Source organism: Pseudomonas sp. EU05-FHT14B02, from assembly GCF_058791055.1.
On record NZ_JBYTDD010000020.1, the window covers coordinates 55,829 to 110,555 of the forward strand.

At 60.5% G+C, this 54,727-nt stretch carries 57 protein-coding genes (1 of these 57 only partly in view); 22 read left to right on the plus strand and 35 right to left on the minus strand.

What is annotated here, in order from left to right; translation table 11 throughout:
• The first annotated feature begins 15 nt into the window (after window positions 1-15).
• On the plus strand, window positions 16-528 hold the full coding sequence (locus tag AC3WTM_RS18740; protein ID WP_102670600.1) for a dihydrofolate reductase: 513 nt from the start codon (window positions 16-18) through the stop codon (window positions 526-528).
• 113 nt (window positions 529-641) lie between these two features.
• Here the strand turns inward: AC3WTM_RS18740 and AC3WTM_RS18745 are convergent, their stop codons facing one another.
• Window positions 642-2,033: an L-cystine transporter gene (locus AC3WTM_RS18745; RefSeq protein ID WP_102670601.1), complete on the minus strand. Its 1,392-nt coding sequence runs from the start codon at window positions 2,031-2,033 to the stop codon at window positions 642-644.
• A 242-nt stretch (window positions 2,034-2,275) separates the two neighbouring features.
• Between AC3WTM_RS18745 and AC3WTM_RS18750 the strand changes: the two genes are divergently transcribed.
• Together AC3WTM_RS18750 and AC3WTM_RS18755 are read left to right on the plus strand one after the other, a co-directional pair.
• Window positions 2,276-3,331 (plus strand): HAD family hydrolase, encoded by a 1,056-nt coding sequence (locus AC3WTM_RS18750; protein ID WP_102670602.1) that lies wholly within the window; start codon window positions 2,276-2,278, stop codon window positions 3,329-3,331.
• 540 nt (window positions 3,332-3,871) lie between these two features.
• The gene (locus AC3WTM_RS18755; protein WP_102670603.1) at window positions 3,872-4,120 is read left to right on the plus strand and encodes a DUF6124 family protein; all 249 of its coding nucleotides are present in this window, start codon (window positions 3,872-3,874) and stop codon (window positions 4,118-4,120) included.
• 180 nt (window positions 4,121-4,300) lie between these two features.
• Here AC3WTM_RS18755 and ilvD read toward each other — a convergent pair whose 3' ends face one another.
• From ilvD to AC3WTM_RS18770, 3 genes are all read right to left on the minus strand, one after another.
• A complete protein-coding gene (ilvD, locus tag AC3WTM_RS18760; protein ID WP_102670604.1) occupies window positions 4,301-6,142 on the minus strand; it encodes a dihydroxy-acid dehydratase in 1,842 nt (613 codons plus the stop codon).
• A 342-nt stretch (window positions 6,143-6,484) separates the two neighbouring features.
• Window positions 6,485-6,943 carry an REP-associated tyrosine transposase gene (locus AC3WTM_RS18765; RefSeq protein ID WP_102670606.1) on the minus strand — a complete coding sequence of 153 codons (459 nt, stop codon included), beginning with the start codon at window positions 6,941-6,943 and terminating at the stop codon, window positions 6,485-6,487.
• Window positions 6,944-7,148: 205 nt separating this feature from the next.
• Window positions 7,149-8,345, minus strand: coding sequence for a class I SAM-dependent rRNA methyltransferase (locus AC3WTM_RS18770; protein WP_102670607.1), 1,197 nt, complete (start codon window positions 8,343-8,345; stop codon window positions 7,149-7,151).
• A 153-nt stretch (window positions 8,346-8,498) separates the two neighbouring features.
• On the opposite strand from AC3WTM_RS18770, the gene AC3WTM_RS18775 reads away from it, so the two are divergent.
• Window positions 8,499-9,368, plus strand: a complete 870-nt coding sequence (locus AC3WTM_RS18775; protein WP_102670608.1) for an HDOD domain-containing protein — start codon at window positions 8,499-8,501, stop codon at window positions 9,366-9,368.
• Window positions 9,369-9,410: 42 nt separating this feature from the next.
• Complete coding sequence (gene mutM / locus AC3WTM_RS18780; protein ID WP_102670609.1) at window positions 9,411-10,223, plus strand: bifunctional DNA-formamidopyrimidine glycosylase/DNA-(apurinic or apyrimidinic site) lyase; 813 nt, start codon at window positions 9,411-9,413, stop codon at window positions 10,221-10,223.
• Window positions 10,224-10,347: 124 nt separating this feature from the next.
• On the opposite strand, the gene AC3WTM_RS18785 is transcribed toward mutM, so the two are convergent.
• From AC3WTM_RS18785 to AC3WTM_RS18805, 5 genes are all read right to left on the minus strand, one after another.
• Complete coding sequence (locus AC3WTM_RS18785; protein ID WP_003195146.1) at window positions 10,348-10,599, minus strand: YfhL family 4Fe-4S dicluster ferredoxin; 252 nt, start codon at window positions 10,597-10,599, stop codon at window positions 10,348-10,350.
• A gap of 180 nt (window positions 10,600-10,779) precedes the next feature.
• Entirely contained in the window at window positions 10,780-11,259 is a 480-nt protein-coding gene (gene coaD / locus AC3WTM_RS18790; RefSeq protein ID WP_007939322.1) for a pantetheine-phosphate adenylyltransferase, read from the minus strand.
• Window positions 11,260-11,374: 115 nt separating this feature from the next.
• Entirely contained in the window at window positions 11,375-12,970 is a 1,596-nt protein-coding gene (locus AC3WTM_RS18795; protein WP_102670610.1) for a GMC family oxidoreductase, read from the minus strand.
• 92 nt (window positions 12,971-13,062) lie between these two features.
• Window positions 13,063-13,608, minus strand: a complete 546-nt coding sequence (locus AC3WTM_RS18800; RefSeq protein WP_102670611.1) for a twin-arginine translocation pathway signal protein — start codon at window positions 13,606-13,608, stop codon at window positions 13,063-13,065.
• 28 nt (window positions 13,609-13,636) lie between these two features.
• On the minus strand, window positions 13,637-15,067 hold the full coding sequence (locus AC3WTM_RS18805; RefSeq protein ID WP_102670612.1) for a coniferyl aldehyde dehydrogenase: 1,431 nt from the start codon (window positions 15,065-15,067) through the stop codon (window positions 13,637-13,639).
• Between the two features lie 145 nt (window positions 15,068-15,212).
• Between AC3WTM_RS18805 and AC3WTM_RS18810 the strand changes: the two genes are divergently transcribed.
• Together AC3WTM_RS18810 and AC3WTM_RS18815 are read left to right on the plus strand one after the other, a co-directional pair.
• Complete coding sequence (locus AC3WTM_RS18810) at window positions 15,213-15,884, plus strand: TetR/AcrR family transcriptional regulator (protein ID WP_008048320.1); 672 nt, start codon at window positions 15,213-15,215, stop codon at window positions 15,882-15,884.
• Between the two features lie 32 nt (window positions 15,885-15,916).
• A complete protein-coding gene (locus AC3WTM_RS18815; RefSeq protein ID WP_102670613.1) occupies window positions 15,917-16,771 on the plus strand; it encodes a sulfurtransferase in 855 nt (284 codons plus the stop codon).
• Window positions 16,772-16,902: 131 nt separating this feature from the next.
• On the opposite strand, the gene AC3WTM_RS18820 is transcribed toward AC3WTM_RS18815, so the two are convergent.
• From AC3WTM_RS18820 to AC3WTM_RS18850, 7 genes are all read right to left on the minus strand, one after another.
• Window positions 16,903-17,742 carry an AraC family transcriptional regulator gene (locus AC3WTM_RS18820; RefSeq protein ID WP_102670614.1) on the minus strand — a complete coding sequence of 280 codons (840 nt, stop codon included), beginning with the start codon at window positions 17,740-17,742 and terminating at the stop codon, window positions 16,903-16,905.
• 3 nt (window positions 17,743-17,745) lie between these two features.
• A complete protein-coding gene (locus AC3WTM_RS18825; protein WP_404940417.1) occupies window positions 17,746-18,759 on the minus strand; it encodes a hydrolase in 1,014 nt (337 codons plus the stop codon).
• Between the two features lie 79 nt (window positions 18,760-18,838).
• Window positions 18,839-20,284 carry a M16 family metallopeptidase gene (locus AC3WTM_RS18830; RefSeq protein WP_102670616.1) on the minus strand — a complete coding sequence of 482 codons (1,446 nt, stop codon included), beginning with the start codon at window positions 20,282-20,284 and terminating at the stop codon, window positions 18,839-18,841.
• Window positions 20,277-21,623 carry a M16 family metallopeptidase gene (locus tag AC3WTM_RS18835; protein WP_102670617.1) on the minus strand — a complete coding sequence of 449 codons (1,347 nt, stop codon included), beginning with the start codon at window positions 21,621-21,623 and terminating at the stop codon, window positions 20,277-20,279. Before AC3WTM_RS18835 ends, AC3WTM_RS18830 begins: the two co-directional genes overlap by 8 nt.
• Window positions 21,624-21,748: 125 nt before the next feature.
• Entirely contained in the window at window positions 21,749-22,348 is a 600-nt protein-coding gene (rsmD, locus tag AC3WTM_RS18840) for a 16S rRNA (guanine(966)-N(2))-methyltransferase RsmD (protein WP_102670618.1), read from the minus strand.
• Window positions 22,348-23,838, minus strand: a complete 1,491-nt coding sequence (locus AC3WTM_RS18845) for a M16 family metallopeptidase (RefSeq protein ID WP_102670619.1) — start codon at window positions 23,836-23,838, stop codon at window positions 22,348-22,350. The genes rsmD and AC3WTM_RS18845 overlap by 1 nt, the downstream gene beginning before the upstream one ends.
• The gene (locus AC3WTM_RS18850) at window positions 23,831-25,186 is read right to left on the minus strand and encodes a M16 family metallopeptidase (protein WP_102670620.1); all 1,356 of its coding nucleotides are present in this window, start codon (window positions 25,184-25,186) and stop codon (window positions 23,831-23,833) included. The genes AC3WTM_RS18845 and AC3WTM_RS18850 overlap by 8 nt, the downstream gene beginning before the upstream one ends.
• A gap of 342 nt (window positions 25,187-25,528) precedes the next feature.
• Between AC3WTM_RS18850 and ftsY the strand changes: the two genes are divergently transcribed.
• The 4 genes from ftsY (at window position 25,529) to rpoH (ending at window position 29,717) form a co-directional block, all read left to right on the plus strand.
• Window positions 25,529-27,055, plus strand: coding sequence for a signal recognition particle-docking protein FtsY (ftsY, locus tag AC3WTM_RS18855; protein ID WP_102670621.1), 1,527 nt, complete (start codon window positions 25,529-25,531; stop codon window positions 27,053-27,055).
• Window positions 27,052-27,723: a cell division ATP-binding protein FtsE gene (gene ftsE / locus AC3WTM_RS18860; protein WP_007975383.1), complete on the plus strand. Its 672-nt coding sequence runs from the start codon at window positions 27,052-27,054 to the stop codon at window positions 27,721-27,723. The genes ftsY and ftsE overlap by 4 nt, the downstream gene beginning before the upstream one ends.
• Window positions 27,720-28,742, plus strand: a complete 1,023-nt coding sequence (gene ftsX / locus AC3WTM_RS18865; protein WP_057712907.1) for a permease-like cell division protein FtsX — start codon at window positions 27,720-27,722, stop codon at window positions 28,740-28,742. The genes ftsE and ftsX overlap by 4 nt, the downstream gene beginning before the upstream one ends.
• A 120-nt stretch (window positions 28,743-28,862) precedes the next feature.
• Window positions 28,863-29,717 (plus strand): RNA polymerase sigma factor RpoH, encoded by an 855-nt coding sequence (rpoH, locus tag AC3WTM_RS18870; protein WP_007975386.1) that lies wholly within the window; start codon window positions 28,863-28,865, stop codon window positions 29,715-29,717.
• A 162-nt stretch (window positions 29,718-29,879) separates the two neighbouring features.
• On the opposite strand, the gene mtgA is transcribed toward rpoH, so the two are convergent.
• Complete coding sequence (gene mtgA, locus AC3WTM_RS18875; protein WP_057712908.1) at window positions 29,880-30,602, minus strand: monofunctional biosynthetic peptidoglycan transglycosylase; 723 nt, start codon at window positions 30,600-30,602, stop codon at window positions 29,880-29,882.
• Window positions 30,603-30,676: 74 nt separating this feature from the next.
• Between mtgA and AC3WTM_RS18880 the strand changes: the two genes are divergently transcribed.
• The 4 genes from AC3WTM_RS18880 to trmB all read left to right on the plus strand — a co-directional run bounded on the left by AC3WTM_RS18880 (window position 30,677) and on the right by trmB (window position 32,919).
• Window positions 30,677-31,057, plus strand: a complete 381-nt coding sequence (locus AC3WTM_RS18880) for a DUF423 domain-containing protein (RefSeq protein ID WP_057712909.1) — start codon at window positions 30,677-30,679, stop codon at window positions 31,055-31,057.
• Window positions 31,058-31,128: 71 nt separating this feature from the next.
• A complete protein-coding gene (gene thiS / locus AC3WTM_RS18885) occupies window positions 31,129-31,329 on the plus strand; it encodes a sulfur carrier protein ThiS (protein WP_007953386.1) in 201 nt (66 codons plus the stop codon).
• Between the two features lie 60 nt (window positions 31,330-31,389).
• A complete protein-coding gene (locus AC3WTM_RS18890; protein ID WP_007975390.1) occupies window positions 31,390-32,184 on the plus strand; it encodes a thiazole synthase in 795 nt (264 codons plus the stop codon).
• Between the two features lie 9 nt (window positions 32,185-32,193).
• Window positions 32,194-32,919, plus strand: a complete 726-nt coding sequence (trmB, locus tag AC3WTM_RS18895) for a tRNA (guanosine(46)-N7)-methyltransferase TrmB (RefSeq protein ID WP_057712910.1) — start codon at window positions 32,194-32,196, stop codon at window positions 32,917-32,919.
• Between the two features lie 116 nt (window positions 32,920-33,035).
• Here the strand turns inward: trmB and AC3WTM_RS18900 are convergent, their stop codons facing one another.
• From AC3WTM_RS18900 to AC3WTM_RS18945, 10 genes are all read right to left on the minus strand, one after another.
• The gene (locus AC3WTM_RS18900) at window positions 33,036-33,359 is read right to left on the minus strand and encodes a DUF3392 domain-containing protein (protein ID WP_102670623.1); all 324 of its coding nucleotides are present in this window, start codon (window positions 33,357-33,359) and stop codon (window positions 33,036-33,038) included.
• Window positions 33,360-33,368: 9 nt separating this feature from the next.
• Complete coding sequence (gene hemW / locus AC3WTM_RS18905; protein WP_102670624.1) at window positions 33,369-34,574, minus strand: radical SAM family heme chaperone HemW; 1,206 nt, start codon at window positions 34,572-34,574, stop codon at window positions 33,369-33,371.
• Window positions 34,571-35,167: an RdgB/HAM1 family non-canonical purine NTP pyrophosphatase gene (gene rdgB / locus AC3WTM_RS18910; RefSeq protein ID WP_102670625.1), complete on the minus strand. Its 597-nt coding sequence runs from the start codon at window positions 35,165-35,167 to the stop codon at window positions 34,571-34,573. The genes hemW and rdgB overlap by 4 nt, the downstream gene beginning before the upstream one ends.
• Window positions 35,164-35,598: a DUF4426 domain-containing protein gene (locus AC3WTM_RS18915; RefSeq protein ID WP_102670626.1), complete on the minus strand. Its 435-nt coding sequence runs from the start codon at window positions 35,596-35,598 to the stop codon at window positions 35,164-35,166. Before AC3WTM_RS18915 ends, rdgB begins: the two co-directional genes overlap by 4 nt.
• Before the next feature lie 26 nt (window positions 35,599-35,624).
• A complete protein-coding gene (metW, locus tag AC3WTM_RS18920) occupies window positions 35,625-36,245 on the minus strand; it encodes a methionine biosynthesis protein MetW (RefSeq protein WP_056726485.1) in 621 nt (206 codons plus the stop codon).
• Window positions 36,246-36,252: 7 nt separating this feature from the next.
• Window positions 36,253-37,392, minus strand: coding sequence for a homoserine O-succinyltransferase MetX (metX, locus tag AC3WTM_RS18925; RefSeq protein WP_102670627.1), 1,140 nt, complete (start codon window positions 37,390-37,392; stop codon window positions 36,253-36,255).
• 181 nt (window positions 37,393-37,573) lie between these two features.
• Window positions 37,574-37,870 (minus strand): DUF167 domain-containing protein, encoded by a 297-nt coding sequence (locus AC3WTM_RS18930; RefSeq protein WP_008046477.1) that lies wholly within the window; start codon window positions 37,868-37,870, stop codon window positions 37,574-37,576.
• 4 nt (window positions 37,871-37,874) lie between these two features.
• Window positions 37,875-38,465, minus strand: coding sequence for a YggT family protein (locus AC3WTM_RS18935; protein WP_102670628.1), 591 nt, complete (start codon window positions 38,463-38,465; stop codon window positions 37,875-37,877).
• 10 nt (window positions 38,466-38,475) lie between these two features.
• Complete coding sequence (gene proC, locus AC3WTM_RS18940; protein ID WP_102670629.1) at window positions 38,476-39,294, minus strand: pyrroline-5-carboxylate reductase; 819 nt, start codon at window positions 39,292-39,294, stop codon at window positions 38,476-38,478.
• 35 nt (window positions 39,295-39,329) lie between these two features.
• Entirely contained in the window at window positions 39,330-40,016 is a 687-nt protein-coding gene (locus AC3WTM_RS18945) for a YggS family pyridoxal phosphate-dependent enzyme (protein ID WP_057712916.1), read from the minus strand.
• 56 nt (window positions 40,017-40,072) lie between these two features.
• On the opposite strand from AC3WTM_RS18945, the gene AC3WTM_RS18950 reads away from it, so the two are divergent.
• The gene (locus tag AC3WTM_RS18950) at window positions 40,073-41,107 is read left to right on the plus strand and encodes a type IV pilus twitching motility protein PilT (protein WP_102670630.1); all 1,035 of its coding nucleotides are present in this window, start codon (window positions 40,073-40,075) and stop codon (window positions 41,105-41,107) included.
• A gap of 86 nt (window positions 41,108-41,193) precedes the next feature.
• On the opposite strand, the gene AC3WTM_RS18955 is transcribed toward AC3WTM_RS18950, so the two are convergent.
• Complete coding sequence (locus tag AC3WTM_RS18955; RefSeq protein ID WP_102670631.1) at window positions 41,194-41,814, minus strand: C40 family peptidase; 621 nt, start codon at window positions 41,812-41,814, stop codon at window positions 41,194-41,196.
• 251 nt (window positions 41,815-42,065) lie between these two features.
• Between AC3WTM_RS18955 and AC3WTM_RS18960 the strand changes: the two genes are divergently transcribed.
• Window positions 42,066-42,494, plus strand: coding sequence for an NINE protein (locus tag AC3WTM_RS18960; RefSeq protein WP_102670632.1), 429 nt, complete (start codon window positions 42,066-42,068; stop codon window positions 42,492-42,494).
• 115 nt (window positions 42,495-42,609) lie between these two features.
• Here AC3WTM_RS18960 and AC3WTM_RS18965 read toward each other — a convergent pair whose 3' ends face one another.
• The 7 genes from AC3WTM_RS18965 to gshB all read right to left on the minus strand — a co-directional run bounded on the left by AC3WTM_RS18965 (window position 42,610) and on the right by gshB (window position 48,602).
• Complete coding sequence (locus AC3WTM_RS18965) at window positions 42,610-43,881, minus strand: dihydroorotase (protein WP_102670633.1); 1,272 nt, start codon at window positions 43,879-43,881, stop codon at window positions 42,610-42,612.
• Complete coding sequence (locus AC3WTM_RS18970) at window positions 43,878-44,882, minus strand: aspartate carbamoyltransferase catalytic subunit (RefSeq protein ID WP_085716380.1); 1,005 nt, start codon at window positions 44,880-44,882, stop codon at window positions 43,878-43,880. Before AC3WTM_RS18970 ends, AC3WTM_RS18965 begins: the two co-directional genes overlap by 4 nt.
• A gap of 27 nt (window positions 44,883-44,909) precedes the next feature.
• Entirely contained in the window at window positions 44,910-45,413 is a 504-nt protein-coding gene (gene pyrR / locus AC3WTM_RS18975; RefSeq protein WP_102670634.1) for a bifunctional pyr operon transcriptional regulator/uracil phosphoribosyltransferase PyrR, read from the minus strand.
• A 79-nt stretch (window positions 45,414-45,492) separates the two neighbouring features.
• A complete protein-coding gene (ruvX, locus tag AC3WTM_RS18980; protein ID WP_056726497.1) occupies window positions 45,493-45,930 on the minus strand; it encodes a Holliday junction resolvase RuvX in 438 nt (145 codons plus the stop codon).
• Window positions 45,930-46,502 (minus strand): YqgE/AlgH family protein, encoded by a 573-nt coding sequence (locus AC3WTM_RS18985; protein ID WP_102670635.1) that lies wholly within the window; start codon window positions 46,500-46,502, stop codon window positions 45,930-45,932. The genes ruvX and AC3WTM_RS18985 overlap by 1 nt, the downstream gene beginning before the upstream one ends.
• A gap of 182 nt (window positions 46,503-46,684) precedes the next feature.
• Window positions 46,685-47,584, minus strand: coding sequence for an energy transducer TonB (locus tag AC3WTM_RS18990; protein ID WP_057712923.1), 900 nt, complete (start codon window positions 47,582-47,584; stop codon window positions 46,685-46,687).
• 64 nt (window positions 47,585-47,648) lie between these two features.
• Complete coding sequence (gene gshB / locus AC3WTM_RS18995) at window positions 47,649-48,602, minus strand: glutathione synthase (RefSeq protein WP_102670637.1); 954 nt, start codon at window positions 48,600-48,602, stop codon at window positions 47,649-47,651.
• Window positions 48,603-48,950: 348 nt separating this feature from the next.
• Here gshB and pilG point away from each other — a divergent pair, with 348 nt between their 5' ends.
• The 5 genes from pilG to AC3WTM_RS19020 form a co-directional block, all read left to right on the plus strand.
• On the plus strand, window positions 48,951-49,355 hold the full coding sequence (pilG, locus tag AC3WTM_RS19000) for a twitching motility response regulator PilG (protein ID WP_090451937.1): 405 nt from the start codon (window positions 48,951-48,953) through the stop codon (window positions 49,353-49,355).
• Between the two features lie 57 nt (window positions 49,356-49,412).
• Complete coding sequence (gene pilH, locus AC3WTM_RS19005; RefSeq protein ID WP_007897961.1) at window positions 49,413-49,778, plus strand: twitching motility response regulator PilH; 366 nt, start codon at window positions 49,413-49,415, stop codon at window positions 49,776-49,778.
• A gap of 10 nt (window positions 49,779-49,788) precedes the next feature.
• On the plus strand, window positions 49,789-50,328 hold the full coding sequence (locus AC3WTM_RS19010; protein WP_102670638.1) for a chemotaxis protein CheW: 540 nt from the start codon (window positions 49,789-49,791) through the stop codon (window positions 50,326-50,328).
• Window positions 50,329-50,470: 142 nt separating this feature from the next.
• Window positions 50,471-52,531 carry a methyl-accepting chemotaxis protein gene (locus tag AC3WTM_RS19015; RefSeq protein ID WP_102670639.1) on the plus strand — a complete coding sequence of 687 codons (2,061 nt, stop codon included), beginning with the start codon at window positions 50,471-50,473 and terminating at the stop codon, window positions 52,529-52,531.
• Window positions 52,532-52,568: 37 nt separating this feature from the next.
• Window positions 52,569-54,727: the start of an Hpt domain-containing protein gene (locus AC3WTM_RS19020; protein ID WP_102670640.1), read on the plus strand. Its footprint extends 3,856 nt past the window's final position; only the first 2,159 of its 6,015 coding nucleotides appear in the window; the start codon lies at window positions 52,569-52,571; the stop codon falls past the right edge of the window.

Consider the following 54,727-nt stretch of genomic DNA (forward strand, 5'->3'; position numbering starts at 1 on the left):
GGTATCCTCGCCGGCATGACTAAATCACTCCCCCTCAGCCTGATCGCAGCCCTCGGTGAAAACCGTGTGATCGGCGTCGACAACAGCATGCCCTGGCACTTGCCGGGGGACTTCAAATATTTCAAGGCCACCACCCTGGGCAAGCCGATCATCATGGGGCGCAAGACCTGGGACTCACTCGGTCGTCCGTTGCCGGGCCGCCTGAACATCGTGGTCAGCCGTCAAACGGATCTGCAGCTCGAAGGCGCGGAGGTTTATCCGTCGCTGGAAGCCGCCGTTGTCCGCGCCGAAGCATGGGCGAAGGAACAGGGCGTCGAAGAGCTGATGCTGATTGGTGGCGCGCAGTTGTATGCGCAAGGGCTGGCGCAGGCTGATCGGTTATACCTGACCCGCGTGGCGCTGAGCCCGGAAGGGGATGCGTGGTTTCCGGAATTTGATTTGGGCCAGTGGAAGCTGGTTTCCAACACCGAAAATCCGGCGGTGGATGACAAGCCGGCCTACAACTTCGAAGTCTGGGAAAAGGTTTAAAAGCTTCGCGAGCAGGCTCGCACAGTGGGTTTGAGGTGAATCACAAATTGTGTGAACACCCAAAATCCCTGTGGGAGCGAGCTTGCTCGCGATAGCGGTCTTTCAGACGCTACTCAAGCCTGAGCCAACGCCGAATGCTCATCCGCATCCAGCAATTCTTTATCAGTCTGCTGCATCACCTGGCTGGTAATCGCCCCAGCCGTCATCGAACCACTGACGTTCAATGCCGTACGCCCCATATCAATCAGTGGCTCGACCGAAATCAGCAACGCCACCAGTGACACCGGCAAGCCCATCGCCGGCAGCACGATCAGCGCCGCAAACGTCGCGCCGCCACCCACTCCGGCCACACCGGCCGAGCTCAGGGTCACAATCGCCACCAGTGTCGCGATCCACAGCGGGTCCAGCGGGTTGATGCCCACAGTCGGCGCCACCATCACCGCCAACATCGCCGGGTACAGGCCGGCACAACCGTTCTGGCCGATGGTCGCGCCGAACGAAGCGGCGAAACTGGCGATGGACTGCGGGATGCCCAGGCGGCGGGTCTGCGCCTCGATGCTCAACGGAATCGTCGCAGCGCTGGAGCGGCTGGTGAAGGCAAACGTCAGCACCGGCCAGATCTTGCGGAAGAAGCGCAGCGGATTGATCCCGGCGGCCGACACCAGCACGCCATGCACCACAAACATCAGGCCAAGGCCGATGTAAGACACCACGACAAAACTGCCGAGCTTGATGATGTCTTGCAGGTTGGAGCCAGCGACCACTTTGGTCATCAGCGCCAGCACACCGTACGGGGTCAGCTTCATCACCAGACGCACCAGGCGCATCACCCAGGCTTGCAGGGTGTCGATGGCGTTGATCACTTTCTGACCTTTCTCGGCATCATCCTTGAGCAGTTGTAGCGCCGCGACACCCAGGAACGCAGCGAAAATCACCACACTGATGATCGACGTCGGCTTGGCTCGCGCCAGGTCGGCGAACGGGTTTTGCGGAATGAACGACAGCAACAGCTGCGGCACATTCAGGTCGGCGACCTTGCCGGCGTAATCGGTCTGGATGGTTTGCAGGCGCGCCATTTCCTGGGTGCCGGCCACCAGGCCTTCGGCGGTCATGCCGAACAGGTTGGTCAGGCCGATACCGATCAACGCCGCGATGGCCGTGGTGAACAGCAGCGTGCCGATGGTCAGGAAGCTGATCTTGCCTAGCGATGAGGCGTTGTGCAGGCGGGCCACGGCGCTGAGGATCGAGGCGAACACCAAGGGGATCACGATCATTTGCAGCAATTGCACATAACCGTTGCCCACCAGATCGAACCAGCCGATCGAGGCTTTCAGCACCGGGTTGCCGGCACCGTAGACCGTGTGCAAGGCCACACCGAACGCCACGCCCAGCACCAGTGCGAGCAGGACTTTTTTCGCCAGGCTCCAAGTGGTGTGGCGGGTTTGCGCCAGGCCCAGGAGCAGGGCGAGGAACACCAGCAGATTGAGAATCAGCGGCAGATTCATTGGAACTCCCATTAGACTTTTGCCAGCTGCCTTCCGGGGCAGCTGCGAACCGGCAAGCCTAACAGCTTGAAAACTAATGAATTAATATCAAAAACGTAGGGTGTCCGTCGTTTTTGGAATAAGCGGATGTCGCTGTCAGAAATGCAACTGACGCGAAAGGGACGCGGACGGTCGCTGACAGACGAGGACTGTCACACTTATTTGTTAGCGTCGATACCTTTCACATTCAGGGAGAAACGCCGATGAAGTTCGCACCGAAATTACTGGCTGCAGCACTTTGCCTGGGCCTTGCCGGCCAGGTTTTCGCAACGGATCTGAAACACTGGCCAGCCGATCAGGCCAAGGCACTGGACGCGATGATCGCGGCCAACGCCAACAAAGGTAACTACGCAGTTTTCGACATGGACAACACCAGTTACCGCTATGACCTGGAAGAGTCATTGCTGCCGTTCATGGAAAACAAGGGCCTGATCACCCGCGACAAACTCGATCCCTCCCTGAAGCTGATGCCGTTCAAGGACACCGCCGACCACAAGGAAAGCCTGTTCAGCTACTACTACCGCCTCTGTGAAGTCGACGACATGGTTTGCTATCCATGGGTCGCCCAGGTGTTCTCCGGCTTTACGCTCAAGGAACTCAAGGGCTACGTCGACGAGATGATGGCGTCGGGCAAACCGGTACCGGCCACTTATTACGAAGGCGACGTGGTCAAGAAACTCGACGTCAACCCGCCGAAGATCTTCACGGGCCAGCAAGAGCTGTACAACAAACTGATGGAGAACGGCATCGAGGTCTATGTGATGACCGCCGCCTCCGAAGAACTGGTGCGCATGGTCGCGGCCGATCCGAAGTACGGCTACAACGTAAAACCGCAGAACGTGATCGGCGTGTCGCTGCTGCTCAAGGACCCGAAGACTGGCGAGCTGACCACTGCGCGCAAGCAGATCACCGCCGGCAAGTATGACGAGAAGGCCAACCTCGGCCTTGAAGTGACCCCATACCTGTGGACCCCGGCGACCTGGATGGCCGGCAAGCACGCGGCAATTCTGACCTACATCGATGAGTGGAAAAAACCGGTGCTGGTCGGCGGCGATACCCCGACCAGTGACGGTTACATGTTGTTCCACAGTGTTGACGTGGCCAAGGGCGGCATCCACCTGTGGGTCAACCGCAAAGACAAATACATGACCCAGATCCAAGGCATGATGGCCAAGCACGCTGCGGCCCAGGCCAAGGAAGGGCTCACCGTGACTGCCGACAAGAACTGGGTGGTCGTCAAGCCTGAAGAAATCCAGTAATTGTAGGAGCGAGCTTGCTCGCGATGGTCGTTAACGATGACGCGTGCTGTCTGATTTGACGCGGTGTCCTTGCGTTCATCGCGAGCAAGCTCGCTCCTACAGTTTGATCGGTGTTGTTCCCCAATCCAGTGTTCAACGCAGATCCATTGTGGGAGCGAGTTTGCTCGCGATGAGGCCAGTCGGTGCAATGAAAGCCTCTGTTTGATCGACATCCTCTGACAGTCGCAACCTACGCTTTCTTGCATAAGGGACTACGACTACGCCAGAATCCGCCGGCTTGTGCGCCTTGCTCCTGGACTCTACCGTCTACCTGTCGCTGAACATCAGTGATCGGGTTTGGTAGCCCGGCTGTGTAGGGTGCAAAACATCATGATTTGCAGACGTTCTTGCGTCTCTGCTTTTTATGGTGGTCATGCACAGGGCGCTTTCGGGGGCGCCGGTTTCCTTACACCCCGGTCTACCAACCTGCGCATGGCCGCCACCCTTCGTTTGGTAGCGAGGGTGATGGCTCCTTGTCTTATGGTGTAAGGAGTTTTATCTATGCTCAAAATTACCCCCGATCCTCCGCGCAAACCCAGCCGAACATTCCTGATCGCACCCGGCCTCGACACCGAAACCCTGTTGGCCCACGCCTGCGAATCCCTCGCCTCGGCCAATGTCATGGCCAGCGATTTCGCCGGCCTGCTGGAAGGCTCCCAACGCAGCACGATGCTGGGGATTGCGCAGGTCATCATGCTGGGCGAGCTGGCGGTGAACCAGGCCCTCGATAATCTCGATCCACAGGAATAGTTCTGCCCTTGTAGGAGCGAGCCTGCTCGCGATGGTCGTCAACGATAACGCTGGAAGCCTGACACCCAGCGGCGTTCTCCAGTCCATCGCGAGCATGCTCGCTCCTACAGGTGAAAGGTGACTGGCAGAAACAAAAATGCCCCGCACTGGGCGGGGCATTTTTTGTCCGACGGTTATGCCTTACAGCCCGTCGAGCATCGCCTTGTTACGCACAGCACCCTTGTCGGCGCTGGTCGCCAGCAGGGCGTAGGCTTTCAACGCGGTGGTCACTTTACGTGGACGCACTTCCACCGGTTTCCAGCCTTTCTTATCCTGCTCGACCCGGCGTGCCGCCAGTTCTTCGTCGCTGACCAAGAGGTTGATCGAGCGGTTCGGAATGTCGATCAGCACTTTGTCGCCGTCCTGCACCAGGCCGATTGCGCCGCCGGCAGCCGCTTCAGGCGAAGCGTGGCCGATGGATAGGCCCGAGGTACCGCCGGAGAAACGGCCGTCGGTCAACAGGGCGCAGGCTTTGCCCAGGCCTTTGGATTTCAGGTACGACGTCGGGTACAGCATTTCCTGCATGCCCGGGCCGCCTTTCGGGCCTTCGTAGCGAATGATGACGATGTCGCCTTCCTTCACTTCGTCCGCGAGGATGCCGCGTACGGCGCTGTCCTGGCTTTCGAAGATCTTGGCGTTGCCTTCGAACACGTGGATCGACTCGTCGACGCCGGCGGTTTTCACCACGCAGCCGTCCAGGGCGATGTTGCCGTAGAGCACGGCCAGGCCGCCTTCTTGCGAGTAAGCATGCTCGACACTGCGGATACAGCCGTTTTCACGGTCGTCGTCCAGGGTTTCCCAACGAGTCGACTGGCTGAACGCGGTTTGCGTCGGGATGCCTGCAGGACCGGCCTTGAAGAAGTGGTGCACGGCTTCGTCGGTGGTCTGGGTGATGTCCCACTTGGCAATGGCTTCTTCCATGCTGCGGCTGTGCACGGTCGGCAACTGGGTGTGCAGCAGGCCGCCACGGGCCAGCGAGCCGAGGATGCTGAAGATGCCGCCAGCGCGGTGCACGTCTTCCATGTGGTACTTCTGGATGTTCGGCGCGACCTTGCACAGTTGCGGTACGTTGCGCGAAAGACGGTCGATGTCGCGCAGGTCGAAATCGATCTCGGCTTCCTGGGCAGCAGCCAGCAAGTGCAGGATGGTGTTGGTGGAACCGCCCATGGCGATGTCCAGGGTCATGGCGTTTTCGAACGCCTGGAAGTTGGCGATGTTGCGCGGCAACACCGACTGATCGTTCTCGCCGTAGTAACGCTTGCACAGCTCGACGATGGTGCGGCCGGCCTGCAGGAACAGCTGCTCGCGGTCGCTGTGGGTGGCCAGGGTCGAACCGTTGCCCGGCAAGGCCAGGCCCAGGGCTTCGACCAGGCAGTTCATCGAGTTGGCGGTGAACATGCCGGAGCACGAACCGCAAGTCGGGCAAGCGCTGCGCTCGTACTCGGCGACTTTCTCGTCAGAAGCGCTGGAGTCGGCGGCGATCACCATGGCGTCGACCAGGTCGAGACCGTGGCTGGCCAGTTTGGTCTTGCCGGCTTCCATCGGGCCGCCGGACACGAAGATCACCGGGATATTCAGGCGCAGGGACGCCATCAGCATGCCAGGGGTGATCTTGTCGCAGTTGGAGATGCAGACGATGGCGTCGGCGCAGTGGGCGTTGACCATGTACTCGACGGAGTCGGCGATGATCTCGCGGCTCGGCAGCGAATACAGCATGCCGTCGTGGCCCATGGCGATGCCGTCATCGACAGCGATGGTGTTGAATTCTTTTGCCACACCGCCAGCGCGTTCGATCTCGCGGGCGACCAGTTGGCCCAGATCTTTCAGGTGCACGTGCCCCGGTACGAACTGGGTGAAGGAGTTGGCAATGGCGATGATCGGCTTCTTGAAGTCGTCATCTTTCATCCCTGTGGCGCGCCACAGTGCGCGGGCGCCGGCCATGTTGCGGCCGTGGGTGGATGTTTTCGAGCGGTAATCAGGCATGAAGCACTCCGGGCGGCTAATCAGGTATCAAAAGGGAAGTGAGCTTCTATTGACGTCTGGAACACTCAGAAATGGCCGCGTGTCCGGAAGTTGCCGATAACTTTGCGGGATCGCCGCGCGCTTCAGCTTGAGCTCATAAACCCGCCGGGGATGACTGGCGATGAATGTTCGCGATTCTACACGGCTGGCGGCTGGAGGGAATGGCTGCAAGCATTCACAAGACGTTCGGCGACCGCCCCCGTAGGAGCGAGCTCGCTCGCGATGAACCCGAGAACGCCGCGGGGTGTCAGGTTCCCCGCGTTATCGTTGACGACCATCGCGAGCGAGCTCGCTCCTACAGTATTAAAGCCACATGGCATCCCACAGCGGGTAGTCTCCAACCCGAGACACAAGTCCGGCGCGCAAGGGGTTGGCGATGATGTATCGGGCGGCTGCTTTCAGGTCTTCCTCGTGGCGCAGGGCTCGGTCGAAGTAACCCTTTTGCCATAGCGTTTCGTGGCGGCCTCTTCGCTGGTTGATGGCGCGAGCACTTCTGGATTTGGCCGCCTGCATCAGTTTCGGCAAATCACCGTTGTGCAATTCAACCAGCCAATGAAAGTGATCCGGCATGAGCACCCAGGCTATCGAGGTGGCATTGCCGGCTTCATGAGCTCTTCTGAATTCGTTCACTACCAAACGTCCAACGTACAAATCATTGAAGATAGGTTGCCGTTCATGGGTGACTGCGGTCAGGAGATAGATGCGCCCGGGTTCCGAGCGGCGGCCAGTACGTAAACGGTTAGCTTGTGGGGTGTTGGACATTCCGTTGTCCTCTTCTGTGGTTAGAAGAGAAACGGTAGGCGCGGGGTGGGAGGTTGTCGTTTCGACAGTGGATCTGGATGTGTCTTGCACCCTGTAGGAGCCAGCTCGCTCGCGACGAATCCAAAGACGCCGCGGGGCATCAGGTTCCCCGCGTTATCGTTGACGACCATCGCGAGCAAGCTCGCTCCTACAGTGGTTTGGGTTGTTAGCTGTTTGGCAGCAACCGGCAGGTAATGCTCTTGATGTAGCGGGTTTCCGGGATGGCCGGATGCACCGGATGATCCGGACCCTGGCCGCCGCGTTCGAGCATCTGGATATTGCGGTCCAGGTGGCGGGCGCTGGTCAGCAGGATGTTCTGCAGGTCGTCTTCCGGCAGGTGCATCGAGCAGGAGGCGCTGAACAGGATGCCGTCCTTGGTGAGCAGGCGCATGGCTTGTTCGTTCAGGCGGCGGTAGGCGCCTTCGCCGTTTTTCATGTCTTTCTTGCGTTTGATGAACGCCGGCGGGTCGGCCACGATCACGTCGAAGCGTTCTTCGCTGGCTTTCAGTTCTTTGAGGGCTTCGAACACGTCGCCTTCGATGCAGGTCATTTTTTCGGCGAAGCCGTTCAGCGCGGCGTTGCGCTCGACGCCGTCGAGGGCGAAGGCCGATGCGTCAACGCAGAACACTTCACTGGCGCCGAATGCGGCAGCCTGCACGCCCCAACCGCCGATGTAGCTGTAGAGGTCCAGTACGCGCTTGCCCTTGGCATAAGGCGCCAGGCGTGCGCGGTTCATGCGGTGGTCGTAGAACCAGCCGGTTTTCTGACCCTGGATGACTGGCGCTTCGAATTTCACGCCGTTCTCTTCGAGGGCAACCCACTCCGGCACCAGGCCGAACACGGTTTCGACGTAGCGGTTGAGGCCTTCGGCGTCACGGGCAGCGGAGTCGTTCTTGAACAGAATGCCGCTTGGCTTGAGCACTTGGGTCAGCGCCGCGATCACGTCGTCTTTATGGGCTTCCATGGTCGCCGATGCGATCTGCACCACCAGGATGTCGCCGAAACGGTCAACCACCAGGCCTGGCAACAGGTCGGAGTCGCCGTAGACCAGGCGATAGTACGGTTTGTCGAACAGGCGCTCGCGCAGGGACAGGGCTACGTTCAGGCGGTGCACCAGCAGCGATTTGTCCAACGGCAGCTTGATGTCGCGCGACAGCAAACGGGCGCAGATCAGGTTGTTCGGGCTCATGGCGACGATACCCAGCGGCTTTCCGCCGGCGGCTTCGAGGATCGCCTGGTCGCCGGCCTTGAAACCGTGCAAAGGCGTAGCGGCTACATCGATTTCGTTGCTGTAGACCCACAAGTGACCGTTGCGCAGACGACGGTCGGCGTTGGCTTTGAGGCGCAGGCTAGGCAGGGACATGTCGTCGCTCCGGAAAAAAGAGCGGGAGTATAGCGTGTTGAGGCCCCGGATTGGCCTGCAAGTGGACATGTGGCGAGCGTTGTCTTGAGATTTGGTATGTCGGATCCAACTTTATAAAGGTTAGAATCGCCGCCTGACCCAGAGTGTGCACACATGTCCCAAGAGCTGACTTCCGAACAGATCCAACAAGCCCTGCAGGGCATCAGCGTACCGGCCCAGCCGCAAATCATGGTGGATTTGCAGATGGAGCAGTACATGCCCGACCCGGATCTGGAAGTTATCGCCAAACTGATCTCCCAGGATCCTGGGCTTTCCGGCTCCCTGCTGAAAATCGTCAATTCGCCGTATTACGGACTGAGCAACAAGATTGCTTCGATCCAGCGCGCGGTGAATCTGCTGGGCAGCCGCTCGGTCATCAACTTGATCAATGCACAGTCGATCAAGGGCGAGATGAATGACGACACCATTGTCACTCTGAACCGTTTCTGGGACACCGCCCAGGACGTGGCAATGACCTGCCTGACTCTGGCCAAGCGTATCGGCGTTGAAAATGGCGATGAAGCGTATGCCTTGGGCTTGTTCCATGACTGCGGCGTTCCCTTGATGCTCCAGCGTTTCCCCGACTACATGGGTGTACTGGAGCAGGCCTATGCCAACGCCAGCGCCGAATGCCGGGTGGTCGACACGGAGAACCAGGTGTTCAATACCAATCACTCGGTGGTCGGGTATTACACGGCCAAGTCCTGGCGTCTGCCGGAACATGTGAGTGCTGCGATCGCCAATCACCACAATGCCCTGGCGATATTCAGTGATGAGTCTTCGCGCAACAGTTCGTTGAAGAACCTGCTGGCGATCCTGAAGATGGCCGAGCATATTTGCGCGTCGCACCGGGTGCTGGGTAATCAGACCGAAGATCACGAGTGGAACAGTATCGCGCCGCTGGTGCTCGATTATGTCGGCCTCTCGGACTACGACTTCGAGACCCTCAAACAGACGATCCGTGACCTCGGCACTCATCGCTGAGTGTCGGAACCTTCCAGGCCATGTGCCTGATCCGAGAGCACCATGCCTGAATTGCCAGAAGTCGAAACCACCCGTCGCGGTATCGCGCCGTTCCTGGAAGGCCAGCGGGTCAGCAGGGTGATCGTGCGTGAACGCCGCTTGCGCTGGCCAATTCCCGAGGACCTTGATGTGCGGTTGTCCGGGCAGCGCATCGTACTGGTGGAGCGTCGCGCCAAGTACCTGCTGATCAATGCCGAAGTCGGCACCTTGATCAGCCATTTGGGCATGTCAGGCAATTTGCGTCTGGTGGAGGCCGGGCTGCCGGCGGCCAAGCATGAGCATGTGGACATCGAACTGGAGTCGGGTCTGGCCCTGCGTTACACCGACCCAAGGCGTTTCGGCGCAATGCTCTGGAGCCTCGACCCGCTAAATCACGAATTGCTGATCCGCCTGGGGCCTGAGCCGCTGACCGACCTGTTCGACGGCGAACGCCTTTTCCAGCTGTCCCGTGGACGTTCGATGGCGGTCAAGCCGTTCATCATGGATAACGCGGTAGTGGTGGGCGTCGGCAATATCTACGCGACCGAAGCGTTGTTCGCAGCCGGGATCGACCCGCGCCGCGAAGCCAAGGGCATTTCCCGTGCGCGTTACTTGAAGCTGGCTATCGAGATCAAGCGCATCCTGGCGGCCGCTATCGAGCGCGGTGGTACCACGCTGCGGGACTTTATCGGTGGTGATGGTCAGCCTGGATATTTCCAGCAGGAACTGTTCGTGTACGGTCGCGGCGGCGAGCACTGCAAAGTCTGTGGCACGGGCCTGCGGGAAGTGAAACTCGGGCAGCGCGCCAGCGTTTTTTGCCCGCGTTGTCAGAGCTGAAAGTCAGTCAGATTTTCAGTGAGGCGGATGACGTCATCGCGAGCAAGCTCGCTCCCACAGGGGTTATCGAGTCATTGTAGGAGCTAGCTTGCTCGCGATAGCGGCCTGAAAGGCGCCAGAAGCCTCAAGCCTTGCCGGTAATCTTGCGGTACTTCTCCATCAACTGTTCTTCAGTTTCCGGATGAGCTTCGTCCAGTGGAATGCAATCCACCGGGCAGACCTGCTGGCACTGCGGTTCGTCGTAGTGGCCGACACACTGGGTGCACAGGTTCGGGTCGATCACGTAGATCTCTTCGCCTTGGGAAATGGCGGCGTTCGGGCACTCAGGTTCGCAGACGTCGCAGTTGATGCAATCGTCGGTGATGATCAGGGACATGCTAACTCCAGCCGGGGCGGCAGGCCCGGGCGCAATAAACCAATGCGCCTAATTGTGCCGCATTGGCGCTGTGGGAGCGAGCATGCTCGCGAAAAACCTGAGAGCGCCGCGGGGTGCCAGGCTTCCAGCGTCATCGTTGACGCCCATCGCGAGCAGGCTCGCTCCTACAGTTTGCGGGGATTACTTCTTGAAACGTTCGGTCAGTGCGTCCGCCACCACAGGGTGCACGAACTTGGTGATATCGCCGCCCAGGGCTGCGATTTCACGGACCAGCGTCGAGGAAATGAACGAATAACGCTCGGACGGGGTCAGGAACAGGCTTTCCACATCCGGCGCCAACTGGCGGTTCATGTTCGCCAACTGGAATTCGTATTCGAAGTCCGACACCGCGCGTAAACCACGCAGGAACACGTTGGCATTCTGCTCTTTGGCAAAGTGCGCCAGCAGCGTCGAGAAGCCGACGACTTCAACGTTCGGCAGATGTTTAGTCACCTCGCGCGCCAGTTCTACCCGTTGTTCCAGAGGAAACAACGGGTTTTTCTTCGGGCTCGCGGCGACGGCGATGATCACGTGATCGAACAGGCGCGAGGCGCGTTCGACCAGATCGCCATGGCCCTTGGTAATAGGGTCGAAGGTACCTGGGTACAACACTCGGTTCATCGCGTCGTCCTGGCGGGAATCCGTTGGGGAGTCGGATGGTATCGCAGCCTTCCCGGTCGGCCAAGTCGCCTGTTGGGTAAGAAAGCACTATAGACGATGAGAATTATCGTCATTTTCATGGGTTTTTTAAACGCATCGCCAGGGATGTCGCCAGTTGCGCCGTCAGTCCGTAGACCGACAGCTGCGGGTTGGCGCCAATGCTGGTGGGGAACAGCGAGCCGTCGTGGATTGACAGATTGCCCAGTTGATGATGCCGGCCGAGGCTGTCGGTCACTGCGATTGTCGGGTCTTCACCCATGGCGCAACCGCCCATCACATGGGCGCTGCCCAGGCGTGTGCGGTACAACTCCAGGCTCAGGCCGTCGATCAGCGTGCGCGCTTCGGCGAGGGTCTTCACGTAGCGGGCGTCGGCGTGCATCGGCATCACGGCCTTGGCGCCACCGGCAAACTGTATCTCGGCCATGGTATGGAACGCCCGGCGCAATCCATCCCAGGCGTAGGGTGATAGCTGATAGTCCAGCACTGGCGTGTCATCGCTGCGCAATTCGACGCTGCCACCGGGGCTGTCCGGGTGAAAACCGTCCCGCAGCAACGCCAGCATGGCGTGGGTATGGGCCAGATTGGCCATGTGTTGCGAGTTTTCCTGACCGAAACCACCGAGCAATGTCGTGGCCAGCGCCGGGTGCAGAGGAGGGACTTCCAGTTTGTAGGACATTTTGCCCGTGGTGCCGTCCTGCCATTGGAAATGGTCGGAATAGATCGACTGCGGCGCGCCGTAGAAGGGGTTGACCACTTTGTCGAACAACGCGGCGGACATGTTTACCGGGTGCAGGAATGTGCGTTTGCCCAGGCGCTTGTGCGGGTCGGGTGCCCCGGAACGCATCAGCAAGGCCGGGCTGTTGATGCCGCCACCGGCCAGCACGAAATGCCGCGCTTTGACCGTGATGGTGCGTCCGGTCGGTGCGACGCAGCGTTCATCCATCGCCGAACATTGCAGGCCGGTGACCTTGTCGCCGCTGATCGTGAGTTTTTCGGCGCGGGCCAGGTAAAGCAGCTCACCGCCTTTTTCCAGTGTCGCCGGAATGGTGGTGACCATCATCGATTGCTTGGCGTTGGTCGGGCAGCCCATGCCGCAGTATCCGAGGTTCCAGCAGCCGCGAACGTTGCGCGGGATGACGTGCCATGAGTAATTCAGTGCTTCGCAGCCCTTGCGGATCACATCGTTGTTGGCGTTGGGCGGCACCATCCACGGTGCGACGCCCAGGCGTTGCTCCATTTTCTCGAACCACGGCGCCATTTCCGCCGGGCTGTGGCCTTTGACGTTGTGCTCTTTGGCCCAGTGTTCGAGGGTCGGCTCCGGGGTACGGAAACTTGAGGTCCAGTTGATCAGCGTGGTACCGCCCACCGCCCGGCCCTGGAGGATGGTGATCGCGCCGTCCTTGCTCATGCGGCCAATGCCTTCCTGATAAAGGTTGGCGTAGGCTTCGTCTTCGAGCAGCTTGAAGTCGCTGCTGGTCTTGAGGGGGCCTTCCTCGATCAGCAATACCTTGTATCCGGCTGCGCTGAGGATTTCTGCGGTGGTGCCGCCGCCGGCACCGCTGCCGATGATCGCCACGTCCGCTTCGAGTGTCAGGTCCTGGGTCAGTTGCGAGCCGTTGTAGGTTTTCCAGCCTCGGGCCATGCCTTCGCGGAACGGATCGGGTACGGGCATCTTTCAGGTTCTCTTTATTATTTTGGATGCGGTGGTGAGGCAACTGGCGCCATCGCGGGCAAGCCACGCTCCCACAGGTTTTGTGCAAAGTTTTAAACAGTGGGCGGCCCGGGATACCCGCAATGCGCCCACGATTCCTTGCGGCCGTACCAGGCCATCATCACCAGTTGCAGCAAGGAGCTGTGGCCCATACGCAACAGGCTCAACGAGCTGTTTTCCCAGCGATCGAGAAAAGCTTGGATGTCGCTGGCACTGGCGTTTTCCCAGCTGCCCCAGATCCCGGTCAGCGGCCCGCGAGTCACGGCCATGCCCAGCACATCGAACAGTTGTTGAGTCAGCTTGAGCATTTCCGGCGACAGGTGGGCCAGGCTGTAATCCAGGCTTTTCAGCGTGCCATTGACAGCCTCGGGCATCCGTTCGGCGGTCACGGCACCTTCGAGCATGACCGGGATCAACGCCCGCAAAAACAGCAGGTCGCCGCTGCGTAACGTGACGAAGCCATTGGCCGGGACGCTCGACGAACAGCCGCTGAGGCTGGCTCCGAGTCCGGCGGTGGCGAGGAAAGCTGTGGCGCCGAGGCTGAATTTAAGCAACCCGCGCCGTGACAGCGCGGGTGTATCGGACAGGCTGGGGGTCATTATTGTTATTACCCGACGGTGATTATCGTTAGCGGATGAACAGCTTCTGGATCAGCTTCTGAATCAACTTGCCGTACGGCGGATAGATCAACTTTGCGGCGTTGAACCGTTGTTTGATCAACACGCCCTTGGCTTTGCTGAAGGTGAGGAACCCTTCATGGCCGTGATAGTGGCCCATGCCCGAGGCACCAATGCCACCAAACGGCATATCGTCCTGGGCGACGTGCAGCAGGGTGTCGTTCAGGCACACGCCACCGGAATGGGTTTCGTGCAGCACGCGCTGTTGTTCGCGCTTGTCGTAGCCGAAGTAATACAGCGCCAGTGGGCGAGGGCGCTGGTTGATGTAGGCAAATGCCTGCTCCAGATCCTTGTACGGGACGATCGGCAGCAGCGGCCCGAAGATTTCGTCCTGCATCACCGTCATCTCGTCCGTGACATTGAGCAGCAGGCTATGGCTCATGCGGCGGCCCTGGCCCTGGTCGAACAGCGGCATCAGCAACGCACCCTTGCTGGTGGCGTCACTGACGTAACCGTTGAGACGCGCCAGCTGTCGCTCATTGATGATCGCGGTGTAGTCCGGGTTGTCGGCCAGCGTCGGATAAAAGCCACGGACGGCTGTGCGATAGGCTTCGACGAAACCTCCGACGCGATTCTCCGGCACCAGCACGTAGTCCGGGGCCACGCAGGTCTGGCCGGCATTCAGGGTCTTGCCGAAGGCGATGCGCTCGGCGGCGTCCTTGAGTGGCACATCCCGGGAAACGATGGCCGGGGATTTGCCGCCCAGTTCCAGGGTCACCGGGGTCAGGTTTTCCGCGGCGGCGCGCATGACGTGTTTGCCGATACTGGTGGCGCCAGTGAACAGCAGGTGATCGAACGGCAGGCGTGAAAACGCCACGCCCATATTGGCCTCGCCCAGGACCACGCAAACCAGGTCTTCGGGGAAGATTCGCGCCAGCAGTTGCTTCATCAGCAGGCCGGTCGCGGGGGTCGACTCACTGAGCTTGAGCATCACCCGATTGCCCGCCGACAGCGCGCCGACCAACGGACCGATGGCCAGATACAGCGGGTAGTTCCACGGCACGATGACCCCGACCACGCCCAGCGGTTGGTAAACCACTTTGGCCGAAGCCGGCTGGAAAGCGGCGCCCACCTTGCGTCGCGAGGCTCGCATCCAGCCCTTGAGGTGTTTGCTGGCGTAATGGATGCCGTGCAGGCTGGGCATCAGTTCCGCGAGCAGGGTTTCATCGGCGCTGCGATGGCTGAAGTCCTGGCTGATCGCATCGATCAGGGCCTGGCGTTCATTGTTCAACAAATCCTTTAGCGCCTTGAGCCATTGCTGGCGCTGCGCGGCCGGTGGCATCGGGTTGGCGGCATACGCGGCACGCTGGGCGTCGAACAGGGCCTGAAGCTCTTCCAGCGGCTGCTGTAGGTTCTGCAGGTAGGAAATTTCAGCAGTCATGGTCGGCTCCGGATTTATTGTAATGAAGCACTTTCTAGAGTCTATGCTCTAAAAAGTCAAATGACATCCTGGAACAGCCTTGTTTTATCCGCTCGCGGATAGATCTAAGATGCCTGTCAACGCACTCTGAATTAAAGCTCAAGCCATGGCCCCACGGATCAAAACCAGCGAGCGCATCGTGCAGAACAGCCTGGAGCTGTTCAACCAGCAGGGCGAGCGCAGCATCAGCACCAACCACATCGCTGCCCATATGGAAATTTCCCCGGGCAACCTGTACTACCACTTCCCGAACAAGCAGGCGATCATCGCCGTGCTGTTCAGCGAGTACGAAAGCCTGGTGGACAGCTTCCTGCGCCCGCCCCAGGGTCGTGCCGCCACGGTGGAAGACAAGCGCTTCTACCTCAAGGAGTTGCTGTCGGCGATGTGGCGCTACCGGTTTCTGCATCGCGATCTCGAACATTTGCTCGACAGCGATCCGGACCTGGCCGACCGCTATCGACGCTTCTCCCAGCGCTGCCTGATCCAGGGTTCGGCGATCTACGAAGGTTTCGTCGCCGCAGGCATCCTGAAGATGGACAAGGTGCAGATCGAGTCCCTGACCCTCAATGCATGGATCATCCTCACGTCCTGGGTGCGCTTCCTGTGCACCACGAGGGAGAACTCCAGCCACTTGAGCGAGCAGGCCATTAAACGCGGGGTGTATCAGGTGCTGGTGCTGGAAGCCGGGTTCGTCACGGATGAGGCCCGGGATGCGGTCAGTGCCTTGTTCGAAGAGTTTTACGTGCCCCTCGCCCAGGCACTGGAAGAAGTACAGTAGGATCAAGACCGACTTAATCACAGGAGCCCGCTATGCCCATTGCGCAACTGATCAGCCCGCAAGCCCTGGATCTGAAAAAGGACCAGCCGGGGTTGGTGATTCTGGATTGTCGTTTTGCCCTCGAAGACCCGGATTACGGTCAGCGCAGCTATGCCGAAGGGCACATCGCCGGTTCGAGCTATGCCGACCTTGAGCGTGATTTGAGTGGTGCGGTGGTCAAGGGCGTGACCGGGCGTCATCCGTTACCCGAGCCGGCGCAGCTGGTCGAGCGCTTGCAAGCCTGGGGCATCAATGCCGATAGCGAAGTGGTTCTGTATGACGACGGACCAGGTGCCTATGCGGCGCGGGCCTGGTGGTTGTTGGCGTGGTTGGGCAAGCGCGACGGTGTATTCATCCTCGATGGCGGTCTCAAGGCCTGGCATGCGGCTGGTTTGCCACTGAGCCTGGATGCGCCGGCGATCACCCGTGGTTCCTTTACCGGCAGTCCTGATACGGCGTTGCTGATCAGTGCCGAGCAGTTGCAAAAGCGCCTTGCACGGCCGGAACTGACCCTGCTCGATGCCCGCGCACTGCCGCGCTTCAAGGGTGAGGTGGAACCGATCGATCCGATTGCCGGGCACATCCCCGGCGCCCAGTGTGCTGCGTTTACCGAGAACCTGGGCAGTGACGGACGTTTTCTGCCGGTCGATCAGCTCAAGCAGCGTTTTGCCGCGAAACTGGGTGATCGCTCGGCGAATGATCTGGTGGCGTATTGCGGTTCCGGCGTGACGGCGTGCCACAACCTGTTTGCGTTGTGTCTGGCCGGTTATCCGTTGGGTTCGTTGTATGCCGGGTCGTGGAGCGAGTGGATCAACGAGCCTGCGCGGGGCATCGCCACCGGCGAATAAACACCACGAAACCTTGTGGGAGCGAGCTTGCTCGCGATGGGGCCATTACATTCAATATTGATGCTGATTGTTAAGCCGCCATCGCGAGCAAGCTCGCTCCCACGGGAATGGATGGGGTTTGTGAGACCTCATCAAGCCTCAAGTCCCCGCTTTGCACTGCGATACGCCCCCGGTCCAACCCCATACACCTGCTTGAACTGCCGGCTCAGATGGCTCTGGTCGGCAAACCCCAGTTGCATCGCGACTTCCAGCGGCAGACAACCACTTTGCAGCAACGCCCGCGCCCGGGCGATGCGCTGTTGCATCAGCCAGGTGTGCGGCGGCATACCGGTGGCCCGGCGGAACACCCGGGCGAAATGGAATGGCGAGAGATTGACCGCCGTCGCCAGCGCTTCCAGTGAGGGCGGTGCTGTCAATTGCGAGTGCAGCAATTCCTTGGCCAGGCTCACGGCACGGTGTTCCTTGCCGGGTTTGCCGGCATCAGGCACCGCCGCATGACGCTGCAACAGCGACAGCACCAGTTCACGCCAGACCGTTTGTTGCTGCAATGCGCTGGCGGGGCTTTCCAGCAAGCGGTGAAGTTGGCAGAAGCCGTTCACCAGATCCTGGTCGCGATACAGCGTGGCACCGAAGGCCGGCAAGTGGTGGGTTGGCAGTTCGAGTTCGGCCAGCAGCGAAGTCATCTGCCCGCTGTCCGGATAGAACGCCCGGTAAAGCCAGCCATCCTCGGTGCCTTTGTGACCGGTGTGCAGTTCATCAGGGTTGATCAGTACCAGTGTGCCGCTGCCCGCCAGGTGTTCGGCGCCACGATAGCGATAACGCTGGGCGCCGGCCATGATCATGCCGATCACATAGCCGTCATGCACATGTGGGGCGAAACGATGGTCGATGTAGCGGGCGGACAATAACTCGACCCCGGCCAGTGGCGGGGTTTGCCAGAAGTGGATTGATTCGCCTTGGTCAGCGCCCATGATTCAAGAGCGCCCTATGGCGGCCAGCCACTCGGGGATGCGTCGTTCCAGGTAGTAACCCGGATGCCTGAGCGTACCGTCGACGAAGCCGACATGCCCGCCATTGGCTTGCAGCTCGAATTGCGTGCAGGCGGACAACTCATCGATCTGCGGCAGGCTGTGGGGAAACACGAAGGGGTCGTCGGCGGCCTGAATCATCAAGGTCGGCGTACGAATTTCGCCAAGGAAATAGCGGCTGGAGGCGCGGCGATAGTAATCCTCGGCGTCGGTGAAACCGTGCAGTGGTGCAGTGACGCGTCCGTCGAAATCCCAGAACGTGCGCATGTTTTCCAGGGATCCGAGGGCCGTCAGGGCTGCCAGACCCTCCTCGCGTCCGTCATGCTGGAATTGCCGCTGCTTGTTCTTGATATAGGCGACCATCTCGCGCATGAAATGCGCCTGGTAAACCTTGGAGAAGCCTTGCCCGATACGGTCGGCGCACTGGTCCAGGCGGAACGGCACCGACACCGCCACGGCACCCGTCACGCCGCTGTCGCTGCCGGTTTCGCCCAAATGCTTGAGCAGGACATTACCGCCCAGGGAGTACCCCACCGCATACAGTGGCGCGAGAGGCCGTTTGGCCCGCAAGTGCCTGATGGTTTCAGCCAGGTCTTCGCTGGCGCCGGAATGGTAGCTGCGCGGCAACAGGTTGGGTTCGCCCGAACAGCCGCGCCAGTTCAGTGCGACGCTGGCCCAGCCTCGGTCGCCCAGGGCTTTTTGCATGCCAGCGACATAAGGCGAATTCGAGGACCCGGTGAGCCCGTGCAACACCAGCACCAACGGCGCGTCGGCGCTGTGCGGGCCGTGCCAGTCGAGATCGAGAAAATCGCCGTCTTCAAGCCAAAGACGCTCGCGTTCGCGGCCGATGTGCACGGTTTTACGCCACAGCGGCCCCCACAAGGTTTGCAAGTGCGGATTGCCGAGGCCGAAGGCGGGGGTGAAGGGCGGCGGTGGTGCCAGTGCGGTGTGCGGTTGCACAGTCATTCTCGGTGGAAGTGTTCATGAGTCTGCCCGAAGACGCGGCGGGACAGCGCCGCGACCGCGTCATCATGGCTGTCTAACTTGCCACAATCTCGCCAGGCACGCGACACATGGTATTGGTTGCGCTTTCGCTCGGAGCTGGCAGCGATTGTTGATCTGTCTTAGGCCCCAGGATGACAACGTGCCATTGGTCGGCGTGGTAATGCCGGTTGAGCACGGTTTTGATTGATGCCAGGTTCAACTTCAAGGCTGCTTGCGTGGCAAAGTCGAGGTCCAGCGGCAGATTGTGGGCGCCGATAGCGTGCAACTGTTTCAGAATTTGCCCATTGGTCGCGCTGTTCAACGGCGCGCTACCGGCCAGTTGCTGTTGGCTGTCTTCGAGCTCCTGTTGGGTCGGCCCTTGGGCGAGGAAGTCGCTGAACATCGTCTTGATATGGGCCAGCACGGCATCGGCCTGCTCCGGCCGGGTCTGCAAATTAATGGTCAGCAACCCTTGTGCCTGCTGGACTGAGAGGTCGGCTTCAACGTGGTAGGTCAGGCCTCGGCGTTCACGGAGTTCATTGGTCAGTCGGTTGGTGAAAACCCGCATGGCCATCTGTAGCGCGACGTAGTCCGGACTGCTTCGCAAGACACTTGGCTGGGCAAGGCGCAGGTAAGCCTGGGTCGATGGTCGCTCAACGCGCAGCAGGCTCGGGGCAGTTGGATTCGTCACTGGCTGGATCGCAGTAGCGGTTGGTCCCGGGGGTAAGGCTGCGGATATCTGTGAACCGATGCGCTGGGCATCTTCCTCGGTGAGGTCACCGACCATTGTGATCTGGGCATTGCCCGCGGCATAGGCTTCGCGATGAAAGTCTTGCGCCTGGGCGCGGGTGATGGAGGCAAGCCCAGCCCGGGTTCCGTAGAGGGACTGAGCATAACCATGGTCGGGAAACAGCTGGCCGTGGTTCGCTTGTCGGGCCTGAGCGGCATGGGATTGATGCTCAAGGTCCAGAAAGTACTGCAATTGGGATTTCACCGCAGGCAGGGACTCTTGCGGCAACAGCGGCTTGCCAAGTACCTGGGCAAACAGCTCCAGGGCTGGAGTGCGCCGTGATTCGTCACTCAGGCTACGCAGGGAAAAATGGGTCCGGTCCTGGTCAATGTCCATGCCCATTCTTGCGCCCAAGTCATCGAACGTCGCCTGTATGGCGTTGACATCCTTGCCCGTCACGCCTTCATTCAAAAGGCTGAAGGTCACCGCTGCCAGGCCGGGCTGATGCGGTGTGTGGGCGCTGCCAGCGGCAAAGCTCACAAGGACGTCAAACATCGGCAAGCCGGGCGTGCGGATGAACAGGATCTTCGTTCCGCTGAGAGTTTTGTAACCCTTGATCGACAGCGAGCGGTGGATCGCCGGAGTCTGTGGCTCATTGAGCGATTGCAGCACTGGTTTCCGGGGTGTCGCGGTTGCAGCGGCAAAGGCCTGTGCACTCAACAGCATGCCGGCCAGGATCAATCCAATGATGAGGCCTTTGAGCTTATCCATTGTTTTTCTCCGGCAAGATTTTCGCGGTACTCAGGCGCTCACGCGTCAGGTAAGTCTTTGCGGCCAGTTGAATATCCAGGGGTGTGACCTTGTTCAGCTCATCCGTATCCTGATCGGCCAGCCGCCAGTCCAGGCCGATGGTTTCCAGCAGGCCCAAGGTGTTGGCCTGCCCTTCCAGATCATCCAGCGCATAAACCGTGTTAGCGATCAGGAGGTTTTTCGCGCGCTCCAGTTCTGTCGGTTCCGGAGCCTTGCTCTTCAATGATTCGATCGCTTTCCACAGACGGGCGAGGGCTTCGTCAGCGTCATTGAGCTTGTCCGGGTTGAGCTGGGTGCTGATGGTCAGCAACGAATCGCCGCGATTGAAGGCGTCGTACTCTGAGTGGGCCTCGGTGAATATCGCCTCGCTCAGTTGCAGTTGCTGTTTGATCCGCGCGCTACGGGATCCGGCCAGTAACATATCGAGCAAACGCAGGGCATGGGCGGTCCGACGATCCGGTGCCGTGGCCAGGCTGGGCGCGTTGAAGCTCATGATCAGGCGCGGGGACGCTACCGGCGCGTGCAGGGTCAGTGACCGTTCACCGGCAGAAGCCAGCTCGACGGGGGCAGGCGCCACCGGTGTCGTGCGCCGCTCAAGGTGGCCGAAGTGCTCTTGTGCCAGGGCTTTGATCCGTTCAGGTGCAACATCGCCAACAACCACCAACGTCGCATTGTCCGGCGAATACCAGGCCTGATACCACTGTCGCAATTGCGCGGCGTTCATGCGTTGCAGATCGTGCATCCAGCCGATCGTCGGGGTGCGGTAGCCGCTGGCCGGGTGAGCGATGCTGTTCAGTCGTTCGTGAGCAGACACGGTGATTTCATCATCAACGCGCATCCGACGCTCCTCCTGAATGACCTTGAGTTCCGGTGTGAAGTCCTGTTCATTCAGCTCGGCCGTACTCATCAGGTCGGCCAGTATTTCGAAAGCGACGCCAGTGTGGCCGGAAGACAGTGTCTGGTAAAAGACCGTGAAATCAGTGCCGGTAAATGCGTTTTGGCTGGCGCCCAGTTTTTTCAGTATCGCCGCGAACTCTCCGGCGCAGGCCTTGCTGCTGCCTTTGTAGACCATGTGTTCGAGGGCGTGGGACAGGCCGGACTGGCCGGGCGGTTCGTAGCTTGAACCGACTTTGATCCAGAGTTGGGCGGTGACGATGGGGGAGCGGTGGTCCTCGCGCACGACAACCTTGAGGCCGTTGTCCAGTACGAAGTCTTGCGTCGCAGGGGGTGTCGCCGCGCTGGCGATGAGCGGCAGCCAGGCGATAAAGGGCAGCACAAACGTGCTGCGGGAGATGTTCATCCGTGTTCATCCTCAGTGGTTTGCAGTTAATTGCGCAAACCACTGTGGATGATCCGAAAGGACGTCAGGCGGTAACTATGTAGTGCACTTCACAAACGGTTTGGGACAGTCGTCTCGCCGAAATGTCAGGCGCTGCGTTGCCACAACGAGTAATACACGCGCCCGGATTTCTGCTCCCGGTGCAGGCGCCAGTTCTCCGGCAGGCCCAGGGTTGACGGCGCGGACTCACTTTCGGTGTACACCCAGGCATCTTCGGCCAGCCATTGGCGCTCTTCGAGCAACTTGCAAACGGCGGGCAGCAGGTTCTGGTTGAACGGTGGATCGAGGAACACCAGGTCGTAGGCCGTTGCGGTCTGGGTTTCCAGGTAGCGCAGGGCATCGGCGGTCTGGACCTGGCCGTTGGTGCAGCGCAGTGTGCCCAGGTGTTCCTTCAGGCTGGACACCGCGATGCTGCTGGCATCCAGCGCCTGACCCATGGCCGCGCCACGGGACAGGGCTTCGAGGAACAGAGCGCCGCTGCCGGTGAACGGGTCGAGGACCTTGGCGCCCGGCACGTAAGGCGCGAGCCAGTTGAACAGGGTTTCACGCACGCGGTCTGGCGTCGGACGCAAGCCTGGGGCGTCGGGGAAGCTCAGCTTCCGGCTGCGCCATTCGCCGCCGATGATGCGCAGCTGGTTCACGCCGTTGTGGACGTTGCGGGCAGGTTTTTTCGAATGAGTAGCCATTAATGCTCCGGAACCCCGAGCGGCTGCTCGGAAGGTTTATCAGTAGGGGCCGGTAACGGCTTTTGCGGCACGGTCGGGCCAGCGCTGACGATGACCATCTTGTCCGTGCTCAGGTGTTTGTTCATGGCGGCTTTGACCTGCTCGACAGTCAGGGACTGGGACTGTTGCATGAAGTCCTCCAGGTGGCTCAACGGCAAGTTGTAAAAACCGATGGCGCCCAGTTGGCCGACGATATCGGCGTTGCTGGCGGTGGACAGCGGGAAGCTGCCGGCCAGTTCGCGCTTGGCGTCGGCGAGCTCTTTTTCGGTCGGGCCGGTTTTAAGGTAGTCGGCCAGCACATCCTGCACCAGTTTCAGGGTGCCCTCGCTCATCTCGGCACGAGTTTGCAGGTTGATCATGAATGGGCCACGCGCCTGCATCGGCGTAAAGCCCGAATACACGCCGTAAGTCAGGCCACGCTTCTCGCGAACTTCGCTCATCAAGCGGGTGCCGAAGCCGCCGCCACCGAGAATCTGGTTACCCATGGACAATGCCGCGTAGTCCGGGTCATCGCGATCGATGCCCAATTGCGCGAGCATCAGGTTGGTCTGCTTGGACGGGAACTCGATATGGCCGACGCTGGCCTTGGGCTCAGCGGGTTGCGCAATTTTCGGCAAGGCCGGGCCTTTGGGCAGGGCGCCGGAAACCTGGGCGGCAATCGCTTCGGCTTCCGTGCGGGACAGGTCGCCGACCAGTGCGATCACCACGTTACCGGCTGCGTAGGCTTTCTCGTGGAAAGCACGCAGCTGGGTCTGGGTAATCGCCGGTACGGTTTTCGCCGTGCCGTCGCTGGCGTGTGCATACGGGTGATCACCGTACAAGCGGTTCATCAGCTCCAGGCTCGCCAGTTTGCCGGGGTTCTGTTTCTGGTATTCGAAACCGGCAAGCATCTGGTTCTTGATGCGGGCCAGCGAATCGGCAGGGAAAGTCGGCTTACCGATGACTTCGGCGAACAGCTTCAGGGCCGGCTCGCGCTTGTCCTTGGCACTCAGGCTACGCAGCGAAGCGATTGCCATGTCCTTGAACGCGCCGTTGCCGAAATCGGCGCCCAGGCCTTCGAACCCCTGGGCAATGGCACCGACGTCTTTACCGGCCACGCCTTCGTTGAGCATGGCGTTGGTCAACACCGCCACGCCCGGTGCATCGCCGTCCTGGCTGCTACCGGCAGCGAAGATCAGGCGCATGTCGAACATCGGCAGCTCATGGGCTTCGACAAACAGCACCTTGGTGCCTTCGGCGGTGTTCCAGGTCTGCACGTCCAGCTTGCGGTGGTTCGGTGCCTTGCCGTTGAGTTCGGTGAGTGACTGCAGTTTCTGACTGGCCTTGGCCTTGTCGAGGGCTTCGCTGGCATTGGTTTCGACAGAGCGCGACAAATAGAACGCTGCGGAACCGATAACGGTGACGGCGATCAGGCCGATCAGGGCCAGGCGGGAAGGTTTACGCTCACTCATGAGTCGTCTCCAGGGGTAGTACATGGGCGACGCTGAGACGTTCGCGAGTGAAATACAGCTTGGCGGCTTTCTGGATATCTTCCGGCGTGACGCTTTCCAGATCGGCCAGTTCGGTGTCCATCAGTTTCCATGACAGGCCGACTGTTTCCAGTTGGCCGATGGCGGTAGCCTGACTGGTGATCGAGTCGCGTTCGAAGACCAGGCCGGCGATGACTTGTGCGCGTACGCGCTCCAGCTCTTCAGCGGTTGGCGCCGTGGTTTTCAACTGGTCGAGCAGCTTCCACAAACCGGCTTGCGCCTGGGCGATGGTCTTGTGTTTCTGCGAGTTTGGCGATGCCGACAGGGTGAAGAGACTGTCGCCACGGGTATAGGCGTCGTAACTCGACGAGCCGCCGGACACCAGTTCTTCTCCGCGCTCCAGTTGCGTCGGGATGCGTCCGCTGTAGCCGCCGTCGAGCAGTGCCGAGATCAGGCGCAGGGCATTGACCAGGCGCTTGTCTTCGGCTGTGGCGATGCTCGGCACGTTGAAGGCCAGCATCAGACTAGGCAGTTGGGTCTGCACGTGCAAGGTGATCTGGCGCTCGCCCGGTTCGGCCAGTTCCAGCGGTTTTTTCGCGGCGGGCACTTCACGCTTGGCGATCGGGCCGAAATAGCGTTGGGCCAGGGCTTTGACTTCGTCCGGGGTGACATCGCCAACCACCACCAGCGTGGCGTTGTTGGGCACGTACCAGGTTTCGTACCAGTGGCGCAGCTCTTCGACTTTCATCCGCTCAAGGTCGGCCATCCAGCCGATGGTCGGCGTGTGATAGCCGCTTGCCGGGTAAGCCATGGCCTTGAATCGCTCGTAGGCCTTGGCCATTGGCTTGTCGTCGGTGCGCAGGCGACGCTCTTCCTTGATGACCTCGATTTCCTTGGCGAACTCGTCGGGCGGCAGGCGCAGGCTGGCCATGCGGTCGGCTTCCAGTTCGAAGGCCACACCCAGGCGATCCCGGGCCAGCACCTGGTAATAGGCGGTGAAATCATCGCTGGTGAATGCGTTCTCTTCGGCGCCGAGGTCGCGCAGGATCAGCGAGGCTTCGCCGGGGCCGACTTTCTCGCTGCCCTTGAACATCATGTGTTCCAGGGCGTGGGACAGGCCAGTATTACCCGGTGTCTCGTAGCTGGAGCCGACCTTGTACCAGACCTGGGAAACTACCACGGGCGCACGGTGGTCTTCGCGCACGACCACCTTCAGGCCATTGTCGAGGGTGAATTCGTGGGTGGGTTGCGGGTCGGCAGCCAGGGCCGAAAGGGGCAGGCAAACTGTGCTGAGCAGCAGGCCTGCGGCGCGGCGGGCAAGAGCATTCATTCGTTTTCAAACCTTTGGGGCTGCCCGCTTGTTCTTAGCGTCAGCGGGCGAGAGGGTGCTAGGATACTGATCCGTTTTACTGGCGGCCACGCCTATCAGGCCTTTGCGTTTGATCAGGTTGTATGGGTTTGCAGCAGAAGGTTGGAATTTATCAACTAAACTCTGCTTTTTCGCCGATTTTGCTGCTTTAGTCCTTCGTAAAAACGTTTCCGTGAGGTGCCGTTCGCACCTCGACAAAATGTTGCGCGTGAACAAGCTGGGTCAATCGCAGTCTGTTCTGCATCGAATATTTAATTGCCGGGGCGCCATTGGCGCGTCGCTACCGTGAGATAGCCGTCCTCCATGTTTGGTTCCAACGACGACAAGAAGACCCCAGCTGCGGCTGGCGAGAAGAAAAGCCTGTTCGGATGGCTGCGCAAAAAGCCGCAGGAACCCGTCGTCGAACAGCCACAAGCCATTCCTGAACCTGCGCCGACGCCGGTCCCGGTCATAGAAGAAGCGCCCGCGCCGGTTGTTCTGCCGATTGCCGAGCCGTCGCTGCAACCCAAGGTTGAAGCCGTTCCCCAGCCAGTCAGCGAAATCGTCACCGAACAGCCTCCGGTCCCGACGGCCGAACCGTGGTTGACCCTGCCAGTGGCCGAAGAACCCGTGGCATTGGTCGAAAATGACCTGGCTCCTCACGTGACACCACCGATTCCGGCTCCGGCAGCGTTTACGCCTGCACCGGTTCACGCGCCTGTGGTCGAACCGATTGTTCAGCCAGTCGTCAGTCAGCCAGAGGTTCCGGTATTCGTTGCTCCGGTTGCTCCGGTTGCTCCGGTTGCTCCGGTTGCTCCGGTTGCTCCGGTTGCTCAAGCACCGGCACCCGCTCCGATTCCTGCGCCGATCGCGGCGCCCGTCGAAGCCCTGGTCGAGCCGGTACGCACCGAAGAAACCAAAGCCGGTTTCTTCGCCCGCCTCAAGCAGGGCCTGTCCAAGACCAGCGCCAGTATCGGCGAAGGCATGGCCAGCCTGTTCCTGGGCAAAAAGGTCATTGATGACGAGTTGCTCGAAGACCTCGAAACCCGTTTGCTGACCGCCGACGTGGGTGTCGAGGCCACCTCGGTGATCATTCAGCGCCTGACGCAGAAGGTTGCGCGCAAGGAGCTGGCCGATGCCGATGCCCTGTACAAATCCCTGCAAGCCGAGCTGGCAGCGATGCTCAAGCCTGTCGAGCAGCCGCTGAAAATCGCCTCGCAAAACAAGCCGTTCGTGATTCTGGTCGTCGGCGTCAACGGTGCCGGCAAGACCACCACCATCGGCAAACTGGCGAAGAAACTGCAGCTGGAGGGCAAGAAAGTCATGCTCGCCGCCGGCGACACCTTCCGTGCCGCAGCAGTGGAGCAATTGCAGGTATGGGGTGAGCGCAACAAGATCCCGGTGATCGCGCAGCACACTGGCGCCGACTCGGCCTCGGTGATCTTCGACGCCGTGCAGGCCGCCAAGGCCCGTGGCATCGATGTACTGATCGCCGATACCGCCGGCCGTCTGCACACCAAAGACAACCTGATGGAAGAACTGAAAAAGGTTCGCCGAGTGATCGGCAAGCTCGACGCCGACGCACCTCACGAAGTGCTGTTGGTGCTTGACGCCGGTACCGGCCAGAATGCCATCAACCAGGCCAAGCAATTCAACCAGACCGTCGAACTGACCGGCCTGGCGCTGACTAAGCTCGACGGCACTGCCAAGGGCGGGGTGATTTTCGCCCTGGCCAAGCAATTCGGCCTGCCGATCCGCTACATTGGCGTCGGCGAAGGCATCGACGATTTGCGTACCTTTGAAGCAGAACCCTTTGTCCAGGCATTGTTTGCCGAGCGGGAGCGTTCATGATTCGTTTCGAACAGGTCGGTAAACGCTACCCGAATGGTCACGTCGGCTTGCATGAGCTGAGCTTTCGAGTCCGTCGTGGCGAGTTTCTGTTTGTCACCGGCCATTCCGGCGCCGGTAAAAGCACGTTGTTGCGCCTGTTGCTGGCCATGGAGCGTCCGACCAGCGGCAAGTTGCTGCTCGCCGGGCAAGACCTGAGCACCATCAGCAACGCGCAGATTCCTTTCTTGCGTCGGCAGATCGGCGTGGTGTTCCAGAATCACCAGTTGCTGTTCGATCGCACGGTGTTCAATAACGTCGCGTTGCCTTTGCAGATCCTGGGGCTATCCAAGGCCGAGATCGCCAAGCGTGTGGACTCGGCACTGGAGCGCGTGGCGCTGTCGGATAAAACCGATCTGTACCCGGGTGACCTGTCCACCGGTCAGCAGCAGCGCGTCGGCATCGCCCGCGCCATCGTTCACCGTCCGGCCTTGCTGCTGGCGGATGAGCCGACCGGTAACCTCGACCCGCGGCTGGCCGCCGAGATCATGGGTGTATTCGAAGACATCAATCGCCTGGGTACCAGCGTGCTGATCGCCAGTCACGACCTGGCCCTGATCGCCCGCATGCGCCATCGCATGCTGACCTTGCAACGCGGTCGATTGATCGGTGACGGGGAGGCTGCGGTATGAGTGCAACACGTAGCCCCAAGGTTTCCGAGCGTGTGGCCCCGAAGGCCGCCGATCCGCAGCCGCAAAAGAAAAAACACGACGATGACGACGGGCCGGACTTTGCCACGTTGTTCCGCGCCTGGATCGAAAGTCATCGCGCCAGCCTGGTGGACAGCCTGCGCCGCCTGGGCAAGCAGCCTATCGGCAGTTTCTTCACCTGCATGGTGATGGCGGTGGCCCTGAGTTTGCCCATGGGGCTGTCACTTTTGCTAAGTAACGTCGAGCGTCTGGGTGGTTCCTGGCAGCGTGCGGCGCAGATTTCCCTGTATCTGGACCTTGAGGCCAAGCCGGCCGAAGGCGAAGCGCTGCGCGATCAGATCAAGGGCATGCCTGGCGTCGCCGAGGCCGAATACGTTGGTCGGGATCAGGCGCTGGAAGAGTTCCAGCAACAATCCGGGCTAGGTGAGGCGCTCAAGGAGTTGCCGGAGAACCCGCTGCCGGGCGTGGTCCTGGTGACGCCGACTGAAGTCGACAAGCCGGCCCTTGAAGCATTAAGACAAAAACTATCCGAGCTGCCGAAGGTACAACAGGCGCAACTTGATTTAGTCTGGGTCGAGCGTCTGGCAGCCATCCTCAAGCTAGGTGACCGTTTTGTCTTCGGTCTGACCGTGCTTCTGGTTTCTGCATTACTTTTGGTGATAGGCAATACCATTCGTCTTCATATTGAAAACCGCCGCACAGAGATAGAAGTGATTAAACTGGTTGGCGGCACTGACAGCTATGTGCGCAGGCCCTTTCTGTATATGGGGGCGCTGTATGGCTTCGGTGCGGGGATTCTGTCCTGGGGCGTTCTGGCGTTCGGCCTTGATTGGCTGAACGACGCGGTGGTGGGGTTGGCCGGTTTGTACGGCAGTGATTTTGCGCTGGCTGGAGTGCCAGTTGCCGACGGTCTGTCTCTCTTGCTTGGCGCGGTGCTGTTGGGGTATATCGGTGCATGGATTGCAGTCGCACGCCACCTGAGGGAGCTTGCGCCTAAGTAGTATCATTTTGCTCGTATTGACCTTTCAGCGTTTTTGGGTTTTTGGGAACTTGTCTTTCGGTTTCCGGTCAATTTTCGCAGTGCTGAACTGCACGAGTTTGTAAGTCGGAGGTTTTTTCGTATGACCAATTCTTTGCAACCTGCATATGCTCTGGTCCCGGGTGCGAACCTGGAGGCCTATGTGCACACCGTCAACAGCATTCCATTGCTGTCGCCGGAGCAGGAGCGTGAACTGGCCGAGAGTCTCTATTATGAGCAGGATTTGGGGGCGGCTCGGCAGATGGTGCTCGCCCACCTGCGTTTTGTCGTACATATCGCCCGTAGCTATTCCGGCTACGGTCTGGCTCAGGCTGACCTGATCCAGGAAGGCAACGTCGGCCTGATGAAGGCCGTGAAGCGCTTCAACCCGGAAATGGGCGTGCGCCTGGTGTCCTTTGCCGTGCACTGGATCAAGGCGGAAATCCACGAGTTCATCCTGCGCAACTGGCGCATCGTGAAAGTCGCGACCACCAAGGCCCAGCGCAAGTTGTTCTTCAACCTGCGCAGCCAGAAGAAACGTCTGGCCTGGCTGAACAACGAAGAAGTCCATCGCGTAGCGGAAAGCCTGGGTGTAGAGCCTCGGGAAGTACGCGAGATGGAAAGCCGCCTGACCGGCCATGACATGGCCTTCGACCCGGCTGCCGAAGCGGACGACGACAGTGCATTCCAGTCGCCGGCCAACTATCTGGAAGACCACCGGTACGATCCGGCCCGTCAACTGGAAGATGCCGACTGGAGCGACAACTCCAACCACAACCTGCACGAAGCGCTGGAAGTGCTGGACGACCGCAGCCGTGACATCCTCTACCAGCGCTGGCTGGCGGAAGAAAAAGCCACGCTGCACGACCTGGCGCAGAAGTACAACGTGTCGGCCGAGCGTATTCGTCAGCTTGAGAAAAGCGCGATGAACAAGCTCAAGTTGTCGATCGCTGCGTAACTGGCGAGCAGGCAATAAAAAACGCCCTGATCATTGATCCTGTGGGAGCGAGCTTGCTCGCGATGAGGCCCGAACATTCAATATAAAAGTTGAATGTCAGGCCGTCATCGCGGGCAAGCCCGCTCCCACAGTAGTTTTCAGGGTCTGAAAAATCGGGATCGGTTATTGGGCCCAAGGCGCCCGGCGCGAATCGTTCAGCCCGACCAGATAGCTGTCGCCACCTAACTGGCTCATCTGTCGCCGAATCCAGCCTGCACGTCGCGCCACGTAAGCGGTCGGATGGCTCGCACTCCACACGCGAGGATTGGGCAGTACAGCGGCCAACAAGCTCGATTGCTGACGGCTGAGGTTTCTGGCGCTCACGCCAAAGTGATGCCGGGCCGCCGCTTCGGCGCCAAACACGCCGTCATCCCACTCGACACTGTTGAGGTACACCTCAAGAATCCGTTGCTTGGGCCAGAACACTTCGATCAGTCCGGTGAACCAGGCTTCCAGGCCTTTACGCAGCCAGCTGCGGCCAGACCACAGGAACAGGTTTTTCGAGACTTGCTGGCTGAGGGTGCTGGCGCCACGGATCGAACCGCCGCGCTCGTTATGGGCAAACGCCGCCTGAATCGCGCCGATATCGAAGCCCCAGTGCTCCGGGAATTTCTGGTCTTCGCCGGCAATCACCGCGACTTTCAGGTCATCGGAGATTTCGTCCCAGGGTTTCCAGGTCCGTTGCAGGTCGATGGGTTCGCCGTCAAACCAGGATTCGATCTTGCGCTCGACCATCAGCGTCGTCCCCGGTGGCGGCACCACGCGAAAGATCAGCACCAGCAATACGCTGCCACCCATGAACCAGAGCACGGCCTTGGAGAAATGACGGAAATAGATACGCAGCATAGAGATGGCTTGGCCGAACCCGTTGAGCGGGCCATTATACAGACCCTTTGGATCGAAACTGACTGGAGTTCTGCATGCTGCGTGGCTTTCTGATGCTGGCCGCTTTTTTCGGCTTCACCGGTGTCGGCCTCGGGGCCTTTGCCGCCCATGGCCTGAAAAACCGTCTGACACCTGAATATCTGACGATTTTTCATACCGGCGTCACTTACCAACTGGTGCACACCCTGGCGCTGCTGGGCGTGGCGCTGCTGGCCACGCAGATTCCCGGCCGTTTGCTCACGTGGGCCGGCGCATCCTTTGCCATCGGCATCCTGCTGTTCTCCGGCAGCCTGTACGTGCTCACGCTGACCGGTATCAGCAAGCTAGGCATCGTCACCCCGTTCGGCGGCCTGGCCTTCCTCGCGGGCTGGCTCTGCCTGGGCCTCGCCGCCTGGCGCTTGCCGCTGACCACTTGACGCTTATTGCTGACCTTTAGGTCACGATCGGGCTAGAATGCCAGCCCCTAAAAATGATGGCGGCATCCGGCATGCGCATTCAGTTGAACGGCGAATCCTTTGAACTGCCCGACGGTGAAACCGTTGCGGCCCTGCTGACCCGTCTGGACCTGACCGGACGCCGGGTGGCGGTCGAACTCAATCTGGATATCGTCCCGCGCAGTCAGCACGCAGACACCACGTTGAACGACGGCGACAACGTCGAAGTGGTGCACGCCATCGGCGGCGGCTAGCAGCCTCGCCCCAGTGGCCACAGAATTCTGCAAGTACCTCACCCCTACAGAGGATTTCCCATGAGCATCGTTCGCAGCGACAAGCCTTTCGTCCTGGCCGGTCGTACTTACCAGTCGCGTTTGCTGGTCGGTACCGGCAAGTACCGTGACATGGAAGAAACCCGCCTGGCCATCGAAGCCTCGGGTGCCGAGATCGTCACCTTCGCCGTGCGCCGCACCAACCTTGGCCAGATCGAGGGCGAGCCGAACCTGCTCGAAGTGCTGTCGCCGGATCGCTACACCTTCCTGCCGAACACCGCCGGTTGCTATGACGCTATCGAGGCTGTGCGCACCTGCCGCCTGGCTCGTGAGCTGCTCGATGGCCACAACCTGGTCAAGCTGGAAGTGCTGGCGGATCAGAAAACCCTGTTCCCCAACGTGATCGAAACCCTGAAGGCCGCCGAAACGCTGGTCAAGGAAGGCTTCGACGTGATGGTCTACACCAGTGATGATCCGATCATCGCCCGTCAGTTGGCGGAAATCGGTTGCATCGCGGTGATGCCGCTGGCCGGTCTGATCGGCTCCGGTTTGGGGATCTGCAATCCATATAACCTGCAGATCATCCTCGAAGAAGCCAAGATCCCGGTGCTGGTGGATGCTGGTGTCGGTACCGCTTCCGACGCCACTATCGCCATGGAACTGGGTTGTGATGCGGTGCTGATGAACTCGGCCATCGCCCACGCCCAGCAGCCGGTCATGATGGCCGAAGCCATGAAACACGCGATCGTCGCAGGCCGCCTGGCCTACCTCGCCGGCCGTATGCCGAAAAAACTCTATGCCAGCGCCTCTTCGCCGCTGGATGGTCTGATCAAGTAAGAGCCATTGATGACTGAATCGAACGACACGCCTATCCAGACGGAAGAAGGCGACGAGCGCCAACACCGCCGCATCAAGAGTTTCGTGATGCGCGCCGGGCGCATGACCGAAGGCCAGCAAAAGGGCCTGGAGCAGGGCACTCCGCTGTTCGTGCTGCCGCTGGCCGACGCGCCGGTGGATTTCGACCAGGTGTTCGGTCGCTCGGCACCGCGCTCGCTGGAAATCGGTTTCGGCATGGGCCATTCGCTGCTGGAAATGGCAGCGGCTGCGCCGGATCAGGATTTCATTGGCGTTGAGGTTCACCGTCCGGGTGTCGGTGCGCTGCTCAATGGCGTGCTGACACAAGGCCTGACCAACCTGCGGGTCTACGATTGCGATGCGATCGAAGTGCTCAACCGCTGCGTGGCCGATAACAGCCTCGATCGCCTGATGCTGTTTTTCCCGGACCCGTGGCACAAGAGCCGTCACCACAAGCGTCGTATCGTTCAGGCGTCCTTCGCTGAGTTGGTGCGCAGCAAGTTGAAGGTAGGGGGCATTCTGCACATGGCCACCGACTGGGAGCCGTACGCCGAATACATGCTGGAAGTGATGAACGTTGCGCCGGGTTACCGCAACCTTGCCGAAGACGGCAAGTGCGTACCACGCCCGGCCGAGCGCCCGATCACCAAGTTCGAACGCCGTGGCGAACGCCTTGGGCATGGGGTGTGGGATTTGAAATTCGAAAAACTGGCGTAAACCTGTGGGAGCGAGCTTGCTCGCGATGGCGGCCTGGCAGTCAACAGAGATGTTGGATGTTATGGCCTCATCGCGAGCAAGCTCGCTCCCACAGTTGTTTTGTATGTGCCGCAGGATTAGCGGCGGTCAGCCACGACGCCAATCAACACCAGCACCACCAACAACACCGGCGCCAGGCTGTAGTTGTTGAACTGGCTCAAGCCGCGCACGACCCACGGCGTGGCGTAGATCAGCGCCGCACCGCTACCAACCATGCACAGCAGCGACATCAGCGGTACGCGCAAGGCGCCGGCGATGCTGCCCAGGCGTTGCTCGACCCAGCCTTTGAAATCCGCACCAAACAGCACCAGCAGGCAGCCCACCAAGGCCAGGGCGATTTCCGAGAGGTTGCTGCGGCTCCAGCGAGACACAGTGGCAAGCAGGTCGAGTACCAAATCCATTCGATTTCCTTATGTCAGAAATTTCTGCAGCAAGTCGTTGAGAAAGAGTTGTCCGCGTTCGGTGGCTACCAGACGTGAAGGTTCGACCTGCAACAGGCCGCTTTGTTCGGCTTCACGGCGGCCTTCAGCGAGGCTTTCCAGCGTCATCCCGGTACGTTCCGGGTACAGCCGCGATTCGACACCCTCGGTCAGACGCAGCGCGTTCATCAGGAACTCGAACGGCATCTCTTCATTGGTCAGCGCTTTCTCGCCAGCCTTGAAGCTTTTCGCCGGATTCAGGTAATCCTTCGGCAGGCGGGTCTTCCAGGTGCGGATGATGCGCCCGTCCGGGTGACTGAGCTTGCCGTGGGCACCGGCGCCAATGCCAATGAAGTCGCCAAAACTCCAGTAATTGAGGTTATGTCGCGCCGGGCGACCGGGCAGGGCATAGGCAGAGACTTCGTATTGCGCATAACCGTGTTCGGCCAGCAGCGCTTGTCCGGCTTCCTGAATGTCCCACAACGTGTCGTCTTCCGGCAGCGTCGGCGGCTGGTTCCAGAACACCGTGTTCGGTTCCAGGGTCAGTTGATACCACGACAGGTGTGTCGGTTTCAGGGCGATGGCTGTGCGCAGGTCGGCCAAGGCATCGTCCAGGGACTGATTCGGCAAGCCGTGCATCAAGTCCAGGTTGAAGTTATCGAACCCGGCCTGCCGCGCCATGCCGGCGGCGCGTACCGCTTCGTCACCGTTGTGAATCCGCCCCAGGGCCTCGAGCTTTTCTTGCTGAAAGCTCTGGATGCCGATCGACAGGCGATTGATCCCCAGTTTCCGGTACGCCACGAACTTGTCTTGCTCGAACGTCCCCGGATTGGCTTCCAGGGTGATTTCGATGTCGCTGGCAAACGGAATGCGCTGTTCGACGCCCTTGAGCAAGCGACCCAGCGAATCAGCACTGAACAGGCTCGGCGTGCCGCCACCGAAGAAGATAGAGCTCAGCTCGCGACTATGGACGGCGTGCAGGTCTTGATCGAGATCGGCCAGCAAGGCGTCGACGTACTCTTCTTCCGGCAGCACAGGGCTGGCGGTGTGGGAGTTGAAGTCGCAATAAGGGCATTTGCGCACGCACCACGGGATGTGGATATACAGCGCCAAGGGCGGCAGCACAGGCAGGGCCGCCCGAGGCGATAGAGCATCACCGCCGAAGATCAGCGGCGACGCGGAAGATTCACGGGTCATTTCAAGCCCAGACGCTGGCGCAGCAGATCCATTGCACGGGCGCGGTGGCTGATCCGGTTCTTGTCGCCTGGGTTCAGCTCGGCGCTGGAGCAATCGCGCTCCGGCACCCAGAACAGCGGGTCGTAGCCAAAACCGTGTTCGCCGCTGGCCTGGGTCAGGATTCGCCCGTGCCACAAACCTTCGCAGAGGATCGGCAACGGATCATCGGCGTGGCGCACCAGTGCCAGCACGCATACGAACTGCGCGCCACGTTCGGCTTCAGGCACGTCTTTCAACACGTCGAGCAGCTTGGCGTTGTTCGCCGCATCGCCCTTGCCATCGGCATAACGCGCCGAGTAGATACCGGGCGCGCCGCCAAGGAAATCCACCGCCAGCCCGGAATCGTCGGCCAGCGCCGGCAGGCCGGAAATGCGCGCGGCATTGCGGGCCTTGAGGATGGCGTTCTCGACGAACGACAAACCAGTCTCTTCGGGCTCGACGCTGCTGAACTCGCCGATCGAGCGCAGGTGCACCGACTCGCCGAGCATGGCCTGGAGTTCCTTGAGTTTGCCGGCGTTATGGCTGGCCAGTACGAGTTGGGTGAAATTCATCATTGGCCGGGGAAAAGCTCTTGTTGGAAACTGATTGTGTTGGTTTTATCGCCGGTCTGCACCTTGATATCGAAGGTGCGGACTTCCTGCTGATCCACCGGATATTGCGCAATGTAGTAGATCGCGCCTTGTTCGGTGATCTGTTTGAATTTCAATGGCACGGTCTGGCTGGTCAGGTCTTTGACCGAGCCGCTCACCTGGGCCATCAGTGGTTTGCCTTCCTTGAGTACCGAAATGTTGATCACGCCCTGGTTCTTGCTGCGGATCAGTTCGGCGGACTTGGCAATGTCCGGGGTCAGGTAGGTGGAGTTGAAGGTGTTGTAATGCACCGTCACGTCACCGAAGGTTTCCTTGCGCTCGCCCTTGATGACGTCGGCGGCCATGGCGGTAACGCTAAGGCAGGCAGTGAGTAGAAATAACGCTAGACGACCCATGATCGTTCTCCTTGCAATAGGGTGAATCAGACCGCGACCTTGTGGTCGGAAAGTCCCGGACTGCTGACGCGGTAGATTCCGATCTCACCTAACAGATTAGGCCATAGCTTACTGGCCCACCCGTGCCGATGCTGTTGATCCACGGCCAGCCGATCAATGACCTTCGCTTCACGTTCGCGACACAAGGCTTCAAAGTCGGCGAAGGTGCAGAAGTGAATGTTCGGCGTGTTGTACCAGGTGTACGGCAGGAACTCGGAAACAGGCATGCGGCCCTTGCTCGCCAGGTACCAGCGGCAGCGCCAGTGGCCGAAGTTGGGGAAGGTGATGATGCACTGGCGACCGACGCGCAGCATTTCCTCGAGGATCCTGTCCGGGTAGTGCACCGCTTGCAGCGCCTGGGTCATGACCACGACATCGAAACTGTTGCTGGCAAAGTTGCCCAGGCCCTTGTCCAGGTCCTGTTCGATGACGTTGATGCCCTTGGCCACGCACTCGGCGATATTGTCGGCGTCGTTTTCCAGGCCATAACCGGTGACTTGCTTGTTATCGCGCAGCCAGGTCAGCAGTTCGCCATCGCCGCACCCGAGGTCGAGCACGCGGCTGCCGGCGGGGATCCATTCCTGGATGATTTCCAGATCAGCTCTCATGGCTTTCTCACAACGTAATGCGGTTCATGTAATTGCCGAATGCCTGCAGGTAGCGCGGGATCGGAATCAGGAAGGCGTCGTGGCCTTGCGGGGCGTCGATCTCGAGGTAGCAGACGTCCTTGCGCGCGGCCATCAGCGCGTCCACCAGTTCCCGCGAGCGGGCAGGGGAGAAGCGCCAGTCGGTGGTGAACGACATCACGCAGAACTTGGCCTTGGCGCCCTCAAAGGTTTTCGCCAGGTTATCGTCGAAGTTCGCCGCCGGATCGAAGTAGTCGAGCGCTTTGGTCATCAACAGGTAGGTGTTGGCATCAAAGCGCCCGGAGAACTCCTCGCCCTGATAGCGCAGGTAGCTTTCCACCTGGAACTCGACGCTGTGGAAGTCGTAGTTGAGCTTCTCGCTCTTGAGCCCGCGGCCGAATTTCTCGCCCATGGAGTCGTCGGACAGGTAGGTGATGTGCCCGACCATCCGCGCCAGCATCAGGCCGCGCTTGGGGATCACGTTGTGTTCCTGGAACGAACCGCCGTGGAATTCCGGGTCGGTGAGGATCGCCTGGCGCGCCACTTCGTTGAACGCGATGTTCTGCGCCGACAGCTTGGGTGCCGAGGCGATGGCCAGGCAGTGACGGATGCGGTCAGGGTAAGTGATGCTCCATTGCATCGCCTGCATGCCGCCGAGGCTGCCGCCGATCACGGCCGCGAACTGGGCGATGCCGAGACGATCTGCCAGGCGCGCCTGGCTGTGCACCCAATCCTCGACGGTCAAGACCGGGAAGTCGGCGCCGAACGGCTTGCCGGTGTCCGGGTTGATACTGCTCGGGCCAGTGGAGCCGTTGCAGCCGCCGAGGTTGTTCAGGCTGACCACGAAGAACTTGCTGGTGTCGATCGGCTTGCCGGGACCGATGCAGCTGTCCCACCAACCGGGTTTGCGGTCGTCGGCGCTGTGGTAGCCGGCGGCGTGGTGATGGCCGGACAGGGCATGGCAGATCAGCACGGCGTTGCTCGCCGTGGTGTTGAGCGTGCCGTAGGTTTCGTAGATCAGGTCATAGGCCGGGAGCGAGCGACCGCAGGCCAACGCCAGGGGTTCGCTGAAGTGCGCCACTTGCGGCGTCACCAGACCAACAGAATCGGGGGGAAAGGCAGCTGGCATCGACCCTGCTCTCATTGAAATGAGGCGTAAGTCTAAAGACCGCTGGGGTTAGCGGCAAGCAAAGGCCGGGCCTGATTTCATTCAATAAGATCGAGGTGCGCCATTCGCGAGCAGGCTCGCCCCCACAGGATTGATGCGGTCCATGTGGGAGCGAGCCTGCTCGCGATGAACGATGAAGCGGTCAGCCTGCCGGACGCACCAGATCAGGCAAGTCCGGCAACTTCTTCGGCGAGCAGATTCGCACCCGTTTCTGCCGGTTCAACTCGCCACTGATCAGGCTGACCTGGCTCTTGGACACGCCAAAGGCCTTGGCCAGAAACGCCATCAGATACGCGTTGGCCTTGCCCTCGACAGGCGGCGCGGTCAGGCGAATTTTCAGGCGATCGCCATGCAGCCCGCAGAAATCATCGCTACGGGCTGCCGGTTGCAGGTGACACTCCAGAATCAGGTCGTCACCGTCCCAGCGAAACCAGCTCACCGGGTCAGATCAACACGCGGAGGATTTGCGGCATCATGGTCATGGCGGCGAGGTTGTTGATCACCAGCATGTCGATCAGCTTGAGTGCCAGGAACGCAAAGATCGGCGACAGATCCAGGCCGCCCAGGTTCGGCAGGAACTTGCGGAACGGCGCCAGGGCCGGTTCGCAGACGTCGTTCACCAGTTCGGCGCCCGGGTTATGGCTGCCCGGGGCGACCCAGGACAGGATCACGCTGATGATCAGGGCGAAGAAGAAAATCTTCATGAACAGTGCAGTCACGCCAATGATCGACCAGATCAGCAATTGCAGCGGGTTGCTGATGGTGCCGTAGGTCAGCAGCAGGGTCAGGGCCATCAGCGCCAGTTGCACCAGGATCGCCAGCACCAGCGAGGACATGTCCAGGCCGAATACGCTCGGGATGATCCGGCGCAGCGGCTTGAGTAGTGGCTGGGTGGCCTTGACGATGAACTGGCAGATCGGGTTGTAGAAGTTCGCCCGCACCAATTGCAGTACGAAACGCATCAGCACGATCAGCAGGTACAGGCTGCCGAGAGTTTGCAGCACGTAGACCGCTGCGGTATTCAATCCAATCATGAAAAGCTCCTTATTGACCCAGTTGTTCGGCCATCTCGGCCGAGCGATGCGCGGCAGCACCGAGTGCTTTTTCAACCAGGGCTTCAAAGCCATTGGCCTGGAACGACTTGATTGCAGCTTCTGTGGTGCCTGCAGGCGAAGTGACACGGCGGCGAAGCTCGGCAGCATCGACGTCGCTGGAAACCGCCATGTGTGCGGCGCCCAGTGCGGTTTGCAGTGTCAGTTGCGCGGCGATATCCGCTGGCAGGCCGAGTTTCACCCCGGCGGCGGTCATGGCCTCGATCAGCAGGAAGAAATACGCCGGGCCCGAGCCGGATACGGCGGTGACGGCATCCAATTGCTGCTCTTCATTCAGCCATAGGGCGATACCGACCGCGGACAGCAGCTCCTGGGCCTGCTGACGCTGTTCGGCTGACACTTCGGCTGTTGCGAACAGACCGCTCGCACCCTGACGTACCAGCGCCGGGGTATTGGGCATGCAGCGCACGATCGGCTGGGCGCCGAGCCAGTTGTTCATGCTGGCGCAGGTGATGCCTGCGGCAATCGAAACCACCAGTTGATGGGGCTTGAGGCTTGGGCGAATGGCTTCGCACACGGCTTTCATCGCCTGGGGTTTGACCGCCAGCACGACCACGTCGGCTCCGTTGATGGCCTGGGCGTTGTCGGCAAAGGTTTCTATGCCGTGTTCAGCGCTCACGCGGGCACGGGTTTCTTCGCCCGGATCGCTGGCGCGGATCTGTGCTGCTTCCAGACCTTTGGCCCGCAGGCCGCCGATCAGACTGGCGGCCATGTTGCCGGCACCGATAAAGGCAATACGTGTCTTGCTCATGTCAGGTCCTTATAAAGAGAAGAGTCAGCCATTTTTCAAGGCTGGCCGTAGTCGCGGGCGCCAAACAGGGCGGTACCGATCCGCACCCAAGTGGCGCCTTGGGCGATGGCCGATTCGAGATCGTGGCTCATGCCCATGGAAAGTGTGTCGAGCGGCAGGTTCAGGCTGGCTTGCAGGCTTTGCACGGTAGCGAAAGCGGCATCCTGGGTGGCGCGATCTTCCGTCGGCTCGGGGATTGCCATCAACCCGCGCAGTTTCAGGCGCGGCAGGGCGCAGATGGCGTTGGCAAGGGCCGGCAGATCGGCCGGAGTGCAGCCGGACTTGCTGGCCTCACCGCTGACATTGACCTGGATGCAGATATTCAAGGGCGGCAAATCGGCGGGACGTTGTTCGGACAGCCGTTGTGCGATTTTCAGGCGATCCACGGAATGCACCCAGTCGAAGTGCTCGGCGATAGCGCGAGTCTTGTTCGATTGAATGGGGCCGATGAAGTGCCAGATCAAGGGCAGGTCGGCCAGTTCGAGTTGTTTGCCCAGCGCTTCCTGAAGGTAGTTCTCGCCAAAGTCGCGCAGACCGGCGGCGTAGGCTTCACGCAGGTCTTGAGCGGGTTTGGTCTTGCTCACAGCCAGCAACTGGACGCTGTTTTCGGCGCGGTTTGCGGCAAGTGTTGCGGCATGTATGCGCGAACTAACCTGAAGAATGTTGTCTGCTATGGTGGACATCAAGAGGCGCCAGCGGTCTGAAGGTTCGCGGCATTCTACTGGAATTGAGAGGCGCTATGGATATCACTGAGCTGCTGGCATTCAGCGCCAAACAGGGGGCATCCGATCTGCACTTGTCCGCCGGCCTGCCGCCGATGATTCGCGTCGACGGTGATGTGCGACGCATCAATCTGCCGGCCCTGGATCACCACCAGGTGCAGACTCTGATCCATGCCATCATGAATGACGCCCAGCGGGTGGAGTTCGAAAAGCATCTGGAAACCGACTTTTCCTTTGAAGTACCCGGCGTGGCGCGTTTTCGGGTCAATGTGTTCAACCAGAACCGTGGCGCGGGCGCGGTGTTTCGCACCATCCCGGCGAAAGTGCAGAGCATGGATGAACTGGGCATGGGCGACGTGTTCCGCAAGATGACCGACGCTCCCCGTGGCCTGGTGCTGGTAACCGGCCCGACCGGTTCCGGCAAGTCCACCACGCTGGCGGCGATGATCGATTACCTCAATACCCATCGCCATCACCACATCCTCACCATCGAAGACCCCATCGAGTTCGTTCACGAGTCGCGCAAATGCCTGATCAATCAGCGTGAAGTCCATCGTGATACTCGTAGTTTCGCCACCGCCTTGCGTTCGGCACTGCGGGAAGACCCGGATGTGATCCTGGTGGGGGAGATGCGCGATCTGGAAACCATTCGCCTGGCGTTGACCGCGGCCGAAACCGGGCATCTGGTGTTCGGCACGCTGCACACCACGTCGGCGGCGAAAACCATCGACCGGGTGGTCGATGTGTTTCCAGGGGACGAGAAGTCGATGGTGCGCTCGATGCTCTCCGAGTCGCTGCTGGCGGTGGTGTCCCAGACCCTGGTGAAGAAAATCGGCGGCGGACGCATCGCGGCCCACGAGATCATGCTGGGAACATCGGCGATCCGGAACCTGATCCGCGAGGACAAGGTGGCGCAGATGTACTCGGCGATTCAGTCGGGAGGGTCGTTGGGGATGCAGACGCTGGATATGAGCTTGAAGGACCTGGTGACCAAGGGGTTGGTCAGTCGTGACCATGCGCGGGAGAAGGCGCGGTCACCGGATGGCTTTTGAGGCAGAAATCTGGTGCTTTCAAAACCGCCATCGCGAGCAGGCTCGCGATGGGCCATCATGTTCGATGCGGATTCAGGGTGCTGAAATCAGCGCTGAACAACCCGCAACGCATTCTGTTCTTTCGGCAGAACCCGCTTGGCAACCACGTAGTGGTTTTCCCAGTACGGTTTCTTCAATGTGTCGATGGACACCGACTTGCCACGACGTGGCGCGTGGATGAAGCGGTCGTTACCCAGGTAAATGGCAACGTGATTGACCCGACGACTCTTGATGTTGAAGAAAATCAGGTCGCCCGGCTTCAGGTCGTTGCGATCGACTTTCTCCCCATGACCGCTGGCCATGGCGTTGGAGGTGCGTGGCAGGTCGAACGTGGCGTCGTTGAACGCGTATTTCACCAGGCCGCTGCAATCGAAGCCTTTGCTTGGGCTGCTGCCGCCCCAACGATAGGGGGTGCCGAGGACGTTCACGGCGCGGCTAAGCACGTCGCTGCTTTCCTTGGTGCCCATCGGTGGAACCAGGCCGCTTTTGCTGCTGGCCAGGCTTGGAGCATATTTAACGGATTTCTTGTCTTTGCTCGAAGGAGCAGAGGCATGGGATTTTGGGGTGTAACCATTAACGTTTGGAAGACGTTGCTCACGATTGGTGGCGTGGGCGGCCAGTGGCATCAAAAGGCAAATGGTTAGCCATGTCTTGAAAAATGAACGCATTAGGCAAGGCTCTTAATTGTTGGCGCGCAACTTTATAACAGCTTTTTTGCCGCTTCCGAGGCCGTTGGTCGATTCAATCCGGGGGGGCAATGGTGGCAAAAAAGCGGCAAAATGGTGCAATTGTCGGACAGGAGTCCGGTGTTACAAGGCTTTGACGGGAGTGAAGGTAGCACTTGCCATACGTCGGGTGCCTGTAAAAAAGTCACAAAGAATTAAAGAATATTTATCTATCGTGCGAATCGAGGTCATTCATGAACCCCTATCAACAGGCTGTCCAGCAGCAAGACACCCACAGCAAAGTGATCGGTTACCTGCTGTGGATTTTCGGTTTTACCGGGGCTCACCGCTTCTATTACGGCAGGCCGGTGACCGGGACGATCTGGTTCTTCACCTTCGGCTTGCTGGGGATCGGTTGGCTGATCGACCTCTTCCTGATCCCGTCCATGGACCGTGAAGCGGACCTGCGGTTCACCGCAGGCCCCATCGAATACAACGTGGCGTGGATCCTGCTGACGTTTCTCGGGGTGTTCGGCGTACACCGGATGTATCAGGGGAAATGGATCAGTGGATTGCTGTACCTGCTGACGGGCGGGTTGTTCTTTCTCGGGGTGCTGTATGACTTCTGGACGTTGAATGACCAGGTTTCTGTGCGTAATGCGCAGAATAGAGGCGCCTTCTAAATCGTCTTCGTGAGCAAGCCCGCTCCCACATTTGATCTTTGGTGTTCACAGATACTGTGTTCATCGCAGAACTAATGTGGGAGCGGGCTTGCTCGCGAATGCAGGCGACGCGGAGTTACGCTTGGTGGCTAATGCGGCCATCCACCAGGGTGTAACGCACCACGCCCGGCAAGCTGTGGCCAATGAACGGGCAGTTTTCGCCTTTGGACAACCAGCTTTCACCCGCCACGGTCGAGGCCGCCGGGTCGAACAGCACGATGTCCGCCGCGCCACCCACCGCCAGTTTGCCTGCCGGCAGACGCAAGGCTTCGGCAGGGCCGGTGCTCAGGCGCTTGATCAGTGTCGGCAGGTCCAGCAAGCCGTCTTCGACCAGGGTCATTGCCAGTGGCAATAGCAGTTCAACGCTGCTGATGCCTGGCTCGGTCGCGCCGAACGGTGCCAGTTTGGCATCACGCTCATGGGGTTGGTGATGACTGGAGATCGCCGAGATCACGCCCGATTTCACCGCTGCGCGCAGGCCGTCGCGGTCGGCGCGGGTGCGTAGCGGTGGCTGGACGTGATACAGGCTGCTGAAGTCGATCAGGGCTTCGTCGGTCAGGATCAGCTGGTATAGGGCGACATCCGCTGTCACCTTCAGACCCCGGGCCTGGGCCTGGGCGATCAGCTCTACGCCGCGTGCGCTGGTGAGCTGGCTGAAGTGCGCGCGCACGCCGGTCTGTTCAACCAGCAGCAGATCCCGGGCCAGGGCGACGGTTTCAGCGCTTTCCGGGATGCCCGGCAGGCCAAGGAAGCTGGCGGTCGGGCCTTCGTGAGCCAGGCCGCCCTCGGCCAGATCGTAATCCTGGGAGTTGAAAATCACCGTCAGGTCGAAAGTCGCTGCGTAGTCCAGCGCCCTGCACAGGGTGCGGGTGTTGCGGAAACTCTCCAGCCCGTTGCCGAAGGCCACGCAACCGGCATCGCGCAGTGCTACGAGCTCTGCCAGCTGTTCACCGTCCAGGCCTTTGCTCAGGGCGCCAATCGGGAAGACTTTGGTGTTGCCGGCCTCGCGGGCACGGTCGAGGATCAGTTCGGCCACCGCCGAGGTGTCCAGTACCGGTTTGGTCTTTGGCGGGCAGCACAGGCTGGTCACGCCACCAGCCGCCGCCGCGCGGGTTTCGCTGACAATCGAGCCTTTGCGGCTGTAACCCGGCTCGCGCAGGGCAACGTTGAGGTCGACCAGGCCGGGAGCGGCCACAAGGCCTTTGGCGTCAATTGTGTCGACGGCGACAAAACCGGCTGGCGCCACGCCAAGGGCGACGACTTTGCAGGCTTCAATGTGGATATCGGTCACTTGATCCAGGCCACTGGCCGGATCGATCACGCGGGCGCCGAGAATGCTGAGCTTCACTGGGCTTTCTCCTGCTCGAATTGGCGTTGCGCAGTCTGCCCGCTCATGGCCATGGACAGTACCGCCATACGAATGGCGATCCCGTAGGTCACCTGGTTGAGGATCACCGAGTGCGGGCCGTCGGCCACCGCTGACTCGATTTCCACGCCACGGTTGATCGGCCCCGGGTGCATCACGATGGCATCGGGCTTGGCGCCGGCCAGGCGCGCGGTGGTCAGGCCGAACAGGCGGTAGAACTCGCCTTCGCTCGGCAACAGGCCGCCGGTCATGCGTTCACGCTGCAGGCGCAACATGATCACCACGTCAACGTCCTTCAGGCCTTCGGTCATGTCGGTGTAGACCTTCACGCCGTATTGCTCGATGCCGATCGGCAGCAGGGTTTTCGGCGCAATCACGCGAATATCCGGGCAACCCAGGGTTTTCAGGGCCAGCATGTTCGAACGCGCAACCCGCGAGTGCAGGATGTCACCGACGATGGCCACCGAAAGGTTTTCGAACCCGCCCTTGTGCCGGCGGATGGTGAGCATGTCGAGCATGCCCTGGGTCGGGTGAGCGTGCCGGCCGTCACCGCCGTTGATGATCGCCACTTGTGGGCAAACATGTTCGGCGATGAAGTGCGCGGCACCCGAATCGCCGTGGCGCACGACGAACATGTCGGCAGCCATGGCTTCCAGGTTGCGCAGGGTGTCGAGCAGGGTTTCGCCCTTGCTTGCCGACGATGTCGACACGTTGAGGGTGATCACGTCCGCCGAGAGGCGCTGGGCCGCCAGTTCGAAGGTGGTACGGGTACGGGTGGAGTTCTCGAAGAACACGTTGCACACGGTCTTGCCGCGCAGCAGCGGGACTTTCTTCACGGCCCGGGCGCCGACTTCAAGGAAGGAGTCGGCAGTGTCGAGGATTTCCGTCAACAGTTCGCGGCGCAAACCGTCGAGCGAGAGGAAGTGGCGCAGCTGGCCCTGATCATTGAGCTGCAGCGGGCGCTTGGTTTCTAGAGGCGTCATCGCAAGGGGGACTCTCAATAGGGCGAATTAAAGGGCGAGGTCTTGCAGTTCGAGCGCGAGCTCGGGACCGGACAGCTTCACCCGTTCGTGGGCCGCCAGCGACAGGGTGGCGCCAACCACGTTCGGGCGGATCGGCAGTTCGCCGGCGTCCAGGTCCAGCAGGCACACCAGCGTTACGCTGGCCGGGCGGCCGTAGTCGAAAAGTTCGTTCATGGCGGCGCGGATGGTCCGGCCGCTCATCAGCACGTCGTCGATCAGCACCAGGTGCTGGCCTTCGATCTCGAACGGCAACGCCGAAGGGCGAACCTGCGGGTGCAGGCCGTTCTGGCTGAAGTCGTCGCGGTAGAAGGACACGTCCAGGGTGCCGAGGGGGGCATTGCTGCCCAGCTCGTTGAGCAGAGCCTGGGCCACCCAGACGCCGCCGGTGCGGATGCCGATGAAACGCGGGTCGCTGATGCCTCGTTTGGCAAGATAGGCGTCAAGTCGGGTCGCCATCTGGCTGATCAGTTCGGCGGGATTGGGCAGGCTCATGGTTGCTCCTTCTTGGGCCCGAGCCAGCCTGTGCGGGAAGTGGCTCGGGTTGTAGCTAAGAGAGACGCGCAGCGGCTCTTCAGGATTCAAACAGTGCGGTGTTTTCGTCGAGCCAGCCTTGCAGCAGCAGGGCGGCGGCGATGGCATCGACCGGGTTGTCGCGGTAACTGCCTTTCTGGCCGCCACGAGCCAGGCGTTCGCCCTTGGCCTCGAAGGTGGTCAGGCGTTCATCGTGGGTATAGAAGGGCAAATTGAAGCGGCCGTTCAGGCGCCGGGCGAACTTTTCCGCGCGGGCGCACATGTCGCTGGGCGTACCGTCCATGTTCAACGGCAGGCCGACCACCACGGCATCGGGTTTCCACTCTTTTATGAGGGCTTCGACCTGGTTCCAGTCAGGAATGCCATTCTGCGCCTTCAGGGTGCATAGCTCGCGGGCCTGACCGGTAATCACCTGGCCGACCGCAACGCCGATCTGTTTGGTGCCGTAGTCAAAACCCAGAATCAGCTTCAGGGCCATCAGGCGTGCCCCGCCTGACTGGTCAGCAGGCTGAGGTTGACGCCCAGGTGCTTGGCGGCAGCTTCCAGACGCAGTTCGCTGCTGGTGTTGAACAGGATGTCCGCGTCGAACGGGCAGTTCAGCCAGGCGTTCTGCGCCAGTTCGGCCTCCAGTTGCCCGGCTTCCCAGCCGGCGTAGCCGAGGACGATCAGGCTTTTTGCCGGGCCGACGCCGTCAGCGATGGCGAACAGCACGTCCTGGGAGGTCGACAGGGCCAACTCGTCTTCCAGATCAACGGTCGCCTGGAAACTCTGCCCCTTGGGGTGAAGGACGAAACCGCGATCGGTCTGCACCGGGCCACCGATGAAGATCGGCACATGCTGGCAGAGGGCAGGCGGTTCGATTTCCGGGCGCAATTGCTCAAGGATATCGGCCAGGTTCAGATCTTGCGGACGGTTGACCACCAGCCCCATGGCGCCATTGGCCGTGTGCTCGACGATGTAGGTCAAGGTGTGCGCAAAGTTTGGGTCGGCCATGTGCGGCATGGCGATCAGGAATTGATGCTTGAGGTAGCTGGGGCTGACGTTTTTCATGACCGCTAGTGTGGCGTTCGAGGGGCGAACTGACAAGCTGGGGATGCACAGGAATTAGCGCAATTCTGTAGGAGCGAGCTTGCTCGCGATGGTCGTCAAGGATAACGCTGCCAGGTTGACACCCCGCGGTGCTCTCAGGTTTATCGCGAGCAAGCTCGCTCCTACAGGTGTGGGGTGTGTGGTCAGTTACTGGAGAGGCGATCGCCGCGGGCAAATTTCCAGGTGCGGATTATCTCCAACCGATCGATATCCGACAAATCCCCGGTAAACGGCGCAAAAGGCGCTGCCAGCCTGACGATCCGTTGCGCCGCCTGATCCAGCAGCGGCTGACCTGAAGATTCCAGCACCAGCACTTCATACAGTGAACCATCACGGTTGATCGACACCATCAAGCGCAAGTTGCCGTAGATCTGTTTGCGCCGCGCTTCATCGGGGTAGTTGAGGTTACCGATCCGCTCGACTTTCTTGCGCCATTCGTCCTTGTACCAGGCGCCCTTGTCGCGCATGGTCGAGGCCGCGCTCAAGCGGTGAATGCGCGGGCGCTTGGCGTACAGCTGTTGTTCGGCGGCCAGTTCCGCTTCCAGGCTGGCGATGTCGCTGGACAGTTGCTCGCTGTCGAAGGTCGGCGCCTGGACCTGGGTTTTTACCTCGGTCTTGGGCTCCTCGGTCTTGGCGGGGGCTTTTTTCGGCTTCGGCGCCACGGTGGTCACGGCAGCCTTGGGCGGGGCTTCCTGCACTTCAGGCTTGGCAGCCGGCGGTGGCGTGACTTTTTGTACCTTGTTGTCCTGGAACGGCGCGACCTCGGTGGTCTTGGGAATCGCCTTTTTATCCAGGGTGCCGCTACCTTGCTGATTCTCCTGGGCCAGGAAATCGGCTTTCTCTGGCTTCTTTTCGCTCTTGAAGGTGGCGAGGGTGATTTCCAGGGTTTTGCTGATCTGCTTGGGCTCGACCACTGCAAATCCGACACCCAACAGCAAGGCCAAGTGGATCAGCGCCGCCAGAAACAGGGTAAAACCGAGGCGATCGACCGGGCGCACGCCACGGTGGGCGAGTTCGGCAGGCAGATCGGACGGGAGTGTCATGACAAGGAAACCAACATCGCGTTTTCACAGGCCGCGCATGATAACGCAATGTTGGTTTGGCTAATCAACGTGCCTTGAGCTTCTGATCGATGGCATCCATCAGCATGCCGCCGATGTCGGTGCCAAACGCGTTATCAATCTCGCGAATGCAGGTCGGGCTGGTGACGTTGATCTCGGTCAGGTGCTCGCCGATTACGTCCAGGCCAACGAACAGCAGGCCTTTTTCACGTAAGGTCGGGCCGACTTGCGCGGCGATCCATCGGTCCTTGTCGGTCAGCGGGCGGGCTTCGCCACGCCCCCCGGCAGCGAGGTTGCCACGGGTTTCGCCCAGGGCCGGAATCCGCGCCAGGCAATAATCCACAGGCTCGCCGTCGATCATCAGGATTCGCTTGTCGCCATCGACGATAGCCGGCAGGTAACCCTGGATCATGATTTGCTGCTGACCATGCAAGGTCAGGGTTTCGAGGATCACCGACAGGTTCGGATGCCCTGCAGTGTGGCGGAAGATCGAAGAACCGCCCATGCCGTCAAGCGGCTTGAGGATCACATCGCCATGATGGTCGGCGAATTCGCGCAGCACGTCAGGGCGACGGCTGACGATGGTCGGCGGCGTGCACTGCGGGAACAGTGTAGCGAACAGCTTTTCGTTGCAGTCGCGCAGGCTTTGCGGCTTGTTGACCACCAGCACGCCGGCGCGTTCGGCTTGCTCCAGCAAATAGGTGGAGTAGACGAACTCCATGTCGAACGGCGGATCCTTGCGCATCAGGATCACGTCCAGATCGCTCAGCAGTGCGTCGCTTTCGGCGCCCAGTTCGAACCATTTTTCCGGGTTGGCGAAAACCTGCAACGGACGCATCCGGGCTCGGGCCTGGCCTTCGCCCTGATACAGGTCGCGCTGTTCCATGTAGAACAGCTCCCAGCCACGCTTCTGCGCGGCCAGCAGCATGGCCAGCGAGCTATCCTTTTTATAGGAAATGCTGGCGATAGGGTCCATGACAATCCCGACGCGAACGCTCATGGGTGTTTCCTCGAAATTTGGGGGGCTATGTCGATCTCTGTAGGAGCGAGCTCGCTCGCGATGAACCCGAGAACAACACGCTTATACAGCCAGCACGCGTTATCGTTGACGGCCATCGCGAGCAAGCTCGCTCCTACAAAAGATCAGCGTATAAAAGTGGCGTCAGAGTGGCGCTGAGTGTGTTCCCGGTCAAGGAAAAACCACCTTGCGGGTCGGCCGATAGATTGGTGTTGGAGACTGTGCTAAAAAGGCTGCCATGTCGTGCCGGCCCTTGAACACCAAGGGTTTCGAGCCGCGTTAACCGGCAAACGGACAATTTGTTTCGCAAAGGCGACGGTAGAGCATTTTATGGAACAGCACCCCAGCGCCTTGAAGGTCATGGTGATCGACGATTCGAAGACGATCCGTCGCACCGCCGAAACGCTGCTCAAGAACGTGGGTTGTGAGGTCATTACGGCCATCGACGGTTTTGATGCCCTGGCCAAGATTGTCGACAACCATCCCGGCATCATCTTTGTCGACATCATGATGCCGCGCCTGGATGGTTATCAGACCTGCGCCCTGATCAAGAACAACAGCGCGTTCAAGTCCACGCCAGTGATTATGCTGTCGTCCAAGGACGGACTGTTCGACAAGGCCAAGGGGCGCATCGTCGGCTCCGACCAGTTTTTGACCAAGCCTTTCAGCAAGGAAGAATTGCTTGATGCGATCCAGGCCCATGTTCCTGGTTTCGCCGCCGTTTTGCCGCAGTAGGACACGCACAGTGACGCTCGGCCATCGGGTCAGGCGTCGACAAGAATGGGGAAGACCATGGCACGTATTCTGATCGTCGATGATTCGCCGACCGAAATGTACAAACTGACCGGCATGCTGGAAAAGCACGGTCATGAAGTGTTGAAAGCCGAAAACGGCGCCGACGGCGTGGCCCTGGCCCGCCAGGAAAAGCCCGATGCGGTGCTGATGGACATCGTCATGCCAGGCCTCAATGGCTTCCAGGCCACCCGCCAGTTGACCAAGGACCCGGAAACCGGGCACATCCCGGTGATCATCATCACCACCAAGGATCAGGAAACCGACAAAGTCTGGGGCACGCGCCAGGGCGCCAAGGACTACCTGACCAAGCCGGTCGATGAAGACACCCTGATCAAGACCCTGAACAACGTGCTGGCCGGTTGATCGTCAGACCATGAACGAGTCGCTGACGGCTTTCGAACTGCTGCTGCAGATCGACCAGCGCTGTCGTTTGCTGGCGGCGGACTTGCCGTCCCAGCCGGCCCGGCGGGACAGTTGGAGCGGCATCGGTTTTCGTCTGGGCGAGCACTGGTATGTCGCGCCCATGAGCGAAGTCAGCGAGGTCCTACACGAGCCGCGCTGCACTCAGCTACCGGGGGTCAAACCCTGGGTCAAGGGTGTCGCCAACCTGCGAGGACGTTTGCTGCCGGTCATGGACTTATGCGGCTTCTTCGGGCACGAGCTTTCGGCGGTACGTCGACAGCGGCGGGTGTTGGTGGTGGAACATGAAGAGGTGTTTGCCGGGTTGCTGGTCGATGAAGTCTTCGGCCTCCAGCACTTTGCCCAGGACAGCCTGGAGCCGGTGCCGGCAGACGAATTGAAGGGGCCGGTGGCGACGTTTGTCAAAGGCCGGTTTCAGCGTGAGCAGTGCTGGCAGGTGTTCAGCCCGTTTGCGTTGACGCAGTCTCAGGGGTTCATGAACGTCGCGGTGTAAACACGGACCCTTGTAGGAGCGAGCTTGCTCGCGATGGTGTGTCAGTAACATAGATGTCGACTGGGTACACCATCGCGAGCAAGCTCGCTCCTACAGGAGTACTCGAAGGCCTTCAAAGGTGTGGGTTAACAGGCGAGGACCGATGATAAAAGCAAAAGCAGGCAAGCCAATGGAAGGGTCGCGCAGCCGGTCGCAGATTATCGTGCTATTCATCGCGTTGATCGTCTTCATCATGCTGCTGTTCGCCAACTTCGCGTACCTCAACACCCAGGCTATCTACGACAAACAGTACATCGGCCACGCCGGCGAACTGCGCGTGCTGTCCCAGCGTATCGCCAAAAACGCCACCGAAGCCGCCGCCGGCAAGGCTGCCGCGTTCAAGTTGCTCAGCGATGCGCGCAACGATTTTGCCCGGCGCTGGGGTTTTCTGAAGACGGGTGACCCGGCCACTGGCCTGCCACCGGCCCCCGCCACCGTGCGTCCGGAGATGCGCGCGGTGCAACAGGACTGGGAGCGGCTGCTGAAGAACACCGATGCGATTCTCTCCAGCGAGCAAACCGTACTGTCGCTGCATCAGGTCGCCGCAACCCTGGCCGAAACCGTGCCGCAATTGCAGGTTGAGTACGAGAAAGTCGTCGAGATTCTCCTGCAACGGGGCGCCCCGGCGGCACAGGTGGCCATGGCCCAGCGCCAATCGCTGCTGGCCGAGCGGATCCTCGGCGCAGTCAACACGGTGTTGGCCGGCGACGAAAATTCACAGCAGGCCGCCGATGCGTTCGGGCGTGACGCAACGCAGTTCGGCAAGGTGCTCAACGGAATGCTCCAGGGCGACCCGGCGCTCAAGGTCAGCCAGGTCGAAGACCGCGACGCCCGTGCGCGACTCGCGGAAATCTCCGAGCTGTTCGAGTTCGTCTCGGGCTCGGTGGACGAGATCCTCGAAACCTCGCCGGAGCTGTTCAAGGTCCGCGAATCGGCCTCGAACATTTTCAGTCTGTCGCAAACCCTGCTCGACGAAGCCTCACACCTGGCCAGCGGTTTTGAAAACATGGTAGGCGGGCGAACCACCGACACCATTGGCGGCTATGTGCTGGGCCTGTTGGCGCTGGCTTCGATCATCCTGATCGGTTTGGTGATGGTGCGCGAAACCAATCGTCAGTTGCGCGAGACCGCCGAGAAAAACGAGCGTAACCAGAACGCGATCATGCGCTTGCTCGACGAGATCGAAGACCTGGCCGACGGCGACCTCACAGTGACTGCCTCGGTGACCGAAGACTTTACCGGCACCATCGCCGACTCGATCAATTACTCCGTCGACCAGCTGCGCGATCTGGTCGCGACCATCAACCTCACTGCCGGCCAGGTTGCCGCCGCCGTGCAGGAAACCCAGGCCACCGCCATGCACCTGGCGCAGGCCTCGGAACATCAGGCCCAGCAGATTTCCGAGGCCTCCATGGCGATCAACGACATGGCCGAGTCCATCGACCAGGTGTCGGCCAACGCGGCTGAATCGTCAGCGGTTGCCGAACGCTCGGTGGAAATCGCCAACAAGGGCAACGAGGTGGTGCACAACACCATCCACGGCATGGACAACATTCGCGAGCAGATTCAGGACACCGCCAAGCGCATCAAGCGCCTGGGCGAGTCATCCCAGGAAATCGGCGACATCGTCAGCCTGATCGATGACATTGCCGATCAGACCAATATCCTGGCCCTCAACGCGGCCATCCAGGCGTCCATGGCCGGTGACGCCGGTCGCGGTTTCGCCGTGGTCGCCGATGAAGTGCAACGCCTGGCCGAGCGCTCATCCGCGGCCACGCGGCAGATTGAAACCCTGGTGCGGGCGATCCAGACCGACACCAACGAAGCGGTCATTTCCATGGAACAGACCACGACCGAGGTGGTGCGCGGCGCCCGTCTGGCGCAGGATGCCGGTGTGGCCCTGGAAGAAATCGAAGGCGTCTCCAAAACTCTAGCGGCGTTGATCCAGAGTATTTCCAATGCGGCGCAACAGCAGACGTCGTCGGCCGGTCAGATTTCCCTGACAATGAACGTGATCCAGCAGATCACCTCGCAGACGTCGTCGGGTTCCACCGCTACGGCCGAAAGCATCGGCAACTTGGCGAAAATGGCCAGTCAGTTGCGTCGTTCGGTGTCCGGTTTCACCTTGCCGGATGCCAAGGCGCGGGTTGTGGACAAAGCTTGAACCGCCCATGGGTATCTGAATTGTGATTGGAGTGGTTATGGGTGATCGGCACGACTATGTGGCCCTCGAGTGGGTCAAGGGCGAGATTGCCGAAACGCTGAAACAGGCTCATCACGCGATTGAAAACCTGCTCGATGACCCGCAGGCGACGCAAGCGCTGGATGCAAGCCTTTCGTGCATCCATCAGGTTCACGGCAGTTTGCAGATGGTCGAGTTCTACGGCGCGGCGTTGCTCGCCGAAGAAATGGAACAATTGGCCATGGCCTTGCAGGGCAATCGTGTCAGCCATCGCGACGAGGCGTTACACCTGTTGATGCAGGCCCTTGGGCAGCTGCCGATCTACCTCGACCGGGTGCAAGACGCGCGTCGCGACTTGCCACTGGTGGTGTTGCCACTGATCAACGACCTGCGCAGCGCTCGCGGCGAAAGCCTGTTGTCGGAAACCAGCCTGTTCAGCCCGCAATTGCCCGAGTTACCAGCGTTGGACGCACAAACGCTGGCGCAACTGGAACCGGTCGAATTGCCCGGTGTGCTGCGAAAGCTGCGGCAGATGCTGCAAATGGCGCTGGTCGGATTTTTGCGTGAACAGGACAACGACACCAACCTCGATTACCTGGCCAAGGTATTCACCCGCCTCGAAGCACTGTGCGACAACGCCCCCCTGAGCCCGTTATGGCAGGTGGCATCGGCGCTGGTCGAAGGCATGCAGGGCGGTGCGATCGCCAATAGCCCGGCCTTGCGCAGCCTGTTCAAGGATGCCGACAAGGAACTCAAGCGTCTGCTCGAACAGGGTATGCCCGGCATCAATCAACCGGCCCCGCCGGAGCTGCTCAAGAGTTTACTGTTCTACATTGCCAAGGCCGAACATCCCACCGGGCAGATGCTGACCATGAAAGAACGCTACTCACTGGACGACGCGCTGCCCGACAGCGTGATGGTCGATGAAGAACGCGCGCACCTGGCCGGTCCCGACCGCGACGCCATGCGCTCGGTGCTGGCTGCGCTGTGCGAAGAGCTGGTGCGGGTCAAGGAACGCCTGGACCTGTTCGTGCGCAGCGACCGCCAGCACACTTCCGACCTCGACAGCCTGCTGGCGCCGCTGCGGCAAATCGCCGACACCCTGGCGGTCCTGGGCTTCGGCCAGCCGCGCAAGGTGATCATCGATCAACTGGCGGTGGTGCTCAGCCTCGCTCAGGGCCAGCGCGAACCCAACGATGCGATCCTCATGGACGTTGCAGGGGCCTTGTTGTATGTCGAGGCGACGCTGGCCGGCATGGTCGGTACCGTGGAGCCGGAGAGCCAGGACGACAACCGCCTGCCCACTACAGACCTGACGCAGATTCATCAGATCGTGATCAAAGAGGCGCGCATCTGTTTGCAGCAGGCCAAGGACATGATTGTCGACTATATCGACGCCGATTGGGACCGCCAGCATTTGCAGGCGTTGCCGGCCTTGCTGACCCAGGTGCGCGGGGCGCTGGCGATGATTCCGTTGAGCCGGGTGGCGAGCCTGGTCGAAACCTGCAATCACTTTATTCGCGAGCACTTGTTGCTCGAGCCGGGTCAACCGGGCTGGCAGGAACTGGATAGCCTGGCCGACGTGATCACGAGCATCGAGTACTATCTCGAACGGCTCAGTGATGACCCGCAAGCGCAGGGTGAAAACCTGCTCGATGTCGCGGAAAAAAGCCTGGCGAACCTCGGTTTTTTCCCCAGTGAGCAGCATGTGCCAGTGCTTGATGATGTGCTCAATCCGACCCAGGCGCAGGTCATGCAGATGATGCAGGAGCTGGAGGATCCACAGGTCGTCCAGACCTTGGCCGATGTGCTCGCCAGTCCGGTTTCGACTGTGAATCCGCCCGCGCTGAACACCCCGGGCAGCCTGTTGCCGCCACCCGCAGGCGAAGAGCCAGTGGACGAAGAACTGCGCGAAGTGTTCCTCGAAGAAACCGACGAAGTCCTGGAGATCCTGCGCGAATACTTGCCGCGCTGGTCCGCCAACCCAGACAACCGCTCGGCCCTGAGTGAGTTGCGCCGCGCCTTCCATACCCTCAAGGGCAGTGGCCGCATGGTACGCGCCCTGGTGCTGGGCGAGCTGGCCTGGGCCGTGGAAAACCTGCTCAATCGCGTACTGGAGAACAGTGTGGAGCCGGGTGCTACGGTGCAGCAACTGATCGGCGATGTGCTGCATCTGCT

Excerpts from the sequence above, each read along its gene's own strand:
- AC3WTM_RS18740 (WP_102670600.1), top strand. The coding sequence starts at position 16 with ATGACTAAATCACTCCCCCTCAGCCTGATCGCAGCCCTCGGTGAAAAC.
- AC3WTM_RS18745 (WP_102670601.1), bottom strand. The coding sequence starts at position 2,033 with ATGAATCTGCCGCTGATTCTCAATCTGCTGGTGTTCCTCGCCCTGCTC.
- AC3WTM_RS18750 (WP_102670602.1), top strand. The coding sequence starts at position 2,276 with ATGAAGTTCGCACCGAAATTACTGGCTGCAGCACTTTGCCTGGGCCTT.
- AC3WTM_RS18755 (WP_102670603.1), top strand. The coding sequence starts at position 3,872 with ATGCTCAAAATTACCCCCGATCCTCCGCGCAAACCCAGCCGAACATTC.
- ilvD (WP_102670604.1), bottom strand. The coding sequence starts at position 6,142 with ATGCCTGATTACCGCTCGAAAACATCCACCCACGGCCGCAACATGGCC.
- AC3WTM_RS18765 (WP_102670606.1), bottom strand. The coding sequence starts at position 6,943 with ATGTCCAACACCCCACAAGCTAACCGTTTACGTACTGGCCGCCGCTCG.
- AC3WTM_RS18770 (WP_102670607.1), bottom strand. The coding sequence starts at position 8,345 with ATGTCCCTGCCTAGCCTGCGCCTCAAAGCCAACGCCGACCGTCGTCTG.
- AC3WTM_RS18775 (WP_102670608.1), top strand. The coding sequence starts at position 8,499 with ATGTCCCAAGAGCTGACTTCCGAACAGATCCAACAAGCCCTGCAGGGC.
- mutM (WP_102670609.1), top strand. The coding sequence starts at position 9,411 with ATGCCTGAATTGCCAGAAGTCGAAACCACCCGTCGCGGTATCGCGCCG.
- AC3WTM_RS18785 (WP_003195146.1), bottom strand. The coding sequence starts at position 10,599 with ATGTCCCTGATCATCACCGACGATTGCATCAACTGCGACGTCTGCGAA.
- coaD (WP_007939322.1), bottom strand. The coding sequence starts at position 11,259 with ATGAACCGAGTGTTGTACCCAGGTACCTTCGACCCTATTACCAAGGGC.
- AC3WTM_RS18795 (WP_102670610.1), bottom strand. The coding sequence starts at position 12,970 with ATGCCCGTACCCGATCCGTTCCGCGAAGGCATGGCCCGAGGCTGGAAA.
- AC3WTM_RS18800 (WP_102670611.1), bottom strand. The coding sequence starts at position 13,608 with ATGACCCCCAGCCTGTCCGATACACCCGCGCTGTCACGGCGCGGGTTG.
- AC3WTM_RS18805 (WP_102670612.1), bottom strand. The coding sequence starts at position 15,067 with ATGACTGCTGAAATTTCCTACCTGCAGAACCTACAGCAGCCGCTGGAA.
- AC3WTM_RS18810 (WP_008048320.1), top strand. The coding sequence starts at position 15,213 with ATGGCCCCACGGATCAAAACCAGCGAGCGCATCGTGCAGAACAGCCTG.
- AC3WTM_RS18815 (WP_102670613.1), top strand. The coding sequence starts at position 15,917 with ATGCCCATTGCGCAACTGATCAGCCCGCAAGCCCTGGATCTGAAAAAG.
- AC3WTM_RS18820 (WP_102670614.1), bottom strand. The coding sequence starts at position 17,742 with ATGGGCGCTGACCAAGGCGAATCAATCCACTTCTGGCAAACCCCGCCA.
- AC3WTM_RS18830 (WP_102670616.1), bottom strand. The coding sequence starts at position 20,284 with ATGGATAAGCTCAAAGGCCTCATCATTGGATTGATCCTGGCCGGCATG.
- AC3WTM_RS18835 (WP_102670617.1), bottom strand. The coding sequence starts at position 21,623 with ATGAACATCTCCCGCAGCACGTTTGTGCTGCCCTTTATCGCCTGGCTG.
- rsmD (WP_102670618.1), bottom strand. The coding sequence starts at position 22,348 with ATGGCTACTCATTCGAAAAAACCTGCCCGCAACGTCCACAACGGCGTG.
- AC3WTM_RS18845 (WP_102670619.1), bottom strand. The coding sequence starts at position 23,838 with ATGAGTGAGCGTAAACCTTCCCGCCTGGCCCTGATCGGCCTGATCGCC.
- AC3WTM_RS18850 (WP_102670620.1), bottom strand. The coding sequence starts at position 25,186 with ATGAATGCTCTTGCCCGCCGCGCCGCAGGCCTGCTGCTCAGCACAGTT.
- ftsY (WP_102670621.1), top strand. The coding sequence starts at position 25,529 with ATGTTTGGTTCCAACGACGACAAGAAGACCCCAGCTGCGGCTGGCGAG.
- ftsE (WP_007975383.1), top strand. The coding sequence starts at position 27,052 with ATGATTCGTTTCGAACAGGTCGGTAAACGCTACCCGAATGGTCACGTC.
- ftsX (WP_057712907.1), top strand. The coding sequence starts at position 27,720 with ATGAGTGCAACACGTAGCCCCAAGGTTTCCGAGCGTGTGGCCCCGAAG.
- rpoH (WP_007975386.1), top strand. The coding sequence starts at position 28,863 with ATGACCAATTCTTTGCAACCTGCATATGCTCTGGTCCCGGGTGCGAAC.
- mtgA (WP_057712908.1), bottom strand. The coding sequence starts at position 30,602 with ATGCTGCGTATCTATTTCCGTCATTTCTCCAAGGCCGTGCTCTGGTTC.
- AC3WTM_RS18880 (WP_057712909.1), top strand. The coding sequence starts at position 30,677 with ATGCTGCGTGGCTTTCTGATGCTGGCCGCTTTTTTCGGCTTCACCGGT.
- thiS (WP_007953386.1), top strand. The coding sequence starts at position 31,129 with ATGCGCATTCAGTTGAACGGCGAATCCTTTGAACTGCCCGACGGTGAA.
- AC3WTM_RS18890 (WP_007975390.1), top strand. The coding sequence starts at position 31,390 with ATGAGCATCGTTCGCAGCGACAAGCCTTTCGTCCTGGCCGGTCGTACT.
- trmB (WP_057712910.1), top strand. The coding sequence starts at position 32,194 with ATGACTGAATCGAACGACACGCCTATCCAGACGGAAGAAGGCGACGAG.
- AC3WTM_RS18900 (WP_102670623.1), bottom strand. The coding sequence starts at position 33,359 with ATGGATTTGGTACTCGACCTGCTTGCCACTGTGTCTCGCTGGAGCCGC.
- hemW (WP_102670624.1), bottom strand. The coding sequence starts at position 34,574 with ATGACCCGTGAATCTTCCGCGTCGCCGCTGATCTTCGGCGGTGATGCT.
- rdgB (WP_102670625.1), bottom strand. The coding sequence starts at position 35,167 with ATGATGAATTTCACCCAACTCGTACTGGCCAGCCATAACGCCGGCAAA.
- AC3WTM_RS18915 (WP_102670626.1), bottom strand. The coding sequence starts at position 35,598 with ATGGGTCGTCTAGCGTTATTTCTACTCACTGCCTGCCTTAGCGTTACC.
- metW (WP_056726485.1), bottom strand. The coding sequence starts at position 36,245 with ATGAGAGCTGATCTGGAAATCATCCAGGAATGGATCCCCGCCGGCAGC.
- metX (WP_102670627.1), bottom strand. The coding sequence starts at position 37,392 with ATGCCAGCTGCCTTTCCCCCCGATTCTGTTGGTCTGGTGACGCCGCAA.
- AC3WTM_RS18935 (WP_102670628.1), bottom strand. The coding sequence starts at position 38,465 with ATGATTGGATTGAATACCGCAGCGGTCTACGTGCTGCAAACTCTCGGC.
- proC (WP_102670629.1), bottom strand. The coding sequence starts at position 39,294 with ATGAGCAAGACACGTATTGCCTTTATCGGTGCCGGCAACATGGCCGCC.
- AC3WTM_RS18945 (WP_057712916.1), bottom strand. The coding sequence starts at position 40,016 with ATGTCCACCATAGCAGACAACATTCTTCAGGTTAGTTCGCGCATACAT.
- AC3WTM_RS18950 (WP_102670630.1), top strand. The coding sequence starts at position 40,073 with ATGGATATCACTGAGCTGCTGGCATTCAGCGCCAAACAGGGGGCATCC.
- AC3WTM_RS18955 (WP_102670631.1), bottom strand. The coding sequence starts at position 41,814 with ATGCGTTCATTTTTCAAGACATGGCTAACCATTTGCCTTTTGATGCCA.
- AC3WTM_RS18960 (WP_102670632.1), top strand. The coding sequence starts at position 42,066 with ATGAACCCCTATCAACAGGCTGTCCAGCAGCAAGACACCCACAGCAAA.
- AC3WTM_RS18970 (WP_085716380.1), bottom strand. The coding sequence starts at position 44,882 with ATGACGCCTCTAGAAACCAAGCGCCCGCTGCAGCTCAATGATCAGGGC.
- pyrR (WP_102670634.1), bottom strand. The coding sequence starts at position 45,413 with ATGAGCCTGCCCAATCCCGCCGAACTGATCAGCCAGATGGCGACCCGA.
- ruvX (WP_056726497.1), bottom strand. The coding sequence starts at position 45,930 with ATGGCCCTGAAGCTGATTCTGGGTTTTGACTACGGCACCAAACAGATC.
- AC3WTM_RS18985 (WP_102670635.1), bottom strand. The coding sequence starts at position 46,502 with ATGAAAAACGTCAGCCCCAGCTACCTCAAGCATCAATTCCTGATCGCC.
- AC3WTM_RS18990 (WP_057712923.1), bottom strand. The coding sequence starts at position 47,584 with ATGACACTCCCGTCCGATCTGCCTGCCGAACTCGCCCACCGTGGCGTG.
- gshB (WP_102670637.1), bottom strand. The coding sequence starts at position 48,602 with ATGAGCGTTCGCGTCGGGATTGTCATGGACCCTATCGCCAGCATTTCC.
- pilG (WP_090451937.1), top strand. The coding sequence starts at position 48,951 with ATGGAACAGCACCCCAGCGCCTTGAAGGTCATGGTGATCGACGATTCG.
- pilH (WP_007897961.1), top strand. The coding sequence starts at position 49,413 with ATGGCACGTATTCTGATCGTCGATGATTCGCCGACCGAAATGTACAAA.
- AC3WTM_RS19010 (WP_102670638.1), top strand. The coding sequence starts at position 49,789 with ATGAACGAGTCGCTGACGGCTTTCGAACTGCTGCTGCAGATCGACCAG.
- AC3WTM_RS19015 (WP_102670639.1), top strand. The coding sequence starts at position 50,471 with ATGATAAAAGCAAAAGCAGGCAAGCCAATGGAAGGGTCGCGCAGCCGG.